Annotated in this window: 58 protein-coding genes and 1 other annotated feature (2 of these 59 cut by a window edge); of the genes, 14 read left to right on the top strand and 44 right to left on the bottom strand. The window is 44.6% G+C overall.

The features are described from left to right. The 18 genes from FQV28_RS00605 to FQV28_RS00515 form a co-directional block, all read right to left on the bottom strand. On the bottom strand, positions 1 to 1,122 hold the 5' portion of the coding sequence (locus tag FQV28_RS00605) for an ATP-dependent helicase (RefSeq protein ID WP_146493651.1). It extends 1,005 nt beyond the left edge of the window; 1,122 of the gene's 2,127 nt are visible here — the first part of the coding sequence; the start codon lies at positions 1,120 to 1,122; the stop codon falls past the left edge of the window. 341 nt (positions 1,123 to 1,463) lie between these two features. Then, the gene (locus FQV28_RS00600; RefSeq protein WP_146493650.1) at positions 1,464 to 1,664 is read right to left on the bottom strand and encodes a YwbE family protein; all 201 of its coding nucleotides are present in this window, start codon (positions 1,662 to 1,664) and stop codon (positions 1,464 to 1,466) included. 85 nt (positions 1,665 to 1,749) lie between these two features. Then, a complete protein-coding gene (locus tag FQV28_RS19395) occupies positions 1,750 to 3,276 on the bottom strand; it encodes a DUF2382 domain-containing protein (RefSeq protein ID WP_255472746.1) in 1,527 nt (508 codons plus the stop codon). 360 nt (positions 3,277 to 3,636) lie between these two features. Continuing rightward, the gene (locus tag FQV28_RS00585) at positions 3,637 to 4,239 is read right to left on the bottom strand and encodes an alpha/beta hydrolase (protein ID WP_146493649.1); all 603 of its coding nucleotides are present in this window, start codon (positions 4,237 to 4,239) and stop codon (positions 3,637 to 3,639) included. A gap of 163 nt (positions 4,240 to 4,402) precedes the next feature. Then, the gene (gene hslO, locus FQV28_RS00580; RefSeq protein ID WP_146493698.1) at positions 4,403 to 5,281 is read right to left on the bottom strand and encodes an Hsp33 family molecular chaperone HslO; all 879 of its coding nucleotides are present in this window, start codon (positions 5,279 to 5,281) and stop codon (positions 4,403 to 4,405) included. Positions 5,282 to 5,321: 40 nt separating this feature from the next. Next, the gene (locus FQV28_RS00575; RefSeq protein ID WP_146493648.1) at positions 5,322 to 5,543 is read right to left on the bottom strand and encodes a DUF896 domain-containing protein; all 222 of its coding nucleotides are present in this window, start codon (positions 5,541 to 5,543) and stop codon (positions 5,322 to 5,324) included. 17 nt (positions 5,544 to 5,560) lie between these two features. Then, positions 5,561 to 6,043, bottom strand: a complete 483-nt coding sequence (locus tag FQV28_RS00570) for an RrF2 family transcriptional regulator (protein ID WP_146493647.1) — start codon at positions 6,041 to 6,043, stop codon at positions 5,561 to 5,563. Positions 6,044 to 6,264: 221 nt separating this feature from the next. After that, the gene (locus FQV28_RS00565) at positions 6,265 to 6,798 is read right to left on the bottom strand and encodes a chromate transporter (protein ID WP_146493646.1); all 534 of its coding nucleotides are present in this window, start codon (positions 6,796 to 6,798) and stop codon (positions 6,265 to 6,267) included. Then, the gene (locus tag FQV28_RS00560) at positions 6,795 to 7,346 is read right to left on the bottom strand and encodes a chromate transporter (RefSeq protein ID WP_146493697.1); all 552 of its coding nucleotides are present in this window, start codon (positions 7,344 to 7,346) and stop codon (positions 6,795 to 6,797) included. The genes FQV28_RS00565 and FQV28_RS00560 overlap by 4 nt, the downstream gene beginning before the upstream one ends. A 41-nt stretch (positions 7,347 to 7,387) precedes the next feature. Beyond that, entirely contained in the window at positions 7,388 to 8,992 is a 1,605-nt protein-coding gene (locus FQV28_RS00555; protein ID WP_146493645.1) for a gamma-glutamyltransferase family protein, read from the bottom strand. Positions 8,993 to 9,052: 60 nt separating this feature from the next. Beyond that, positions 9,053 to 10,057, bottom strand: coding sequence for an ABC transporter ATP-binding protein (locus FQV28_RS00550; RefSeq protein ID WP_146493644.1), 1,005 nt, complete (start codon positions 10,055 to 10,057; stop codon positions 9,053 to 9,055). Continuing rightward, positions 10,023 to 11,036: an ABC transporter ATP-binding protein gene (locus tag FQV28_RS00545; RefSeq protein ID WP_146493643.1), complete on the bottom strand. Its 1,014-nt coding sequence runs from the start codon at positions 11,034 to 11,036 to the stop codon at positions 10,023 to 10,025. The genes FQV28_RS00550 and FQV28_RS00545 overlap by 35 nt, the downstream gene beginning before the upstream one ends. 8 nt (positions 11,037 to 11,044) lie before the next feature. Next, on the bottom strand, positions 11,045 to 12,607 hold the full coding sequence (locus FQV28_RS00540; RefSeq protein ID WP_186763743.1) for a glutathione ABC transporter substrate-binding protein: 1,563 nt from the start codon (positions 12,605 to 12,607) through the stop codon (positions 11,045 to 11,047). Between the two features lie 19 nt (positions 12,608 to 12,626). Continuing rightward, on the bottom strand, positions 12,627 to 13,514 hold the full coding sequence (locus tag FQV28_RS00535; RefSeq protein WP_146493641.1) for an ABC transporter permease: 888 nt from the start codon (positions 13,512 to 13,514) through the stop codon (positions 12,627 to 12,629). A 15-nt stretch (positions 13,515 to 13,529) separates the two neighbouring features. Further along, a complete protein-coding gene (locus FQV28_RS00530) occupies positions 13,530 to 14,471 on the bottom strand; it encodes an ABC transporter permease (protein WP_146493640.1) in 942 nt (313 codons plus the stop codon). A 308-nt stretch (positions 14,472 to 14,779) separates the two neighbouring features. Next, positions 14,780 to 16,345, bottom strand: a complete 1,566-nt coding sequence (locus tag FQV28_RS00525; RefSeq protein ID WP_146493639.1) for an ABC transporter substrate-binding protein — start codon at positions 16,343 to 16,345, stop codon at positions 14,780 to 14,782. A gap of 325 nt (positions 16,346 to 16,670) precedes the next feature. Then, positions 16,671 to 17,120: an Lrp/AsnC family transcriptional regulator gene (locus FQV28_RS00520; protein ID WP_146493638.1), complete on the bottom strand. Its 450-nt coding sequence runs from the start codon at positions 17,118 to 17,120 to the stop codon at positions 16,671 to 16,673. Positions 17,121 to 17,224: 104 nt separating this feature from the next. After that, positions 17,225 to 17,671, bottom strand: a complete 447-nt coding sequence (locus FQV28_RS00515; protein WP_255472745.1) for a GNAT family N-acetyltransferase — start codon at positions 17,669 to 17,671, stop codon at positions 17,225 to 17,227. Between the two features lie 177 nt (positions 17,672 to 17,848). Here FQV28_RS00515 and FQV28_RS00510 point away from each other — a divergent pair, with 177 nt between their 5' ends. Both FQV28_RS00510 and FQV28_RS00505 read left to right on the top strand, forming a co-directional pair. Next, positions 17,849 to 18,172, top strand: a complete 324-nt coding sequence (locus tag FQV28_RS00510) for a PadR family transcriptional regulator (protein WP_146493695.1) — start codon at positions 17,849 to 17,851, stop codon at positions 18,170 to 18,172. Further along, positions 18,165 to 19,139 (top strand): DUF4097 family beta strand repeat-containing protein, encoded by a 975-nt coding sequence (locus FQV28_RS00505; RefSeq protein WP_146493637.1) that lies wholly within the window; start codon positions 18,165 to 18,167, stop codon positions 19,137 to 19,139. The genes FQV28_RS00510 and FQV28_RS00505 overlap by 8 nt, the downstream gene beginning before the upstream one ends. A 53-nt stretch (positions 19,140 to 19,192) precedes the next feature. Here FQV28_RS00505 and FQV28_RS00500 read toward each other — a convergent pair whose 3' ends face one another. From FQV28_RS00500 to FQV28_RS00490, 3 genes are read right to left on the bottom strand one after another with little or no spacing between them, the layout of a single operon-like run. Next, complete coding sequence (locus FQV28_RS00500; RefSeq protein ID WP_146493636.1) at positions 19,193 to 20,053, bottom strand: patatin-like phospholipase family protein; 861 nt, start codon at positions 20,051 to 20,053, stop codon at positions 19,193 to 19,195. A 50-nt stretch (positions 20,054 to 20,103) separates the two neighbouring features. After that, on the bottom strand, positions 20,104 to 20,781 hold the full coding sequence (locus FQV28_RS00495) for an SOS response-associated peptidase (protein ID WP_146493635.1): 678 nt from the start codon (positions 20,779 to 20,781) through the stop codon (positions 20,104 to 20,106). Between the two features lie 5 nt (positions 20,782 to 20,786). Next, positions 20,787 to 21,518 carry an aspartate/glutamate racemase family protein gene (locus FQV28_RS00490; RefSeq protein WP_146493634.1) on the bottom strand — a complete coding sequence of 244 codons (732 nt, stop codon included), beginning with the start codon at positions 21,516 to 21,518 and terminating at the stop codon, positions 20,787 to 20,789. A gap of 167 nt (positions 21,519 to 21,685) precedes the next feature. Between FQV28_RS00490 and FQV28_RS00485 the strand changes: the two genes are divergently transcribed. Next, the gene (locus tag FQV28_RS00485; protein WP_146493633.1) at positions 21,686 to 22,117 is read left to right on the top strand and encodes a hypothetical protein; all 432 of its coding nucleotides are present in this window, start codon (positions 21,686 to 21,688) and stop codon (positions 22,115 to 22,117) included. A 106-nt stretch (positions 22,118 to 22,223) separates the two neighbouring features. Here FQV28_RS00485 and FQV28_RS00480 read toward each other — a convergent pair whose 3' ends face one another. Next, positions 22,224 to 22,697, bottom strand: a complete 474-nt coding sequence (locus FQV28_RS00480) for a metal-dependent hydrolase (protein WP_146493632.1) — start codon at positions 22,695 to 22,697, stop codon at positions 22,224 to 22,226. 250 nt (positions 22,698 to 22,947) lie between these two features. Here FQV28_RS00480 and FQV28_RS00475 point away from each other — a divergent pair, with 250 nt between their 5' ends. The 4 genes from FQV28_RS00475 (at position 22,948) to FQV28_RS00460 (ending at position 26,453) form a co-directional block, all read left to right on the top strand. Next, positions 22,948 to 23,577: an HD domain-containing protein gene (locus tag FQV28_RS00475; protein WP_146493631.1), complete on the top strand. Its 630-nt coding sequence runs from the start codon at positions 22,948 to 22,950 to the stop codon at positions 23,575 to 23,577. A gap of 136 nt (positions 23,578 to 23,713) precedes the next feature. Continuing rightward, positions 23,714 to 25,015, top strand: a complete 1,302-nt coding sequence (locus tag FQV28_RS00470) for a hemolysin family protein (protein ID WP_255472744.1) — start codon at positions 23,714 to 23,716, stop codon at positions 25,013 to 25,015. A 117-nt stretch (positions 25,016 to 25,132) separates the two neighbouring features. Beyond that, positions 25,133 to 25,492 carry a YolD-like family protein gene (locus tag FQV28_RS00465; protein ID WP_146493630.1) on the top strand — a complete coding sequence of 120 codons (360 nt, stop codon included), beginning with the start codon at positions 25,133 to 25,135 and terminating at the stop codon, positions 25,490 to 25,492. Positions 25,493 to 25,610: 118 nt separating this feature from the next. Further along, positions 25,611 to 26,453: a YihY/virulence factor BrkB family protein gene (locus FQV28_RS00460; protein WP_146493629.1), complete on the top strand. Its 843-nt coding sequence runs from the start codon at positions 25,611 to 25,613 to the stop codon at positions 26,451 to 26,453. A 53-nt stretch (positions 26,454 to 26,506) separates the two neighbouring features. On the opposite strand, the gene FQV28_RS00455 is transcribed toward FQV28_RS00460, so the two are convergent. From FQV28_RS00455 to FQV28_RS00415, 9 genes are all read right to left on the bottom strand, one after another. Next, positions 26,507 to 27,286, bottom strand: a complete 780-nt coding sequence (locus FQV28_RS00455) for a class I SAM-dependent methyltransferase (RefSeq protein ID WP_186763742.1) — start codon at positions 27,284 to 27,286, stop codon at positions 26,507 to 26,509. 26 nt (positions 27,287 to 27,312) lie between these two features. Beyond that, positions 27,313 to 28,278, bottom strand: coding sequence for a dipeptidase (locus FQV28_RS00450; protein WP_146493627.1), 966 nt, complete (start codon positions 28,276 to 28,278; stop codon positions 27,313 to 27,315). Continuing rightward, on the bottom strand, positions 28,223 to 28,999 hold the full coding sequence (locus tag FQV28_RS00445; RefSeq protein ID WP_146493626.1) for a gamma-glutamyl-gamma-aminobutyrate hydrolase family protein: 777 nt from the start codon (positions 28,997 to 28,999) through the stop codon (positions 28,223 to 28,225). The genes FQV28_RS00450 and FQV28_RS00445 overlap by 56 nt, the downstream gene beginning before the upstream one ends. A 141-nt stretch (positions 29,000 to 29,140) precedes the next feature. After that, positions 29,141 to 29,410 carry a hypothetical protein gene (locus tag FQV28_RS00440; RefSeq protein WP_146493625.1) on the bottom strand — a complete coding sequence of 90 codons (270 nt, stop codon included), beginning with the start codon at positions 29,408 to 29,410 and terminating at the stop codon, positions 29,141 to 29,143. Between the two features lie 99 nt (positions 29,411 to 29,509). Next, positions 29,510 to 30,388: a ribokinase gene (rbsK, locus tag FQV28_RS00435; protein ID WP_146493624.1), complete on the bottom strand. Its 879-nt coding sequence runs from the start codon at positions 30,386 to 30,388 to the stop codon at positions 29,510 to 29,512. 88 nt (positions 30,389 to 30,476) lie between these two features. Next, entirely contained in the window at positions 30,477 to 31,724 is a 1,248-nt protein-coding gene (locus FQV28_RS00430; protein WP_146493623.1) for a dicarboxylate/amino acid:cation symporter, read from the bottom strand. A gap of 240 nt (positions 31,725 to 31,964) precedes the next feature. Next, on the bottom strand, positions 31,965 to 32,951 hold the full coding sequence (locus tag FQV28_RS00425; RefSeq protein ID WP_146493693.1) for a quinone oxidoreductase family protein: 987 nt from the start codon (positions 32,949 to 32,951) through the stop codon (positions 31,965 to 31,967). 157 nt (positions 32,952 to 33,108) lie between these two features. After that, positions 33,109 to 33,828, bottom strand: a complete 720-nt coding sequence (locus tag FQV28_RS00420; RefSeq protein ID WP_106533984.1) for a YebC/PmpR family DNA-binding transcriptional regulator — start codon at positions 33,826 to 33,828, stop codon at positions 33,109 to 33,111. Between the two features lie 120 nt (positions 33,829 to 33,948). Then, positions 33,949 to 34,179, bottom strand: coding sequence for a hypothetical protein (locus tag FQV28_RS00415; RefSeq protein ID WP_255472743.1), 231 nt, complete (start codon positions 34,177 to 34,179; stop codon positions 33,949 to 33,951). Positions 34,180 to 34,340: 161 nt separating this feature from the next. On the opposite strand from FQV28_RS00415, the gene FQV28_RS00410 reads away from it, so the two are divergent. Then, positions 34,341 to 34,955 (top strand): cyclase family protein, encoded by a 615-nt coding sequence (locus tag FQV28_RS00410; RefSeq protein ID WP_146493621.1) that lies wholly within the window; start codon positions 34,341 to 34,343, stop codon positions 34,953 to 34,955. A gap of 31 nt (positions 34,956 to 34,986) precedes the next feature. Here FQV28_RS00410 and gndA read toward each other — a convergent pair whose 3' ends face one another. The 3 genes from gndA to FQV28_RS00395 all read right to left on the bottom strand — a co-directional run bounded on the left by gndA (position 34,987) and on the right by FQV28_RS00395 (position 39,365). Beyond that, the gene (gndA, locus tag FQV28_RS00405; protein ID WP_146493620.1) at positions 34,987 to 36,396 is read right to left on the bottom strand and encodes an NADP-dependent phosphogluconate dehydrogenase; all 1,410 of its coding nucleotides are present in this window, start codon (positions 36,394 to 36,396) and stop codon (positions 34,987 to 34,989) included. A gap of 104 nt (positions 36,397 to 36,500) precedes the next feature. Next, positions 36,501 to 37,943: a glucose-6-phosphate dehydrogenase gene (gene zwf, locus FQV28_RS00400; RefSeq protein ID WP_255472748.1), complete on the bottom strand. Its 1,443-nt coding sequence runs from the start codon at positions 37,941 to 37,943 to the stop codon at positions 36,501 to 36,503. Between the two features lie 321 nt (positions 37,944 to 38,264). Continuing rightward, a complete protein-coding gene (locus FQV28_RS00395; RefSeq protein ID WP_146493618.1) occupies positions 38,265 to 39,365 on the bottom strand; it encodes a nitric oxide synthase oxygenase in 1,101 nt (366 codons plus the stop codon). Positions 39,366 to 39,505: 140 nt separating this feature from the next. On the opposite strand from FQV28_RS00395, the gene FQV28_RS00390 reads away from it, so the two are divergent. Beyond that, on the top strand, positions 39,506 to 40,291 hold the full coding sequence (locus FQV28_RS00390) for an HAD family hydrolase (protein WP_146493617.1): 786 nt from the start codon (positions 39,506 to 39,508) through the stop codon (positions 40,289 to 40,291). A gap of 85 nt (positions 40,292 to 40,376) precedes the next feature. On the opposite strand, the gene serA is transcribed toward FQV28_RS00390, so the two are convergent. From serA to FQV28_RS00340, 10 genes are all read right to left on the bottom strand, one after another. Continuing rightward, positions 40,377 to 41,963: a phosphoglycerate dehydrogenase gene (gene serA, locus FQV28_RS00385; protein WP_146493616.1), complete on the bottom strand. Its 1,587-nt coding sequence runs from the start codon at positions 41,961 to 41,963 to the stop codon at positions 40,377 to 40,379. Beyond that, positions 41,960 to 43,123, bottom strand: coding sequence for a pyridoxal-phosphate-dependent aminotransferase family protein (locus FQV28_RS00380; protein WP_146493615.1), 1,164 nt, complete (start codon positions 43,121 to 43,123; stop codon positions 41,960 to 41,962). Before FQV28_RS00380 ends, serA begins: the two co-directional genes overlap by 4 nt. 59 nt (positions 43,124 to 43,182) lie before the next feature. Next, positions 43,183 to 43,404, bottom strand: a binding site (T-box leader). A 225-nt stretch (positions 43,405 to 43,629) separates the two neighbouring features. Next, the gene (locus FQV28_RS00375; RefSeq protein WP_146493614.1) at positions 43,630 to 44,712 is read right to left on the bottom strand and encodes a toxic anion resistance protein; all 1,083 of its coding nucleotides are present in this window, start codon (positions 44,710 to 44,712) and stop codon (positions 43,630 to 43,632) included. 121 nt (positions 44,713 to 44,833) lie between these two features. Next, complete coding sequence (locus FQV28_RS00370; protein WP_146493613.1) at positions 44,834 to 46,447, bottom strand: YceG family protein; 1,614 nt, start codon at positions 46,445 to 46,447, stop codon at positions 44,834 to 44,836. Between the two features lie 16 nt (positions 46,448 to 46,463). Continuing rightward, positions 46,464 to 47,279, bottom strand: coding sequence for an HAD family hydrolase (locus FQV28_RS00365; protein ID WP_146493612.1), 816 nt, complete (start codon positions 47,277 to 47,279; stop codon positions 46,464 to 46,466). Next, positions 47,276 to 48,385 (bottom strand): cysteine protease StiP family protein, encoded by a 1,110-nt coding sequence (locus tag FQV28_RS00360; protein ID WP_146493611.1) that lies wholly within the window; start codon positions 48,383 to 48,385, stop codon positions 47,276 to 47,278. Before FQV28_RS00360 ends, FQV28_RS00365 begins: the two co-directional genes overlap by 4 nt. A 17-nt stretch (positions 48,386 to 48,402) precedes the next feature. After that, positions 48,403 to 49,755 (bottom strand): phosphoribosyltransferase family protein, encoded by a 1,353-nt coding sequence (locus FQV28_RS00355; protein ID WP_146493610.1) that lies wholly within the window; start codon positions 49,753 to 49,755, stop codon positions 48,403 to 48,405. Next, entirely contained in the window at positions 49,685 to 50,833 is a 1,149-nt protein-coding gene (locus FQV28_RS00350) for an HpcH/HpaI aldolase/citrate lyase family protein (RefSeq protein ID WP_146493609.1), read from the bottom strand. Before FQV28_RS00350 ends, FQV28_RS00355 begins: the two co-directional genes overlap by 71 nt. A gap of 106 nt (positions 50,834 to 50,939) precedes the next feature. Continuing rightward, positions 50,940 to 51,518 (bottom strand): TerD family protein, encoded by a 579-nt coding sequence (locus FQV28_RS00345; RefSeq protein ID WP_146493608.1) that lies wholly within the window; start codon positions 51,516 to 51,518, stop codon positions 50,940 to 50,942. 14 nt (positions 51,519 to 51,532) lie between these two features. Further along, positions 51,533 to 52,147, bottom strand: coding sequence for a TerD family protein (locus FQV28_RS00340; protein ID WP_146493607.1), 615 nt, complete (start codon positions 52,145 to 52,147; stop codon positions 51,533 to 51,535). Positions 52,148 to 52,475: 328 nt separating this feature from the next. On the opposite strand from FQV28_RS00340, the gene FQV28_RS00335 reads away from it, so the two are divergent. The 5 genes from FQV28_RS00335 to FQV28_RS00315 all read left to right on the top strand — a co-directional run. Beyond that, positions 52,476 to 53,417 carry a glycosyltransferase family 2 protein gene (locus FQV28_RS00335; RefSeq protein WP_146493606.1) on the top strand — a complete coding sequence of 314 codons (942 nt, stop codon included), beginning with the start codon at positions 52,476 to 52,478 and terminating at the stop codon, positions 53,415 to 53,417. Next, on the top strand, positions 53,407 to 53,802 hold the full coding sequence (locus FQV28_RS00330) for a GtrA family protein (protein ID WP_146493605.1): 396 nt from the start codon (positions 53,407 to 53,409) through the stop codon (positions 53,800 to 53,802). The genes FQV28_RS00335 and FQV28_RS00330 overlap by 11 nt, the downstream gene beginning before the upstream one ends. 19 nt (positions 53,803 to 53,821) lie before the next feature. Then, positions 53,822 to 56,452, top strand: a complete 2,631-nt coding sequence (locus FQV28_RS00325; protein WP_146493604.1) for a YfhO family protein — start codon at positions 53,822 to 53,824, stop codon at positions 56,450 to 56,452. A 106-nt stretch (positions 56,453 to 56,558) separates the two neighbouring features. After that, positions 56,559 to 57,167: a superoxide dismutase family protein gene (locus tag FQV28_RS00320; RefSeq protein WP_255472742.1), complete on the top strand. Its 609-nt coding sequence runs from the start codon at positions 56,559 to 56,561 to the stop codon at positions 57,165 to 57,167. Between the two features lie 171 nt (positions 57,168 to 57,338). Further along, positions 57,339 to 57,671, top strand: the beginning of a protein-coding gene (locus FQV28_RS00315) for an SDR family oxidoreductase (RefSeq protein WP_146493603.1). It continues 543 nt past the right edge of the window; 333 of the gene's 876 nt are visible here — the first part of the coding sequence; its start codon is at positions 57,339 to 57,341; its stop codon lies off the right edge, out of view.

The raw sequence follows: 57,671 nt of genomic DNA, 5'->3' as shown, positions 1-57,671 counted from the left end.
AAGGCGGTCAAGTTCACTCATTAACAGCGTAGATGACGAGTTATTGCGGTAAAGAATTGCCACATCGCCAAAACTCGTCAATTTCTGCAATTCTTTCCGCAAGTATTTTAGTTGATCTTCTTCAGAAGCGAGCTTACGCAAGACGATTGGGCTGCCTTCTGCTTGTTTCGTATACATGTTTTTGTCATGCCGTTTTTTATTCGATTTGATAAAGATATTTGCCGCATCCACAATAGTCTTCGAAGAACGGTAATTCCGCTCCATCTTCATGATATACGCTGTTGGATAGACATCTTTAAATTTCAATAAGTAAGTCGGTTCCGCGGCACGCCAAGTGTAAATAGACTGATCGTCGTCAGCCACGACACATAAATTATTATGCCTAGCCACAAGCTTCTCAACGATGGCATGCTGAATCAATGATGTGTCTTGGCTTTCATCTGTCATCACATAATCCCATCGCGCTTGATACTTCGCCAGAAGCACTTTGTCTTTTTCCAAAGCCTCATTGGCTAGGGTCAGCATATCATCGAAATCTACTAACCTTACGTCATAGTTCTCTTTGAATGCTTCATAGGTTCTTAAAATTTCAACAGCCCCAGGAAACGGGCCTTCAAGCTTATTCCACTTTGCTCTTGGAAGCATTTTGTTTTTGACGAAGCTGATAAAAGACGTCAACTCATCCAGTTGATCTTCTGTAATCGGCTCATCGTTCTCGGTCTGGTACATTTCGCGCAACAGCCGCTTTTTGTGCAGTCCATTGGTTTCGCTGCCTTCAATCATTACGTAACGTGAGCCTGAAAAGTACTCCCGCGTAATTTCAAAAGCCAGGCTATGGATGGTCGAAAAATCAACGGGCGCCTGTTTTGGAAAAAAACGCTTATAGCGTTCAAGCATATCGACGGCGGATGCCTTGCTGAACGTTATCGCTTTGATCCGCTGCGGGGCGACTCCTTTTTCTTCAATTAAATAGCCGATGCGCATGATCATCGTGGTCGTTTTCCCTGATCCTGGGCATGCCAAAAGCAACAATGGGCCTTCCGTGCGCTCCACCGCTTTTCGCTGTATTTTATTTAATTGGACTCCAAGTTCCTGCTGTTTGCGTTCAAAAAATTGGCTCATACGATACTCCTCCGGTTTTAAGTCCTTTTATTTTAACACAAGAAAAGCGCATGCGCCCGGTAGATTCGACGGGCATAAGGCAGATCGGCGAAGCGGGGTTCTTTGCCGCACAGCCGAGACGACTTATGACCCTAGAATCTGGGCGCTGGAGTCTGGACACAAGAAAAGCGCATGCGCCCGGTTAGCCCCGACAAGCGCTGGAGGGCTTAAGCGTCATGGCGCTTTTTGCCATGAACTTAAGGCCAAAGCGACCTCGAGGGGCTGGGCGCTGGAGTCTGGACATGAAAAAGAGCCCATAACAATGAGCCCTTTTGCTTTGAATTTTGTTTTCTTGACCCTTGTTATTTTGAACTTAAAATTTCGCTTACCCGGCCAACTTGGCCGTCTTCAAGACGCACCTTAATGCCATGGGGATGGGTCGCAGAATTTGTTAGTAAATCCTTCACTACGCCACGCGTTTTCTTTCCTGTACGCTGGTCTTGCTTCAATACGATGTTCACTTCTAGGCCTGGTTTTACGTCACTTCTTTTTTTGCCGTCCATATCTTATTACCTCCTGCTTTTCTTCTATCATATCGCAATAAACACAAAAAAGCGGGGAATTCCCCGCTTTGTGTGTTCGCTTCAATTAAAAACGGTCTTTTTTGCCGCGATCTAAATTCGTATTTGTGTCATCGTCAATGTCCGCTTCTTCACGGCGAACTGTCTCATTGATAGTTTCCGTATCTTGGACTTTCCGTTTACCGACAACAATCTCTTCACTAACAACATTTGTTTTGTTGACTTCCACACGTTCTTCCGTTAATGGAATGTGGATGCTGTCGCCTTCTTGATAAGCATCAGCTGAGACACCTGAACCGCCGCGAGTTGTGTCAGTGGCATTCTCGTTGACAGGGCGGCGTTCGATTACAATTTCTTCCCGCTCAACCGGAACATCGATTGTTTGTCTTTCTTCTACTACATGTTTTCCAACGTTTACTTCGCCTGTTTGTACACGATCCTTGTCCACTTGCAAACGCTCTTCGTGAAGACGGAGTGTCTCTTCATCGGCATCCCGGTTTCTATCTAAACTGCCGTTAGTGCCTGAATTCAGATTAGAACCGCCTTGCCGATCATCCGTCCGGCTTCTGTCTGCGTCGCCGCTAAAGCCTGTTCCTACTATTCTATCATTTGTACCGCGTGTATCGCTGCGGTCGGAGCTAAATGTGCCGCTGTCTGATGTTTTTGAACCTTCATCAGTTCCATACGTGTCGGTATCGCGATGACCTCGATCATTGTCGGAATCGTTAGATCCGAAGAGGCCACCAAGGATACCGCCGCCACTCTTAGAGTTGTCGTCTCTATCCGATCTATCACTTACACGATTATCGTCCCTGTCGGATCCGCCGCCAAACAAGCCGCCTGAATCTCGGTTGGTTGTTGTTCTATCATCAGCGCCTTGTCCACCCGAGCCAAACATGCCAGTAGAGCTGTCTGTTGTTGCACTGCTATCGCGGTCTCTATTTGTTGCGGAAAAGTCATTTACATTCCGGTCTGGATTCGGCGTATCGTTTACAACACCGCCTGTTCCTAAGCCAAAACCTGTGCCAGTTTTGTCTCCGACTCCAGCAGTCTCATCATAACTGGTATTGTCGCTAGAGCTTGGGCTTTTCGATCCGTCAGAATACAAGTCTCGCCGATCTTCATTAAAATAAACATCATTTTGATCATTTGTATCCACCGTCAATCCGTCACGGGCTACTGTGCCTGTATCCACATAATTGGTACGGTCAGGCGATGGCGTTCCGTATGCTGCATTTTGAGTTCCTGTGCTTTGGTTGTTGTCCATATAATCGCGGTCAACGAATAATAAGATTCTTCCGTTCTGAACTTCATTGTAGTAACGGTCCGCTTCCTGCTCATCTACGCCCATTCCTGCAAACGCCTGGCGCACAGGCTCATTGCCGGACAGGAAGCCCATGAATTTGTCTTTCCAATTGCCTTCAGCCGATTTATAGTCCACGTCTGTCCGGCCGCGTACCATGGAAAGCTGATCTTCATCCTTTGCCATAACGTACATATGGTCTTCTGTAGCGCCTTGCGCTTTCAGTTCTTCAATCTTTCTCAATACTTCTTGTTCGCTGTCGAACGTTCCCATAAACTTATTGTCGGCCATTTTCTTTTCCTCCAATTCATTATGTGTATCGATGAAAATCTTGCTTGCCTTAAAAATACCCTCCTGTTGTTTTCTCAAACATCCCAAGAAATCGGCGGTTCAACTGGCGGCAGACCAAACACTCTGACTCTAATCTATCGAAAAAAATCGGATGCCCTGTCCTTCGCCTCCTTTCCTTTTCAACTATTCTTTTCAAAGTAGATATCACTCTTCTACTACCCTATGTATTACGACGAAAACGCATGCACACAACAATTCCGACAATTTATTTCGATTAAAATATAAGGGCCGCCCGGCAGTATAAAAGGCCTTTCTCGCATTGAAAAACCCTCCTTTGTTTAAACAAAGGAGGGTCAATTTTTATAATTTATTATACCAAGTTTTTGCAGCTTCCACTTCAGACATGGTCAATTGATGGCCATGGTTTTCCCAATGGAGCTCTACGTTTGCCCCAGCGTTTTGAAGCAGCTTTTCAAGGTCTGTCGACTCTTCAGGCGGGCAGATCGGATCGTTTGTCCCGGCGGCGATAAACACCGGAGTCCCAGTTAAATCCGGAAGTTCTGTTTCACGGTTCGGTACCATTGGGTGATGAAGAACAGCGCCTCTTAAAGCGTCAGCATAAGTGAACAACAAATTACCCGCGATATTCGCACCATTCGAATAGCCGACTGCAATAACGTTGCTGCGGTCAAAGCCGTATTTTTGGGCTGCTTGATCGATAAAATCGTAAAGCTCTTTTGTACGCAATTTCAAATCTTCCATATCAAAAACGCCTTCAGCCAAGCGTTTGAAGAAGCGAGGCATTCCATTTTCCAAAACATTTCCGCGGACGCTCAGGATGGACGCACCCGGATCGATGTGTGCCGCTAAAGGCAAAAGGTCGCGTTCATTGCCTCCTGTGCCATGAAGCATTAAAAAAGTGGGACTTTCCGGTTTTGAACCTTGCTGAAAAATATGTTCCATTGTTATAAAACCTCCAGTTTTTATCTAGTTATTGTATATTCATCCTTCATAAAAATATCTCGAATTAAAGATAATGTTATCACATTATGTAGTCATGGGCCAAATGAAATGATTGAAAAACAGAAAAAAACCGCTTAGATTCCTAAGCGGTTTCAACAAATCATTAAATAACAGCTTTTAATAACTCTTCCAAATTTTCTTTTGAGAAATGGTAATTTTCATTGCAGAAATGGCATTGGGCTTCTGCTTGGCCATCAGTTTCAATCATGTCTTGTATTTCTTCAGTGCCCAAGCTTTGAATAGCGTTTGAAATCCGTTCTCTCGAACATTGGCATTGGAATTGGACCGGCATGGTATCAAGGAATTTGACATTCCCTTGACCAAGCACTGCTACCAAAATTTCTTCAGGGGTCATTCCATCACGCACCATCTTCGAAATCGTCGGAATTTCTTTCAAACGTTCTTCAATATTGATAATCACTTCTTCTTCCGTACCTGGCATTAACTGGATAATGAAACCACCTGATGCCTGAATTGAATTATCAGGATTGACAATAACTCCTACGCCGACAGAAGAAGGTGTTTGTTCTGAATTGACGATGTAATTTGTAAAATCTTCACCCAGTTCGCCTGAAACAATCGGTACTTGCCCAATATAAGGCTGCAATAATCCGATGTCCTTTGACACTGATAAAGTTCCTTCAGTACCGACAGCTCTTCTGACATCCAGTTTTCCTTGATCATTCAAATCAAAGTGGGTTTGCGGGTTTGAAACATAGCCGCGTACTTCTCCGTTGGCATTAGCGTCCACTAAGATGGTGCCAAGCGGGCCACCGCCATTAATTTTAATAGTTAACTTTTCGTTGCCTTTCATCATCGCGCCAAGCATGACGCTCGCTGTCATTGAACGGCCAAGTGCCGCCGAAGCGGTTGGCCAAGTGTAATGGCGGCGCTGTGCTTCTCCCACTGTTTCCGTTGTGCGGGCAGCGTAAGCACGTACTTGTCCATCATATGCCAAAGCTTTCACTAAATAATCATTCATCATATTTTCACATTCTTTCTATATAAGTAGTAAGATAAGATCAATTCAACAAAGATTTTTCATGGCGCACTTTTTCAGGAGTGACGTCATTTCCAAGTGGATCCAATACAGTAAGGCCAGTTACAGTGTTCTCGACCTGCCCGCGGATTTCTCTTAAATAATCTTCACGCAAAACTTGCTGCTCGACTTTTTCAGCATTGGTCAATCCAGTTTCCCGTGCTTTCTTGGCTAATTCATTTATACGTGTCAGGCTGACAATCATCTGTCTCCCCGCCTTTCTTATGCAACCATTTTTTCTTGGACCCATCGCTGCAATTCTTCTGTCTTCAAACGGAAAGGCTGCTCTTTCATTTTTTCAGCTAATGCTGCGATGGTTTCCCTTTTCATCACTAATTTCCAGGCATATTCCGCCTCATCCATCAAACCCGTCAACAAGCAACAGCTTTCTTCTTGTTTCAATTCAAGCATGTCGCCCAAAATACCGCTTGAAGAATACAGCGATTTCTGTCCTTCTATTGCCTGATAGATGTCGTAGACACAAATATTTTCCGGTCTTTTCGTAAGTTTAAATCCGCCTTTTACTCCCGGTACGGAAGTGATTAGATCAGCGTTAACCAATTTTCTTAAAAGTTTCTGAAAATAAGTTGGAGAAGTGCTTAACAGTTGGCTTATCGCTTCACAAGGCAATACCGCTTTGTTTGGCAGCATATTCAGCAACAATATAGCGTAAACCGATTGTTCGACTCCTGTTTTCATATGCATCATTATTACCCCCGGCATTTACTAAAGCGGATAATAAATGTCCGCATTAGTAAATAATAATAGATTGCGGTATAAAAGTAAAAGAATCGGCTTGCACTATACCCCTGAACAAGTTTCGCTCATAGCAGCCGAGAACTCACTTATAAAGTCCATAAATCTGCTCGTAAATGCCAGATTATTGACCGCAGAAAAAAACCATCCTCATCGGATGGTTTTTGATTTCATATGAACGTGGTAAACGCGCCATAGCACAATGCTAAAATAATAACGAAGGCCGGATGGAGTTTGCGGATTTCAAGCAGCCAATAGCTGACGGCAATCAGCACAATTGTTTGAATGCTGCCGGAGGTTTCTGTCGACGTCAAGAAAAATTGCAGGGTCATTGCACCAAGCAAAACCGCGATAACCGGCCGGATTAATTTTGTGATATTTTTAACCTGCATGGAATTCTTGTATTTCATAAGAGTTGCCATCAAAATTAACATCAGTAAAAGCGAAGGGGCGATAGAAGCAAACAATGCCACAATGGAACCGAGCACGCCGCCTTCCATGTATCCGATATAGCCTGCCATTTTCGTCGCAATTGGACCTGGCAGAGCATTTCCCAGCGCCAACACTTCCCCGAATTCCTGTGTGCTCATCCACCCGTAGCGGTCGACCACTTCTTTTTCAACAAGCGGGATTGAAGCCGGACCACCGCCATATCCCAAAATTCCTGGAATGAAAAACGCGAGAAAAATGGACCAATAAATCACGTTGTTCCCCCCCTCTTCTTGAACGGCAACAAGACAATAACCAAAATTCCGATTATCAATACCGCTGGGTGGATGTGAAGCACTTCAAGTAAGATAGCGAATACAATGGTTAACACCACTGCCCGCTTCCAACCTAACGACTCGCCGGATTTTTTCAGGAAGTCCCATGTCATCACCGCTAGCATGACTCCTACAACTGGCACAACAGCTGCCGACATATTATTGACCCATTCCAGATCTTTGAACTGCTGAAGCATGCCAAGCAACAAAATCATCAAGAGGACTGTCGGAACGACTGATGCCAGCAAAGCGACAAGGCTTCCGGTGATTCCATTGACCCGATAGCCGATATAGCCGGCCATCTTTGTCGCAATCGGGCCTGGCATAGTGTTTCCCAGGGCCAACGTATCACCGAATTCGTCATCCGTCATCCATTTGTATTTTTTTACGGCTTCGCGATGAAAAAGCGGAATAGAGGAAGGACCTCCTCCAAACCCCAAAATACCGATACGGAAAAAGGCGGCAAAAATGTCGGCATTCGTTTTCAGGCCTGAAACTCCGCTTCCCTTTCCTCGCGTTTTGCCTTCACTTACCAAACAGCTACTGCTCCGTCCGTACGTGATTCAGTGCCGCCTGATAATACGCCCGTTTCCGGGTTTCTCCAAATGATTTGGCCGCGGCCGAACGCTCCGCCGTCTGTTGCCACTTGGATTTGGTGGCCTTTCCGGGCCAACGACTGGGCCAAATAATTCGGGAAATGGGGTTCGAGCAATATTGTTTTTCCTTCCATCCACTGCCATCTTGGTGCATCGAGCGCGGCTTGCGGATTCAGCAAGTAATCGATGGTATTGGTCACTACTTGGAAATGTCCTTGAGGCTGCATATAGCCGCCCATGACGCCAAACGGCCCAACAGCTTTTCCGTCTTTCGTCAAAAATCCTGGAATGATTGTATGGTATGTGCGCTTTCCGCCTCTGAGAACGTTTGGATGCCCTTCTTCGAGCGAGAAATCTGCACCGCGGTTTTGCAAGCCGATTCCTGTTCCAGGAATGACGATTCCAGAACCAAAGCCCATATAATTGCTTTGGATATAAGAAATCATATTTCCTTCTTCATCAGCAGCGGCTAAATACACCGTTCCGCCTTTCGGCAAATCATAGGGTTCTGGAAGGGAAGCTGTAGTTCCAATCGTTTCCGCACGTTTTTTCGCATAGTCATCAGAAAGCAAATGTTCTGTGCTTACCGGCATTTCCGCCGGCTCTGTGATAAATTCCTTGCCGTCTGTAAACGCCAGTTTCATCGCTTCGATTTGTTCGTGATATGTTTCGGCAGATTGCCATTTAGGTTCGTTCAAGTTTTTGAAAATGTTAAGCGCCATTAATGCGATCATGCCTTGCCCGTTTGGCGGAATTTCCCATACATCATAGCCTCGGTAATTGGCTGAGACTGGCTCTACCCATTCTGGCTGATAAGCTGCAAGGTCTTCTTTTGATAAAAATCCGTTGTGTTTTTGCACATGATCCGCAATTTTTTCTGCAAGCGCTCCTTCATAAAATGAACGGGCATCAGTTTCTCCAATTTCCCTTAAGGTAGAGGCGTGCCCGGGAGAAGACCACATTTCTCCAATTTCAGGCGCTTTGCCATTTGGAGCGAATGTATCAAACCACGCTTGATACTCTTCTGCAGTAAACGAAGATTTAAACTTTTCGTATGCCAGTTTCCAGTATTTCCCTAGAATCGGCGTTAATGGATACCCTTCTTCCGCGTATCGGATGGCCGGTTTCAATGCTTCTGCAAGCGGCAGCTTTCCGAATTTGCGTGACAGTTCAGCCCATGCAGCAGGTGCTCCAGGAACTGTGATTGGAACTACACCATGCACGGGCATTTTTTCATGGCCAAGCGCTTTTACCGCTTCTGGAGAAATACTTTGCGGGGCAGGACCTGAACTGTTCAAGCCATGAAGCTTGTCTTTTACCCATACAAGCGCAAATGCGTCTCCTCCAATGCCGTTCGATGTTGGTTCCACTACTGTTAACGCTGCTGCAGTGGCAATCGCTGCGTCAATGGCGTTTCCGCCATTTCGCATCACTTCGATTCCCGCTTGCGCCGCTAAAGGCTGGGATGTTGCCACCATTCCTTTTTTTGAAAATACCGTGTGCCGTTTTGATTTAAACGGATGTTGTAAGTAATCCATTAAAATTCCTCCAGTATCATGATAAGAGCCAGCTGCAGGAGAGTTCCCCCTGCACCCGGCTCAGAGTTTAACGCCAGCAAAATGGCATGCCGCGAAGTGGCCTTCTTCATGTTCAATGAATTCAGGTCTGTCGACTTTGCAAACTTCCTGTGCCATTGGGCAGCGTGTGTGAAATACGCAGCCGCTTGGGGGATTTGACGGGTTCGGCATATCGCCGACCAAACGGATCCGTTCTCTTTTCGCATTCATATTCGGTCTTGGTATAGCGGATAACAAGGCTCTCGTATATGGATGAAGCGGGTTGTTGAAAATTCTCGAGACATCGCTCATTTCCACCGTATGCCCTAAATACATCACCAATACTCTATCACAAAAATAACGAATTACGCCCAAATCATGGGAAATGAATAGATAAGACAAATTGTATTTTTTCTGTAAAGCTTTCAGCAATTTTAAGACTTGTGCTTGGACCGATACGTCCAGTGCCGATACGGCTTCATCGCAAATGATAAATTGAGGGTTTAGGGCAATTGCTCTTGCAATGCCAATCCGCTGCCGCTGACCGCCGCTGAATTCATGCGGGTAGCGGTCATAATGCTCTGCTTTCAACCCTACTTCTTTCAATAAATCTACAACTGCATTTTTCCGCTCTTGCGCAGATAAGTCCGTATGCATTTTGAACACTTCATCTAGTGCATGGCCTACACGCTGTCTTGGGTTGAGCGAAGCGTATGGATCTTGGAAAATCATTTGCATCTCTTTTACAAATTTCTTTTTCTCTTTGCGCTTCAAATCCTGAATTTCTTCGTTGTTGAATTTAATCTTTCCGTCCGTCAGCTCTTCAAGCCCAAGAATCGTTCGCCCAAGAGTAGACTTTCCACAGCCGGACTCGCCGACAACACCCAGGCTTTCACCTTTATACAGTTTCAAGGACACCGATTCGACAGCTTTCACATTGCCTTGGACCCGTTTTAAAACGCCGCCTTTGATTGGGAAATATTTTTTTACTCCATTCAATTCTAATAAAACTTCAGGCTTGGATGGCGATTTTACCGTTGTTTCCATTTTTCTCGGCCTCCCCTTCAGCAAGCCAGCAACTCGCAGAATGTCCTTTTGATACAGTAAATTGTGGCGGCTCTTGAACTTTGCACTTCTCCATTGCAAATTTACAACGCGGATGGAATCGGCATCCAGGAATTTGTTCGTTTAATCCGGGCATATTTCCTGGAATCGGTTCAAGTTCAAAATCCGGATCATCTACATTAGGCACTGAATTCAGCAAACCAATTGTGTACGGGTGCTGCGGATTATTGAAAATCTCTTCTACAGGACCTTCTTCAATTTTCTTTCCCGCGTACATGACCATTACCCGGTTGGCGACTTCGGCAACTACTCCCATATCATGTGTGATCATAAGTACGCCCATATTCAGCTTTTCTTTTAAGTCATTGATCAAATCCAGAATTTGCGCTTGAATGGTCACGTCAAGTGCCGTGGTAGGCTCATCCGCTATTAATAAGCTTGGATGGCAAGCCAGGGCCATAGCGATCATGACCCGCTGGCGCATCCCCCCGCTCAGTTCATGCGGATATTGGTTCAATCTTTTTTCCGGATTTGGAATTCCTACTTGCCGGAGAAGTTCGATGCTTTGTTTTGATGCTTCCGCTTTTGATACCTGATGATGCAAGAGCAATGGCTCTCTAAGTTGATAGCCGATTGTTAATACCGGATTCAATGCAGTCATCGGCTCTTGGAAAATCATCGACATTTTGTTGCCGCGGAGTTTGCGCATTTGTTCATTTGAAAGCTTTTGGAGAGGTTCGTTATTCAACAGAATCTCTCCGCTTTCAATTACGCCATTCGACGCCAGCAAACGCATGATGGATAAAGAGGTAATGCTTTTCCCGCAACCCGATTCTCCAACGATGCAAAGCGTTTCTCCTTTATCAACATGAAAAGAGACATCTTTAACCGCTTGCAATGAACCCTCCGCTGTACGAAACGACGTCACCAAATTTTTCACTTCAAGTAATGTCTCTGCCATATTCTTCCCTACTCTCTAGTTACGTTATATAGGCTCCATTGGCCATTCGGATCCATTTGCAAGCCTTTGATTGATTCGTCAGTGGCAGAAGTTACTACACCGTGATACATAACAACTCCAACATCTTCGTTAAGCAATAATTCGTTTGCTTCGTTCAGGAATTTTTCACGTTCTGCTTGATCTACAGTTGTACGTGATTGTTCAACCAATTTATCGAATTCAGGGTTGTTGTACTGGGACATATTCGAAACTCCGACGTTATCTGAATGGAAGTTCGGGTAAAGCATCTCAGAACCATCACCCGTTACGTTCGACCAGCTCAAGAAAGTGAGGTCATAATCTCCAGCGCGTGCTGTATCCAGGAAAGTCGCCCACTCCATTGTTTCAATTTGCACATCAAATCCAGCTTCCGTTAATTGTGATTGAACAATTTCAGCCATCTGGACAAACGTACCGCGGTTAGCTGCAAGCAATTTGATCGGCTCGTCGCCAAATCCATTTTCTTCAACCATTTGTTTCGCAGCTTCCGGATCGTAAGCAGTTGCACCATTAGCGGCAGCTTCGCTGTATCCAAATACTTTAGGTCCAATGATGCTGTCGTTTCTTACACCTAAACCGTTCAATTGTTCAACGATTGCGTCGCGGTCTACAGCCGCCGCGATGGCTTTGCGGAATTCAGGATTTTGGCCGCGTTCAGTATTATGGTTAGGCGATAACCAGTAAACCGGCGTTCCTTCCTGTTTTGTCACTTCGACATTTTCAATTGCTTCAATTCGTGACAATTGCTCTCCCGGAAGTGCATCTAAGAAGTTGACTTCTCCAGTTTGCAGCATTGAGATGGCAGTTGAAGTTTCAGGAACAACTTTGAATGTTACTTTGCTTAAAGCAGGCGCGCCGCCCCAGTAATCTTCGTTCTTTTCAAGGACGATTTGATCGCCCGTTGACCAGCTGACGAACTTGAATGGCCCTGTTCCTACCGGTTCTTTCATCAAATCTTGCTTCTCATCAGCAGTCGGAGAAACGATCGAAGCATTTGAGTGAGACAAAGCAGCAATCATTGAACCGTATGGATATTTTGTTTTGATTTCCACAGTCGTATCATCTACAGCCGTGATTTCTTCCACTGGCTCCAGCAAAGAAGCGCGAGGTGCTGCAGTTGCGGGGTCACGCAATTTATCAAATGTATATTTGACCGCTTCTGCATTGAAAGGAGTTCCATCTTGGAAAGTAACGCCTTCTCTTAATTTGATTGTCCAAGTTAACTCATCCGGATTTTCATAAGACTCAGCAAGCTTCGGTACAAGTTCCAAGGTTTCAGGATCGCGTTCGAATAATGTTTCATATACTTGGCCGATGACGCTGGAAGAAACTGAGTCGTTTGTTAGAATCGGAGAAAGTCCGACAGCATCTGTGGTTGATGCATAGATGACTTCTTGCCCTTCTGCTGGTGCTGAAGAGCTTGAAGAACCTGTATCAGAAGTTTCGGCTCCTTCAGGAATCGTACTTTGTGAACATGCGCTTAAAAGAATCATGCCGAGTACCGCTAAGAAAACCAACCAATATTTCTTCATCAATATTCCCCCATATGTTTTAGTCTTGTAAATCCATGTTTGGATCAAGTGCGTCCCGCAACCCATCGCCCAGGACGTTGAATGCAAATACTGTCAGCATGATGGCGATGCCGGGAACAATCGTCAAATGCGGCGATGACCACATGAACGCTTGCCCTTGTGAAATCATTGCGCCCCATTCCGGTGTCGGCGGCTGGGCTCCGAGGCCCAAGTAACTAAGTGAAGCAGTTGAAAGAATGGCTGTTGCCATCCGCATTGTTGCAAATACGATAATTGGAGCGGAGGCATTCGGCAAGATATGCCGGACCATGATCCGTAAGTCAGAAGCACCCATCGAACGCATTGCCATGATGTATTCCTTCTCTTTAATAGAAAGAACCGAACCGCGGACAATACGCGCACATGTCGGAATCGACCAGATGCTGATAGCGATTGCCACGTTCACCAGGCTTGTACCAAGAATCGCGATGATCAGCATCGCAAGCAAGATTCCCGGGAAAGAGAAGAGCAAATCGACAAATCGCATGATGACTGCATCCAACTTGCGGTAGTAACCGGCCAGCATCCCAAGGATAATTCCTCCAACCAGGCCAAGTGTGACGGCTATACTCCCTACTACCAGAGAAATCCGGGCCCCGTATACAATCCGGCTCCAGACATCCCGGCCATAATTGTCGGTACCAAGCCAATGCCCTGGACTGAACATTGGCAATTCACTGTCCGCTAAGGTTTGCTTGATGGGGTCATGCGTTGTGATCATCGGTGCAAAAATTGCCATCAAGATTTGCAGCAAGACGATGATCAGTCCGACGATGGCCAACTTATTTTTAAACAAGCGCTTCAATGTAGTGACAATGTATTTTTCCCGCTTTTTTTCTTTTAACTTTACTGTTTCGACCGTTGTCATAGCATTCCCCCCTTTTTAATCATATTTAATTCGAGGATCGATATAGGTATAGATAATATCAACGATCAAATTGACAAGAACGAATAACGAAGCGACGAGCAAGACGGACCCTTGAACCATTGGAAAGTCACGTGCTGCGATTGCATCGATCATTAGTCGGCCAACTCCATTGATTGCAAAAACTTTTTCTGTAATGATGGTGCCGCCAAGCAGGAAACCGAAATTCAGTCCAATAACTGTAATTATCGGAATCATGGCGTTTTTCAATGTATGAATCCAAATGACACTGCTTTCTTTGACCCCTTTAGCTCGCGCTGTCCGCACATAATCAGCGCGGATTACTTCAAGCATTGAACTTCTTGCCATTCGGGCAATCATCGCTGCAGAACCTGTTCCAAGTGTAATTGCCGGTAAAATCAATTCTTTAATGCCGTCAATTGTGTAAAACGGATGTGACATTCCACCGACTGGCAGCCACTGAAGATTGACTGCAAAGACCAGGATGAGCAATGCACCTAACCAGAAATTCGGAATAGAAATTCCAGCAAGAGCAAACGTAGTCGCTGAGACGTCCAACAAAGAATTTTGCTTCAACGCCGAGACGAGTCCTGTAAGGATTCCAATGATTACCGCCACAATCATACTGGCGATTGCAAGCTTTAATGTATTCGGAAACCGGACCGAGATTGCGTCCGCTACCGGTTGGGTTGTTTGGTAGGAATAACCAAAGTCTCCCTGAATAGCGTTGCCGATATACCTTGCATACTGTGCGAGAAACGGATCATCCAAGCCTAAGTTTGCTCGGATGGCAGCAATATCCGACTCTGTTGCCGTTGGTCCTCCGATTATAGCCGCCGGATCCCCTGGCGCAATATACATGGAAGAAAAGACCAAGAAAGATATGCCAAAAAGTAAAAAGACTAATTGAAGCGCGCGGCGAATAATTAATGAAACCAAAATCCCACCTCCGTATCATTTGTTAATCAATTATTTAAATTCGCTTAACAAAAGTAAATAGTTTGATAAATCCGATTATAAAGTAAGAGAATATAAAAATCTATATGAATTTTCAAAAAAGTTATATTTTCTTATTTTTAATTTACAAGCCGATTGCGAATCAGTCTAATTCCTTACTTTTCGTCGGCGATATTTGTCACTAAATCATCTTTTGTCATTTTTCCTTGCCAAAAGCTTCATATCATTTTGCAAGGAAAATAGAAGAACCCTGCAGCATAAGGAATGTGCTGCAGGGTTCTTCTCTAAGGCTATTGTTTGTTGGTTACTTTGTTCAAATACCAAATACCGTTTGGATCAAGTTTAAGCCCTTCTACCGAATTCGGTGTAGCAGATGTTGTCATTCCGTGGTACATGACGATTGCTGCATTATCATCAAGCATCATTTTATTCGCTTCATTCAATAACTTTTCCCGTTCTTCAGGCTCAATGGTTGTGCGGGATTCTTCCACTACCTTATCAAATTCTGCGTTGTTGTACTGCGCACGGTTTGAAGTGCCGATGTTATCGGAATGGAAGTTCGGATAGAACATCTCCGAACCATCGCTTGTAACATTCGCCCAGCTAAGGAATGTCATATCGAATTCGCCAGCGCGTGCCGTTTCAAGGAATGTTGCCCACTCCAGCATTTCAATTTCCACATTGAATCCTGCTTCAGTTAATTGGGATTGGACGATTTCCGCCATCAATATGAAGTTTTCACGGTTGGCGGTTAATAATTTGATCGGCTCGTCGCCAAATCCATTTTCTTCAACAAGTTTTTTTGCTGCTTCAGGATCATATGCCGTTCCCGCTTTGTCGAGAGCAGGATCATAACCGAATACTTGCGGCCCAAGAATGCTGTCGCTCCGAACGCCTAATCCTTCCAGTTTTTCCACAAAAGCATCGCGGTCTATTGCACTGGCAATCGCTTTTCGGAAGTCCGGATTTTGGTTGCGTTCTTTCGAGAAGTTGAACGTCAAGTAATTCATGGATGTCGCTTCTTTTTTCGTCACTTCAATGTTTTCAATTGATTCGATTCGTGAAATCTGTTCAGTCGGCAAAGCATCCAAGAAATTCACTTCCCCGGTTTGAAGCATCGAAATGGCTGTTGAAATTTCCGGCACCACTTTGAACGTCACTTTATCCAGTTCAGGCGCGCCTCCCCAGTAATCTTCATTTTTCTCAAGCACGACTTGGTCTCCTGTAGTCCAACTAACAAATTTAAATGGTCCTGTTCCTACAGGATCTTTCATCAAATCCTGGTTTTCATCCGCAGTTGGCGAAATAATGGACGCGTTTACGTGAGACAAAGCAGCAAGCATCGGGCCATATGGATATTTCGTTTTGATTTCTACCGTTAAGTCGTCCACTGCTGTTATCGTGTCAACCGGCTCCAGTAAAGAAGCGCGCGGGGCAGCAGTAGCTGGGTCGATCAGTTTTTCAAACGAGTATTTCACCGCTTCAGCATTCAACGGGGTGCCGTCATGGAATTTTATACCGTCTTTCAATTTGAAAACCCATGTCAATTCATCAGTCGCCTCAACCGATTCCGCTAACTTCGGCTCAAGTTCCATCGTTTCCGGATTTCTCTCCACTAGCGTTTCATATACTTGGGTAATGACATTCGACGATACAGAGTCATTCGTCAGAGTCGGCGAAAGGCCTACAGCATCGGAAGTAGAGGCATAAATAATTTCTTGTTCAGCACCTTCCGATCCGGATGAACCTGAATTGGCATCGGCGCTTTCTGCACCTTCCGGTATCGTACTTTTCGAACAAGCAGCTAAAAAAAGTAAACCAACTATCACGAATAAAACCACCCAGTGTTTTTTCATTTACAATCCCCCGTTTGTTTGTTTTCCTTGTGCAGCTCCTGCTGCCATTGTTATACAACTGCAAGCTTTCGAATTTGCCTTTTGGCCTTTCTTTGCTGTTAACCCCTCTCTTCTTCCTTGCTGTTTTTTTCACAAATTGAACAAAAGATGGAATTTGATATATTTTCCGTTCATTTGTTAATCATATCCTTATTTTTAATTAACAAAAAATTAAAAACAATATAGCAATTATAGGTGACGATTTTCTTAAAATCAATACGAATATTCAAAATAATATAATTTTTAATATAAAAAAGCTTGAAGCAAACTGATTTGCTCCAAGCTTTTAAAGTTTAAGACCGTTTCTGCTTTTAAACCGGCGAAGAAGAATATGGCTTTCCACTCGCGTGATTCCCTCTAGCGCATAGAGTTCTTCATTAATAAATTTTTCCAAGTCAATAAAATCGTCGACCAAAACATGCATGTGCAAGGTAGATGGCCCCGTCATCTGATAGCAGCTGGCCACACTTGGATTGTCAGCTAACGCTTGTGCTACTTCTACAAGCGAAGAGGGTTCACAATCCACTTCAAAAAATCCGGAAACTTTTTTCCCTACTTTTTCGCTATTGATCACCACTGTGAACTTCTCAATAACTCCCTCTTCCGACAAGTTATGAACCCGTTCCCGAACCGCTACCCGGGACAGATTCAATTCCTTTCCGATGTCCACATAAGAGCAGCGCCCATTCTTAGTCAACAGTTCCAGTATTTTTTTATCGATATCATCTAGTTTCATAAAAGCACCTCAACGCTATAGTCTTGAATTGATTATAAGACTTTATCTTCCGTTTTGAAAGGAAAATATTATTTTTTTTTCCGTTTTGAATTTCTTCGGCATTTTCAATTGTTCAATCGCAGTTCTGTGCACCAAATACCAGGCGCTACTTCAAAATCTTTTTGTTCAACAAAACCTAAAGAAACATACAATTTTTTTGCAGGGATGTTGGCTTGGCCGGTCGTTACGATAAATTTGTATCCCGGAAATTCCGATAATAGGAAAGTGATTAGCTTGCTGGCAATTCCTTGGCGAAAAGAATCCGGATGTATAACGAGCCGATGGATATCAATAAGCTTTTTCTCTTGTTTATACGAGATAAACCCTTTCAACTCATCCTCAAAAAAGCCAATGAATGTTTCATCGCTTTTTTGAATATCCTCGACCGTTTCTTTTAAAGGAGGAATTCCATCAAAACCGATCAATTCTGCTTCTATCCGATACGCGGGAATTTGGATAGCCCACATCTTTTCCGCAGTTTCTTCTTGTTCATTGGCTAACTGTCGGATCACTTCAATTCCTCCTTGCTTTCATTGCGCATACCCTTCCGGTATTTAATTTCAACGTATTACTTTTTACATAAAAAGTCAAATCCTATAAATAATAACTTGCACTGAATTAAGCCCGATAATATATTATACAAAATACAGTACTGTTTATAAAATAATAGTAAAAAAGGAGGAGTGTTTATTAATACTCAGTTCAAAAAAGGCGTGTTAAATTTATGCGTCCTCGTTTTATTAGAAAAACAAGATCGTTATGGCTATGAGTTGGTTCAAAAGATTTCTGACCAAATTGCCATATCGGAAGGCTCAGTTTACCCCCTATTACGGCGCTTGACGAAAGAAGGCTATTTCACGACCTATTTGCAGGAATCTTCCGAAGGCCCGCCGCGCAAATATTATCAATTAACTGAAGCGGGAAGAACTTATCTGTATGAACAACTGGCGGAATGGAAAAGCTTTACTGCCGGAGTCAATCAACTAATTGAAGAGGGGGTGCAAAATGACTGAAAATCAATTTTTAACAGAACTGAACCATGCTTTATCACAGCTTCCTGAAGAAGAGCGCAACGACATTATGCAAGATATCCAAGAGTATTTTTCTAATGGGCGGCAAGATGGCAAATCAGATTTTGCGATTGCCTCAGAGCTTGGCCCTCCCCAGACCATCGCCAAAGAATTAGCAGAATCATATGATTTTGCACAAACAAAAAACACCGATGTATTGAGGGACACTTTTGATAAAGTGGATATACAACTCGATACGGGCTCTCTCCTTATCGGCCCTTCCGCGGACAGTGAAATGCGTGTTGATATTAAAGACAAAGACTACAAACAGCAATTTTCCACCGACATTGTCGGACATACACTTGTAGTCACATTGAAAAACGAAAAAAAATGGGGACTTTTTAGCTTTAATGTCAATACGAAGTCTCCAGTAGTCACTGTCGAATTGCCCCCAAAAACATATGAACATATCAAACTTCAAACAGGCAGCGGGCGTATTGAAGCAAATAGGCTCCAAAGCGTGGAATTTTTGGCAGAGTCTGATAATGGACGTATTCAGTTACGTGAAATTGCGGGGAATCAGCTGATTGCTGAGTCTGATAATGGCGCTTTGGAACTGCGCAAAATCCAGTCAGATGCAATTACCGCCAAAACCGATAATGGCAAAATTGAAATGCAAGACGTCCTGGCAAAAAAAGCAAAAATTGAAACCGATAATGGAAGTATTCTCATGGCAAACGTTGAGGGAGATATTCAAGCTGAAACCGATAATGGGCGCATCACTCTGCAGGCGCGTGATATCGAAAGGAATATCGATCTTAAAACCGATAACGGCGGCATTGTTGTTGAAACAATGAATGCGCCAATAAATGTCACTATACAAGCAGATCGCGACAATGGAAAAGCGGCAATCTTTAACGAAAAGGCAGCCACTTCATCTTTGGCGATGGCCGCAACAGTGTCCGGCTGAAAACTGATAATGGCAGTTTGACTTTGAAACACGTATAACTGAGAAACCGCCTTTCAGCGGTTTTTTTTATTATCAATAAAGTTTTTTACCTTCTCCATTGCGGCTTCCGCATCTTTATAGCCTTGATTGTACAAATGGGTCAATTTTTCAGCGTCTCGTTCAAAACCATTTATCTTGTATAAGTTAGCTGGCCGTATAATCAAAATTTCCCCTTCGGCTTCCAGCTTTTCAACAAACGCTAACGTTTCGTTATAGCGCAAGTACCGGTCTTCCATGCTCTTAACGATGCCCGGAAATTGCCGGTAAAGGGTCGGCATGACACGCGCAAACGAAGATTTCTTTTTTCGGTACCCACTTTCCCGTGTTAGGATAACAATTGGTTTTGTTACGCCATCCGATAATGCTTTCCGAATAGGAATCGGATCTGCGACACCGCCGTCCATCAATAGCCGGCCCCCAAATTCAACCGGCTTGGCCATAAAAGGAAGTGAGCTTGAAGCGCGTACAATGGCCAACACGTCTTTGGCATGCTCGCTTTTTTCAAAATAAACCGCTTCTCCTGTCAAACAATCGGTCGTACCTATCACAAATTCTTCTGTCGCTTCATTGTATTGGCGGTAATCAAAGGGGACCAGCTTGTTCGGAATTTCATCAAAAATCAAGTTCATACCAAACAATTCCCTGCGAAGCAACAAGTTTTTCATTGAAATATAATCCGGATGGTGGACATAGCCGATTGTCACTTCCTTGTTTCGTCCAGTTTGGCGGGATATGTAAGAAGCTGCATTACAGGCACCAGCAGATACCCCAATCACATAATCCACAAAAATTCGTTCTTCCAAAAACTTTTCAAGCACACCGCCTGTATAGACGCCGCGCATACCTCCACCTTCCAAAACAAGGCCGCTTTTCATCATCTTCCCCCTATCAAAAAAAGCCGGCTTTTAATGGCGCCAGCTCTCCGTCATCCTACTTTTTCGATTAACTCCGGCCCGTTGTTTTTCGGTGAATTGACTGCTGGAGACACTTCGTACGCTTCCATTTGTTTTGCATCAAAGGGCTTTAATAACCCACTCAGCACTTCTGGGTCTTGTACACTTGGATCCAGCCAAACTTTTTCCGCTTCTTTTGACAGTACTACAGGCATTCGATCATGGATTGCAGCCATTAAATCATTCGGCTTCGTCGTCAAAATAGAACAGGTATTGACCGTTTTTCCATCCGGTGATTTCCACGATTCCCACAACCCGGCAAATGCAAATGGTTCTTCAGATTTCATCTTAATGCGCATAGGGGTCTTTTGCTCATCCACGCGCCGCCATTCATAAAAAGAATCCGCCACGATCAAACAGCGTTTCTTCTTGAATGCGTTGCGGAAACTCGGTTTTTCCGCTGCGGTCTCGGCACGTGCATTAATCATTTTATAGCCGATTTTTGGGTCTTTTGCCCACGGAGGGATAAGGCCCCATTTTAATAATCCTAGCCTGTTTTTTGTGCCATCGTTTACCACCGCAATAACTTGCTGGGATGGCGCAATATTATAATTAGGGGAATAGGCACTTTCATCCAGGCTGACTTCTTCAATATCAAAGCGTTCCAATATCGCTGCATAATCCGTAAACAAGGAATATCTTCCACACATAGCGTTCACTCCTTCGCTTGTTCTTTCTTTAATATACCCGCACTTTTTTCGCCTAAAGCAATTTCTACGGCTGTTTTTGCATGGATTTCTGCTGTATCAAAGACGGGAACCGGCGAATCTTCTGGCTTGATCAATAAACCGATTTCTGTACAGCCTAAAATAATTCCTTCAGCGCCATCTTTTATCAGTTTATCGATAACCTTCTGGTAAAACTTTTTTGAAGGCTGGCGGATTTCCCCTACACACAATTCATCAAAAATGATTTGGTTGAGCCGATTCCTGTCTGTTTCATCCGGAACCAAAACAATTAAACCATTGTCTATTAACCGGGATTTATAGAAGTCCATTTCCATCGTATAGTTGGTTCCAAGCAGACCAATTGTTGTAAGATTTGCTTCATGGATTTTCTGCACAGTTGCATCCGCAATGTGGACAATCGGTACTTCCACTGCAGTCTCAAGTGCCTCTATCACGATGTGCATGGTGTTAGTACATAGGACAACCAGTTCCGCGCCAGCTTTTTCAAGAGTTTGGGCCGCTTCGGCCAATAGGCGCCCCGCTTCCATCCACTTATCTTGTCGCTGCATGCGCTCGATTTCTTCAAAATCCACACTGAAAAGAATACATTTGGCTGAATGCAACCCTCCCAATTTCCGCTGCACTTCTTCGTTTACAACCCGGTAGTACTCTGCCGAAGATTCCCAACTCATTCCGCCGATTAGGCCAATGGTTTTCATATTGCGGAACACTCCCTTTCTTTTTCTGCTATTAAAACAATTCTTCTTTTTTCCCGCCGTTCCTGCCTACTCCAACCGCCCAAATGGCATGAAGTGCCTTTATCACCCCGTTAACCGGCAAAGAGTGGTATAATGAAAATACAACGATTTCTATTAGGAGGAATGACATGGCTACTGCACGAGAAATGAGTCTGGTAAATAAGGATTTTCTGGTAGAAGAACTTGGGCTGAAACAACAAGGAAACTCGACCGTCTTTACGAATGAAGATTGTTTTGTGTTATCCCCTTCGGTTCAGCGATACGAAAAAGGCTTTGATATCAGCGAATTTAATTTGGCGAAGTTTGATCCCGAGCGCCAGCAAGGATTCTTGATCGTACGGTATATGGACACCTTTTTAATGGCGAAACTTGATAGTTTCAAAGAAAAAATGATGCCTCCCGAACTTTTGATTTCAAAGAAAAATACAAAACCACATTGGAAATTCACAGTTGCTGAAAATCCGGCATATCACCTTGTAAATACCCAAAACAAAGAACTTCGCTATCGCTTGCAAGAACCGACGAAAAAACAAATCATCTCGTTCTTCAAAAAAATATAATAGCCGGAGGAAGAAGGAAGCTATTTGCAGCTAAGCAAATGGCTTTTTATTTTTTTACCATATAAAAAACGGCCCAAATAATCTTCAGGCCGCTCTCATCTACTATCTAAGAAATAAAAACTCCATATCCAAAATACACTGTAAACAAAGACAATGCGGCAAATACAGCATTTTCCGCTGCTCCCCCAGTTTTCGCTGTAATGGGAAAACGGACAGTGACCTTAATAGGAAACAGCAGCTTAATACCGTTTTTAGTAGCCATATCCAGCAGCAAGTGGCTGGCCATACCCACCAGCACCCCTGCTGTAAAAGCTTCGTTCGGTATAGATTTGTTCATAAGAACAGCCATAAGCACCAAGAATAACAGGCTGTGAGTGAATGTCCGGTGTCCAAAAAGTGTATTGATTACTTTCGACAGCAATGGAAGTGTGCGGCCAATCTTACTGCCTCCGTGGCAAATGTCCGGCAAAATGGCGCCGATCACACCTGCACCTACTAAAATGAATGGATCGTAATTGGTGGTTTGTGCAAAGGCAAGACTTGCTGTAATACCGCCTATAATATGTGTTTTTCCTGTCATGCTTTGCTCCTTCTAGTTTCTTGCGGAGGCGTCATGCTGCCTGCGCTTTTCTTTTGTCCAGCTCCAGCGCCTAGCCTCTCGAGGTCGCTTCGGTCTTGACGGCCATGGCCAAAATCGCCATGACCATCAAGTCCTCCAGCGCTTGTCGAGGCTAAACAGGCGCTTACGCTTTTCTTTTTCAATTTCTATTTAATTATACTAATTTCGGGTATGGTGAAGATAGAGAAATTTAGTAAAAGGAGTCGTTTTTATGGGAATTCATACATTTTTTACATCGTTGAACGATTTGGAACGGATTATCCGCGCACCTGGAAGGTTTAAATTTGAAGAACACAACGTTGCGGCTCATTCTTGGAAAGTAAGCCAGTATGCAATGTTATTTGCTACGATTGAAGAGCGCGCAGGGCAAACCATCAACTGGAAATCACTATACGAAAAAACCATCAACCATGATTTCGCTGAAGTTTTTATTGGCGATATTAAAACTCCGGTCAAGCATTCCTCTCCTGAATTGAAGGAAATGATTGCAAAAGTAGAGGAGGGGATGATGGAAAAGTTCATTTTGACGGAAATTCCCGAAGAATTTCAAGACGTTTTTTTTGAGCGCATGAAAGAAGGCAAAGATGACACTGTTGAAGGCAGGCTCTTGGAGCTCGCCGACAAACTCGATCAGTTTTATGAGTCCTTTGCTGAGTTGAAACGCGGAAATTCAGACCCAGAATTTGCGAAGATGTATCGCATCGCGTTGACAAAATTACTTAATATTCCGCTTCCTGCAAGCGTAGCTTATTTCAGGAATGTCATGCTCCAAGATGTGATGAGCGAAGAAACAGCCATCGATGTGCAAGAAATCACCCGCCAAGTAATAGAAGAAAAATAATACTTAATTCCACTCTTTCTAACTACTATTAACGGGATTACCGCCGCTCACGGCGGTTTCACTTTGTCTCAAATCTATGGTAATCTTAGTGTTAATAAAATCTTTCGGAGGTGAATCCCTTAATCAAGGGAATTTATTGGACCCCATACTTTTAGTGAATTTAGCTTTACTTGTTTTATTAATCGCGTTAACCGCATTTTTTGTCGGCGCAGAGTTTGCTGTCGTCAAAGTCCGCATGTCGCGCATCGAACAACTGATTGAAGAAGGCAACAAAAAAGCGGTACTCGTAAAAAAAGTCGTCAGTGACTTGGACTATTACCTGTCTGCGTGCCAGCTTGGGATTACTGTTACTGCCCTCGGACTTGGGTGGCTCGGTGAACCGACTGTCGAACGATTGTTGCATCCGTTGTTTGATGTACTCGGTGTTCCTGATTCCGTCTCAATTGTTATTTCGTTCGTTCTTGCCTTTTCTCTTGTGACATTCTTGCACGTGGTCCTTGGAGAAATGGCGCCGAAATCATTGGCTCTGCAATTTGCCGAGCGAATGACGCTGTTATTGTCGCCGCCCCTTTACTGGTTCGGCAAGGTGATGGCGCCGTTCATTTTCTTACTGAACGGTTCAGCCCGTGTGTTCCTGCGCCTTTTCGGTGTCCAGAATACAAAAGAAGAGCAAGCCCATTCGGAAGACGAATTGAAGATCATTATGGCGCAAAGTTTCCAAAGCGGTGAAATCAATCAAACTGAATTGTCTTACATGCAAAACATTTTCGCTTTTGATGAGCGGAGCGCGAAAGATGTTATGGTTCCCCGTACACAAATGATTGCGATTTCAGACAGTTTAAATTCAGAAGAGTTGCTTGCTGAAATCCGTGAACATCAATTCACGCGATATCCTATTGCAAAAGAAGGCAATAAAGACGATTTGATAGGTTTTATCAACGCCAAAGAAATTTTGACCTATTATGCGCTGAACGGACATATCAATTTGTCTGAATTCATCCATGATCTGCCGTATTTTCATGAAACGACGCCGCTGCATTCAGCGCTCGTGAAAATGCAAAAAGACCGGACGCATATCGCATTGGTCATTGATGAATATGGCGGAACTTCAGGCATCATCACAATGGAAGACATCTTGGAAGAAATTGTGGGCGAAATACGCGATGAATTTGACGAGGAAGAAGAAGCTGAAATTTTAAAAGAAAGTGATACTCGCTATCTTTTGAATGGTCGTGTTCTCCTGAAAGATTTAGAAGAACGGTTTAATATGGAATTCGAAGACAGCGATGACATCGATACAATTGCCGGCTGGATCCAGCATCAGCTGATTGAAGCTGAATTTGGCAGTACATTTGAAAAAGGAAAATACCGGTGGTCCATCGTTGAAATGGAAAACCACCATATTTTAAAAATCGCTGTAGACTTCTTATCAGATTAGCTTGACCAGCAAAAGGAGCGGACCTAAATTAGGTCCGCCCCTTTTTTTGTTGACCTCCATCTATTCTCTCTTTAGAATAAGAACAAATGTTCCTATTATATAAAGGAGGTGCACGTGATGAAAAAAAACAAGCATATGACTGTAAAAGGTGAAATCAAAGACCGTGGCCAGATCAAGTGGACCGCTATGATGCTTACTGAGCACGTCCAGTTATTGAAGGATTTGAAAAAAGAGGACCGCTACCATACTAAGCCGACTTTAGACGACTTTGACCTCGAAAATCTTTATGAAGAAATCCGCATAGCCTATATGCGGCCGTGCGAGATTGAACTACGCCTTTGGCAAAATGGAGACCTTACATTAACTGGACTGATCACCGCTATCGATTTGAACAAAAAAACAATTTGTCTGGAACATTCGGAACGAACGGAAACAATTCTTTTTACCGATATTATTGGCGCAAAAACAATGGAATAATGGCACTCAACAGGTGCAAGCAAAAAGGCTTCTTGATTGCTTTTTCTTTTTAATGATTAATTGCCCTCCAATTTGGGGATACAAAGAATAACTACACCTAATCATTGGAGGTTACAATATGGCAAAACAATCATCTATGGCAAAAGATCTCATGGGCGAGATCAAAAACGACCATGCCACAACGCTTGCCGCAGCACAGGCCTATTACTATTTATTAGCTATCGTTCCATTATTGATTTTGCTGCTTTCCATTCTGCCTTATCTGCAAATCGATCCACAACGGGCAGTCGATTTCATCGGCACCATCCTTCCCGGAGAAGTAGCCAGTACTTTCCAGGAGACGATTGTCAGTGTGGTCACCACACCTCGCGGCGGCTTATTGACGTTCGGGATCTTGGGTACGCTCTGGTCCGCTTCAAATGCAATGACTGCCTTTATCGAGGCCATCAACCAAGCGTATGATGTGGAAGAAACACGTTCGTTCATCAAATTGAAGCTCACAGCTATTATCTTGACGCTTTTCATGTTAGTGGCGGTTATCATAGCGCTTATCTTGCCGATTTTCGGTGGAACAATCATTGATATGGTTACTCGCATCTTGAGTTTGCCTCCACAAACAGAAATCTTGTTCCAAGTACTTCGCTGGGTCATTTCCATTGCAGTAATGAGTATTGTACTTGCTTTCTTGTACAAATTTGCGCCAAACAAGCAATTCCCTTTCAAGGAAGTCATCATTGGCGCCGTCATTGCGACTATTTTATGGCAAGTCGTTTCACTTGGGTTTTCGTTCTATGTATCAAATTTCGGCAGCTATTCGGCGACGTATGGCAGTCTTGGAGGACTCATTGTCTTAATGCTTTGGTTCTTCCTTACCGGCCTGATTCTTGTAGTCGGCGGAGAAATAAACGCATTACGCCACAAACGGAAAAACGTGAAAAACGCCCCTGCAAAAACTCAATAATAATAAACAGAAGCACCCCTTCAGTGAGCTTGGCTCACTGAAGGGGTGCTTCTTTACGCCTCTTCTTTTGTGCACATGACCATCCATTCATCAATAACAAAACTTTGAATAGTGTCTCCTTGAACAGCCAAAAAGAAGTATGTTGCCGTTTCCTGGTCGGCTGAAAGCAAATGCTGTTTTACACGATCCTTTTGCTCTTCGCTTTCAGCAGTACGGTCCACCCAGGCAGGATAATGGAAAGTTTTTTTCCGATCAAGCGATTTTATTTGCACCAGTCCGTGCCGGTCCAGGAGTTTGCTCCACTCTATTTTGCTTAAACAGCGGGCATGGCTGCCATCCCGCAATTTTTCTGTTCGATTCATAAATTCGGCGAGCTTTGGATTCTCGGGTGCGACATTGTCGATCAAAACGAATTTTCCTTTTGGTTTTAACACTCTCGCCGCTTCTTCGATGAACTTCTCCGGTTGCGGGAAATGATGTGGGGCAATCCGGCAGACGACCGCGTCAAAGCGGTTGCTTAAGAAAGGCAGGTCCTCTGCATCTGCAATCACATAAGACACATTCTCGAAAAAAGAATCCAAATAGTTTGCTGTGTTCTCCAGCATTTGTTCAGTCAAGTCGGTTGAAAAGACGGTTTTCACATGAGGGGCAAGCGCTTTTGACACATGTCCCCCTCCGGTTGCGACATCCAGTACGCTCCAGCTGTTTTGAGGCTTTAACCATTCCACCAGCAATGGCAGATCATCGCCTTTTGCATGAAGTTCGCTCGTTCTATACTTATCGGCGTTTTTGCCGAAGACGTCTTTCACTTTTTCTTTCACTGACTCATCCATCAATTTACTCCCTCCTTGCTTGTTGCTCAAGTAACAGCCAGCATTCCGGGCCGGTGTTCCAAAAAGTTCCGGAAGGCAAAGCCTTCTACTTCGCTTTCCGTGTAATGCTTTTGCAATTCATTGATCAGGTTCTGGAATTTTGATGCGTTTTCCAAGTCTTTCATATAATCGGATATGCCATCGAAATCCGACCCGATGCCGACATGCCCCGCTCCTCCAAGAGAGCAAAGATGGTCGATGTGCTTGATCAAATCCGGCATCATTACATTCGATTTGTCTTCTTTAATAAAATCCAAACAAAAGACTACATGGATTAAGCCGTTCTTCTTAATCATTGCCTGAATCTGCTCATCGTACAAATTGCGTGGATGGTCGCAAAGCGCCCTGGCATTGGAGTGGCTGGCAATGGGGAATTGGGCAAGCTCAATCACATCCCAGAAGCTCTTCTCTGATAAATGCGAAACATCGGTAAAAACCCGGTGTTCGTTATTCAATTGGACTACATCTTTGCCGAGCAGCGTCAAACCGCCTCCCCGCGGCTCTCCTGCCCCGTCAGCGCAAAGATTGGCATTGTTCCAGGTCAGTCCGATCGACAGAACCCCTAAACGGTATAGGTGGCGGAGTTTCGCTAAGTCATTTCCGAACGCATCCGCTCCTTCAAGCGTCAGCACCGCTCCGATTTCCCCTTCTTTCAAGGCATCAATGTCTTCCCATTTTCGGATGTGTTTCATTGCTGGATTGGTGCCGATCACTTGTGTGTAAAACAGATCTACTTGTTCTAGCGCGTGTTGCCACTTTTCATCACTTGGAATATCCGGATAAACAAAGATGGCAAAAAATTGGACCTTTACCTCGCCTTGTTGCAGGCGTTGAAAGTTTGTATCGAGTTTATCGGAATCTATGTAGTTTAAAGGGCCTTCATTGAACATGAATTTTCTATTTGTTAGCTGCAGTTTCAGCAGCGCGTCGCAATGCGTGTCGATGATTTTCATCAAACCGCCCCTTTTCTTGGCATGCTGCAATAAACCCTTCAAAAATACGAAGAGATGGCGCATCTTCAGCTCTTGCCATATTTTCCGGATGCCACTGAAGGCCGAGGACAAACCGGTGTTCCTTGCTTTCAATCGCCTCAACGACCCCATCGCTTGCTGTTCCACTAATTATAAAAGGCTCTGGCACCAAGCGGTTGGCCTGGTGGTGGCGGCTGTTCACTCTCAACCGCTCTTCTCCTGTCAACTGGTGCAGCAAGGAATCTTTTGCTACTTGGACAAAATGCGAACCGTGGAATTTTGGCGCCTTTTGCTGATGCTGCAGTAACTTGCCATCAAATTGCGCCGGTAGATCCTGGTACATATCGCCGCCAACTGCAATATTCAAAATTTGGGCACCGCGGCAAATAGCTAAAATGGGCTTTCCAGCCTCCAGCATTTTTTTGATCAGCAAAAGCTCAAAATGATCGCGCGAAGGAATGATGACACCAAGATTTGGATGGGGCTCTTCTCCAAACAATGTTGGATCAATATCATAGCCGCCTGCTGCAAAGAGGCCATCGAGTTTCTTAGCAAGCGCATCGATGTCTTCTGCTTGCGTTAGATGCGGCAGCATAAGCGGCAAACCGCCTGCCCCGAGAATTGCTTCCGTATCCGCTATTTCAACGGCGTATTCATCCCGCCCAAGTTCTACAGATGATGTAATGCCAATTAATGGTTTCATAATTGTCCCTCCCGAATACTCCCTTTTCAAAAACTGAATATATTAAACATACAGAATTCACCCGGCAATTGCCAGGGCATTATTGTTTAACCTGTCATAAAAAAATACCGGACGCGACCAGCACCCGGCATTTTTCTTCAGTTACATATCCCATTCCAAAGCGGTCGAGTAGGCTAGCCGTTCTCCAACAAAAACCCGGCAATCCATTTTTAATAGGTTGCAGCCGATTGACACTTTAATATCTTCAACCTCGCCTTCCTCATTGTCCACTTTCCCGAATAAACGTGAACTCAGGTGGATGCCCACTTGTTCATCCTGCAGCACCCCGTCCACATATAGCCGGCTTCCCGTCAAATGATTCTCAATCTGTATACTATGCGACCCGTACTTCAGCTTCCAGATATCTTTCATATCGTCGCCTCCCGGACTCTTCTTTATTGCCAGTATAGCAGAAGCCGAACCTTTTAACCGAAGCAAACAATTAAAATTCCAAGTGTTTTGGAAGGGGTTTCAGCTATATTCTTTCAGCCGTTCAAGCACTTTTTTCCGGTCCGGCATGCCTCCTTGGGCGCCAAACTTTTCAACCGCAAGAGATGCCGCCGCATTTGCAAAATAGACCGCTTCTTCAAAAAGCATACCCTCTGATAAGGCAACGCATAAGGCGCCATTGAAAGCGTCGCCTGCTCCTGTCGTATCAACAGCTTTTGCAGGAAGCCCTTTGACATGAATATGGTTTTTCCCGTCATAAAAGCGTGCCCCGTCTTTTCCAAGCGTCACAACAAGGCGGTTCGGGTAATCTACCAATGCTTTTTCCCATTCCTTTCCGAACAATGCTTCCGCTTCGGTTTCATTGGGCGTCATAACATCTGCAAGAGACAAAAACTCTGTTCGAAATCCTTCAGACGGTGCCGGATTTAAAATGGTCGGCACGCCAAGAGCCTGACAAATCTCTAGCGTCCGTTGAACTACTGGCGCAGGCATTTCCAATTGCATCATGACGATACGGCTAGTAGACAATATCAGCTTAAAGCTGTTCATCTCCTCAGGTGTCATCCGGAAGTTGGCTCCTGGAACGACAATGATGCGATTATCGCCTTCAGACAATAAAATATTTGCGACGCCGCTCGCTCCTTCTTTCTGCAGTACTGCCTCCACGTTCACCGATTCTGCTTCCAACCCCTTTAGCAATTGATTTCCGAAGGCATCAGTTCCAACAGCGCCGACCATTCGTACCTCGCTTCCGAGCCTGGCTGCTGCAACAGCCTGATTTGCTCCTTTGCCGCCCGGAACAGTTGCGAACAATTCACCGATTGTGGTTTCGCCTTGTTTTGGGAAGTGCTTCGCTTGTACTACTAAATCCATATTGATGCTGCCCACTACTGTAATCATTCCATAACCTCCTTATCACCTTATTTAAACTATATACAAAAAGCGGACGAGTTGCTTTAGCCCGTCCGCTGCTCAACTTTTTATATTTTTATCCTACCGTAACTTCTTCCGTCTCCAAGCCACGCTTTTTCTCCGTTTCCGATACATACAACGCACAAGCCGCGTCGCCCGATATGTTAATCGCTGTTCTTGTCATATCCAGCAAACGGTCGATTCCAAGCACGAGCCCAATACCTGCAACCGGCAAGTTGACGCTTGATAGCACCATCGCCAGCATGATCAAGCCGACCCCTGGCACTCCAGCCGTCCCAATGCTGGCGAGTACAGCGGTCAACACAACCGTCAAAAGCTGCGTCATCGACAAATCCGAGCCATAAGCCTGCGCAATAAACATCGTCGCAACACCTTGCATGATTGCGGTTCCATCCATATTAATCGTAGCTCCCAGCGGCTGGACAAACGAACTGATCGATTTTGGCACGCCAAGCTCTTTTTGCGCCGCTTCCATCGATACCGGCAATGTCGCAGTGCTGCTTGAAGTACTGAACGCCACACTCATCGCCGGAGCGAATTTTTTGAAGAACCAAACCGGATTTTTTTTCGCTAAAAGCCCGACGGTTCCGCCATATGTAAAGGCCGCATGAATCGCAAGAGCCGCCAGCACGACAAACATATACGATGCCATGGCTTTGATTGCTGAAAAGCCTTGAGAGCCGATAGCTGTAGCGATCAAGCCGAATGTGCCGAACGGAGCGAATTTCATCACAATGCCTACTAGATACATCATGACTTCGTTGCCTTGTTCAATCAGGTTGACAATCCCTTTTGTTCTTTCGCCGAGAGCCGTCAACGCCAAACCGATAAAAACAGCGAAGACGATGATTTGAAGCATGTTTCCTTCTGTCAAAGCAGACAATGGATTTTTCGGAATGATGTTCAGCAACGTATCAGCTACCGAAGGTGCTTCTTCTGCTTCGAATGTGGCGCTTTCCAAATCGAAATCTCCGGCAAGCCCTGGCTGGATCACAGCCGCTAATCCTAAACCGATCACAATGGCAATGGTGGTCGTCACCAAGAAATAGGTGATTGTTTTAAAACCGATTCTGCCAAGTTTAGCCGGATCGCCAAGCCCGGCAGTTCCCAAAATAATAGAAAAAAGGACCAACGGCACAACCAGCATACTGATCAAACTAAGAAAAATTTGGCCGAGCGGCACAAATAAATATGTATTGAGCGTTTCAAAAGAGCCTGGCGCAAACAAGTTAATAAGCAGCCCGACAATTGCCCCTAAAATAAGACCTGTGAGTACTTTTACTGTCATATTGTTTTTCTTCATTCATCCTGTCTCCTTCTTTTTTTAAGACATACCCTTTAGTGTAAAGGAATAAAACAGGAATTTACAGCAAAAAGCAAGAAAGAAACAATTCTGATATAACTTATTGTTGCTAAAAATTAAAAACCTGCAAAAGAATTTCCCTCTTCTGCAGGTTTTTCTGTTTGTAAATGCCGATACTTCAAAAAGCAGTCCACACTATTTTAGCTAAGTAGCCAAAATCAGGCCTTTAAAGAATGGGTTTTAAGGGATCAGTAAGATTTTACCGATGCTTTTTCTGCTTTCGATATGCGAATGGGCTTGTGCCGCTTCAGCCAGCGGATAGCGCTTTGAAATAAGGATTTTCAATTTGGCTTGAAGCAGCAAATCAGTCACTTTATCGGCGCTTTCCTGCAAAAAATCCGGACGCAGTTTCCGGTAAGTGCCGGTACTGTAGCCGAGAACGGACCGGCAGCTTGAATGGAGGTCCGCCGTTGTCACTTTTCCTGGAAGAGATCTGTCATTTCCATGGCCGAAAGCGACAATTCTTCCAAAGTGCGCTAAGCATCTCAAGCTCTTTTCAAAATTTTCTCCGGCCACCGTATCCAAAATCACATCAGCGCCTTGTCCATCGGTAAGGCTGTTCACTTTTTCCGCAAAATCTCCCGTTGCGTAATTGATGACATGATCAGCACCCATGTTTTTGGCCGTTTCCATTTTTGCTTCGCTGCTTACAGTTCCGATAACCTGGGAAGCGCCGGCCAACCGGGCAAGCTGTATAGCAGTAGTGCCAATGCCTCCTGCGGCAGCATGGATTAATACGGTTTCTCCTGGAGAGAGCCGTGCGACTCGGTTCAGGACGTTATAAGCTGTAATCCCCACTGTCAAAGAGGCAGCAGCTGTTTCACTGTCCAGTCCATCCGGCACTGCAAAGGCCAATTTCTCATCCGCCGCTACATATTCGGCGTACGAACCTTCCTTTGGAAATGCCATGACACGCTGGCCGATTTTGAACCGGGTGACTTGCGCGCCGACTTTGATGATTTCCCCAGCACAATCCAATCCCGGGATGAAAGGAGAAGCGCTCACCTTTCCATGATATTCCCCCCGGCGAGCTTTGATGTCCGCAAAGTTAACGCTGATTGCTTCGGTGCGGATCAACACTTGATGCGGCAAAATAGCCGGAATCGCCACTTCACTCAGTTGAAGGACATCCGGTCCTCCCAGTTCATTAACAACGATGGCTTTTATTTTCATCACCCTCCAAACCCATATTTTGCAGCGTGTTTTGTTTCTTAATGCCAGTATAGAAGTTCGAGTCGGGAATGACAAACTGAAACCCCAGCCTCCAGCTTTCGCGCAGAAAAAAACAGCCTTTCGCACCAACGCGAAAGGCTGTTTTGCTGTCTTATTCTCCCAAGTCGACGTTGTGGTACACTTGCTGAACATCTTCCAAGTCTTCGATCGCATCAATCATTTTTTCGAACTGCGCTTGCGCATCTTCCGGAAGCTCCAATTCGTTTTGTGCCAGCATCGTCAATTCCGCGACCGTAAAGTCGGTGATGCCAGCTGTTTTAAACGCCTCTTGCACCGCATGGAATTGATCCGGCTCCGCATAAACGATGACGGAATCTTCTTCTTCAAGAATGTCGCGCACATCGACGTCCGCTTCCATCAGCAATTCCAGCACATCGTCCGCCGTTTTGTCCTCGACGCCGATAACAGCCGTCGGATCGAACATGTAAGCGACTGATCCACTGACCCCCATGTTTCCGCCATTTTTGCCGAAAGCAGCGCGGACATCTGAAGCTGTCCGGTTCACATTATTTGTCAACGTGTCAACGATGACCATCGAGCCATTCGGCCCAAAGCCTTCATAGCGAAGTTCGTCGTAGCTTTCTTCTGAACCGCCCTTGGCTTTTTCAATCGCCCGGTCGATGATTGCTCTTGGCACACTATATGTTTTCGCACGTTCAAGCACGACTTTCAACGCCTGATTCGATTCCGGATCCGGCTCGCCTTGTTTGGCAGCCACATAGATTTCCCGTCCGAATTTTGCATAAATGCGGCTTGTGTTTGCGTCTTTTGATGCTTTCTTCTCTTTGATATTATTCCACTTGCGGCCCATTAGATTTCCCTCTTTCTTTCTGCTTTGAATATGAACTATATTCACTTGTTCTATTATATAATAAACCCCTGCTTTTTTCCGAATTAGGCAATCAAAACAGGAAAAGCATGATTCATGCTTTTATTTCTTCGTTTTATCGACCCGATGATATTCAGAAATTTGCGTAACCCGTACTTTTCCCGTATGCAATTCATGATAAATGCCGCGGCTGTCGGTAAATGAGATGAACCCGTCCCGTTCGCTTTGAATCAGCTCTTCCGCTTTTTTCTGCGATTCCACATGGATAAACCGGCGAATGTAATGCTCTTCGTCAAAGAAATAAGTGACTTTGAATTCTTTCACCTTCGCCATCTCCTTTACGGTTGGTATGGAGCTTTCACAAGTAATATATTATCTCTTTCTCCCAGCCTCTTCAACTTTACTTTAATGATAAAGCTTAAAGTTGATGGGCTCCCGATTAAATGAGAAAATAGGAAAGGCAAATAAATGAACTCAGACAAAGGAGCGATTGCATGAAAATTTTTGATATTTCATCCCCAATTTATGAAGGAATGCCGGTTTATAAAAACAAGCCTGAAAAACAGCCGAAATTCCATACCCACACAAACGGCCATGTAACAGAATCCCGCATCGAAATCGACGCGCATACCGGCACCCATATCGACGCGCCGCTGCATATGATCAATGACGGGGATACGTTCGAATCCATTTCTCTGGAAAAGTTGGTCGGACAAGCAAAAGTTGTTGATTTGACGCATGTTAAGGACGGCATTGCCAAGTCAGACCTAGAAACGCTTTCCATCGAAAAGGACGATTTTATCTTGTTCAAAACAAGCAATTCGTTTGATGAAGCATTCAATCCGGAATTCATTTTCCTGAAAGAAGACGGCGCCAATTATTTGGCTGAAATCGGCATCAGAGGCGTAGGCATCGACGCGCTTGGCGTTGAACGGAGCCAGCCGAACCACCCGACTCACAAAGCGCTTTTCAAAGCCGATATCATCGTCATTGAAGGCTTGCAGTTGAAAGACGTTGAGGCAAAGAGCTATTTGATGGTCGCAGCGCCACTCAAACTGATTGGCATAGACGCTTCTCCGGCACGCGTCGTTTTAATCGAAAACGAATAAAAAGAATGGCTTCCGCGGAAGCCATTCTTTTTTATTGCCATTTTGTATGGAAAGTTCCTTCTTTGTCCGTGCGCTGGTATGTATGCGCGCCAAAATAATCCCGTTGGGCCTGGATTAAGTTTGCCGGCAAAGTTTCTGAACGGTAGCTGTCGTAGTATGCAAGCGCGCTCGAGAATGCTGGAACCGGAATGCCTTGCTCGATAGCAATCGATAATACTTTGCGAAGGGATGATTGGTATTCGCCCACCACGGATTGGAAATAAGGATCTAGAAGCAGGTTCGGCAAATCTGCTTGGCGGTCGAACGCTTCTTTGATTTCCTGAAGGAAGCGGGCACGGATGATGCAGCCGCCGCGGAAGATCATCGCGATGTCGCCGTATGGAATTTCCCAGTTGTATTCCGCTGAAGCGGCGCGAAGCTGAGCGAATCCTTGAGCATACGAACAAATCTTGCTCATGTATAGCGCTTTACGGATGGCTTCAACCAATTCTGCTCGGTCACCGCTATACTGCTCTGCTTCAGGACCTGTAAGCAATTTGCTCGCTGCTACTCGCTCTTCTTTGATCGCTGAAATAAAGCGTGCAAAAACCGATTCTGTGACAATTGGCAAGGAAACGCCCAAGTCCAAGGCATTTTGGCTTGTCCATTTTCCGGTGCCTTTTTGTCCGGCTTTATCCAAAATTTGATCGACTAGCGGATTGCCGGTTTCCTCATCAATTTTCGTGAAAATATCAGCAGTGATTTCGATCAGGTAGCTATCCAGTTCACCTTTGTTCCACTCGGTAAAGATTTCATGCAGCTCTTGTGCATTCAGTCCAAGCGCATGTTTTAAGATAAAATAGGATTCTGAGATGAGCTGCATGTCTCCGTACTCAATGCCGTTATGCACCATCTTCACATAATGGCCCGCTCCTTCAGCTCCCATATAGGCGCTGCATGGAACGCCATCTACTTTTGCTGAAATGGCAGCAAAAATCGGCGCCACTTTTTCATAGGCTTCTTTCAAGCCGCCAGACATGATGGAAGGGCCGAAGCGAGCGCCTTCTTCGCCGCCGGAAATACCGGCACCGATGAAATGGATTCCCAATTCTTGAAGTTCCGCCGTACGACGGTTGGTGTCTCTGAAAAACGTATTTCCTCCATCGATAATCACGTCCCCTTCTTGAAGATGCGGGATAAGTGACTGAATAACGGCATCTGTCGTTTCCCCGGCTTTGACCATCATCAAAATTTTGCGGGGAATTTCAAGAGACTCTACAAAATTCTCAAGACTATCAGTTCCGACAATATTCTTATCTTGAACTTCGTTGTTCGCAAACTCTTCTGTCCGGTCTGTCCAGTAATCGTATACTGATACGGAATAGCCTCTGCTTTCAATATTCAGCGCCAAATTTTTCCCCATGACGCCTAAACCGATAACTCCCATTTGCTGCTTTGCCATACTATTACCTCATTCCATGCGAATTTAATGACTTCTAATCATTTTATATCTTCAAAAGTATACCATTTATATCCGATCTGTTCAGTATGCCTTCTCTTGCCCGATTACCACCAGCAGAAGCCATCTTCTTCCAATAAGCGATCAGCGGCTTCCGGACCTTTAGAACCTGCAGAATATGGATGCAATGGCAAAGCATTGTCCTCGAAAGCCTCCAAGACCGGCTGAATCCAGGCCCAAGAAAGTTCGACTTCTTTCCAGTGTGCAAAAAATGTTTTGTCGCCTTCTAAAGCATCCGATAACAGAAGTTCATAAGATTCGGGCTGAATGTTCGAATTAACCGAAAAGGTAATGTTTGTCGGTTCGTAGCGTTCGGTGGAAGGATTTTTTAAATTTACCAATAACGATACACTTTCATTCGGGTTGATTTCAAAAATGAGCAAATTCGGATTGATGCCTTCATCTTTGAAAGCCGGATTGTCTTTCCACTTGTTCTTGAATTCAATGACAATACGAGTGGATTTCTGTTCCAGTCGTTTCCCGGTACGAATATAAAACGGGATGTCTTTCCATGACGGGGTTTCAATGTACAAACGAGCGGCAAAATACGTATCGTTTTTTGATTCCGCGACGACACCCGGTTCTTCTTGATAACCGATTACTGGTTCATCCAATACTTCACCTGCCGTATATTGGCCACGGATGATGTGTTTTGATGCTTCTTCTTTAGGGATGGGGCGAAGTGATTCAACCACTTCTCTTTTCTCCTGCTCCACTTCTTTCGCTGTCATGTTCACCGGGATATCAAGAGCGGTCATCATAACTAATTGGAGAAGATGATTTTGGGCCATGTCCCGGATTGCACCTGCCTGGTCGTAATATCCGGCTCTCTTTTCAATGCCCACTGTTTCACTCGCAGTAATTTGCACATTTGCAATTTGGTCATGGTTCCATAGCAACTCTAAAATTGGGTTGGCAAACTTCAAAGTCTCGAGGTTTTGGACCATCGGTTTTCCTAAGTAATGGTCAATGCGGTAAATTTCATCTTCACTAAATGCTTTGCTAAGTTTGTCGTTCAACTCACGCGCAGTTTTCAAATCGGTTCCGAAGGGCTTTTCGACAATCAGGCGCTTCCAGCCTTTTGTTTCGCTGACTTTGCTTGCCTGTAGATTCGCTGTGATGATTTCAACCAAATTAGGGGCAACAGACAAGTAGAACATGCGGTTTTCCGCAATTCCCAATTCCTGTTCCCGCGATTGAATAAGCTCCAGTAAAGATCTATAGGAAACTTCATTGAAAACATCCAACACACAATACCGAAACTTGCTTTTGAACTCTTCCAAGTTTTCGGCTTGCACAGGTCTTCTTGAAAATTCCCGCAGGGAGGCCTCGACGTTCATCTGGAAAACACGGTCTGAGTAATTGGTTCTGCCCAGCCCTATAATTGAAATAGCATTCGGCAATTTCCCGTCCAAATATAAATTATACAAAGCTGGAAATAACTTTCGCTGTGCCAAATCACCAGTGGCACCGAATAACACCAAGGTCATTCCTTCTAAACTATTGTTCTGTTGCGATGCACTTATGTAGTTTTTACTATCGATTGCAGCCAGATCTTTCATAGTTAAACATCTCCATTTTCGACGTGCACAGAAACACGTTTTTTACAATCACACTGTTTTTAAGTATACGTTGTATCAAGAAGAATGGAAGGGTAGATTTTTACATTTTCCGTCCGCTATAGCCTTTAAACGGCATATTCGAAAACCCATACCCTTAATTAATACCCGAAAAACGGTAATCACATAATAAAAATACAAAAAGGAGCCTCGATAAAATAGGCCCTTTTTCTTTATTAGCGGCATTTCAGCCTATTTTATAACCGAACTTTGATAGAAAAAATTCGGTTTCACTATATCGTTTTTATACGGTTTGTGAAAAATATGCGTGGTCGCCGGAGACATCGGCGGAATAAGCCAAGCCCAATTGCCGGTCAAATCTCTTCCGGCTGTTTCTTCTTTTCTTTCGAAGCTTTTAAATTGCTTTGCTGCTGTGTGGTGATCAACAATTGTTACACCGGCCCGGTGGAATGAATCAAGTACAGCAATATTCAATTCGACTAACGCTTTGTCTTTCCATAAAGACCGGCTGGAATCCGTATTCAGCCCCATAACCGCTGCCACTGCCGGCAGCAAATTATAGCGGTCTTCATCCGCCAAGTTCCTGGCACCGATTTCAGTTCCCATATACCAGCCGTTGAAAGGCGCCATGGTATAGGAAATGCCGCCGATCTCCAATTTCATCTCTGAAATAATTGGAACGGCATACCATTTTGCTTTCAAGTCAGCGAAGCGAGGAATTTCCGGATGTTCAATTTCAACTTCAATAACCGCTTCCTTTGGCAATTCGAAGAACTTCGGCGCTTCTCCTGCCACTTCGATCACAATCGGCAAAATGTCGTAATGTGTGCCTGCTCCTTGCCATCCAAGCTTTTCGCAAGCTTTGGTAAGTTCAATTGAAGTAGAATCTCCGATCACTTCTCCATCTTTTTCATATCCGGCATAGCGGATCAATTGGTGGTTCCAGATCCGCATGGCGTCCTGGCTGTTTTGATTTGGCGGAAAGACCGTAATTGCCGGACGAATTTTTCCTCCATTCGTTGCAAAATCGATATGGCGGAGTAAGGCTTCAAAAGCACCTTCCGCTGTCCGCTGCTGGCGCGCGTCGAAGACCGTCAACGTATTCCAAAATAGGCGGCCGATGCAGCGATTGTTATTGCGCCACGCCATCCGTGCGCCATGCTCCAATTCTTCAAACGTTTGCGTGTACGTCCCTGTTTCTAAAATTTCAGCTTGTATACGCAAAATCCGCTGCGCTGCTTCCTCTTCCGTCTTCCCCAATTCACTGTAACATGTATATATAAATTCCATTGCTTCTTCGAGGGATGCAGCATTAGTTTTTATGATGTTCATTAACGTCACTCCTTGTGAACATCTTAGCACCTATCCTCACGATTATTAACTTAGAAACTCCGAAACCACCGCAATATCTTCCTTTGTTTTTCCCAAATGTTACAGTAAACTGAACAAAAGAATAAAAAGGGGTCTGCTGTATGTTGAAAGCGATATTTTTTGATTTGGACGATACGTTATTATGGGATAAAAAAAGCATCAAAACAGCGTTCGAGAAAACGTGCCGATATGCCGAACAAGTAAGTGGAGTTGATTGCGGGGGATTAGAAGAAGCGGTGCGGTCAGAAGCGAGCGCTCTTTACAGCAATTACGATACATATCTGTTTACTCAAATGATCGGCATCAATCCGTTTGAAGGCTTATGGGGAACGTTTGATGATGAAGGCGAAGATTTCCAGAAGATGAAAGCTTTCGCTCCCGAGTATCAGCGGAAAGCTTGGACTAACGGATTGCAGCAAATTGGCATAAACGATCCGGCACTTGGCGACCAACTGGCAGCTTATTTTACAGAAGCCCGAAAAAGCAGCCCTTTTGTTTACGAAGAAACGTATCGTGTGCTTGATCGTTTGAAACCCGATTACCAACTATTGCTGTTGACGAACGGCTCACCGCAATTGCAAAAAACAAAACTTGAAATTACGCCCGAAATTGCTCCTTATTTTGACCATATTGTCATTTCAGGAGCATTTGGAAAAGGCAAGCCTTCCCCGGAAATCTTCCATTACGCCTTGTCTAAATTTGATTTAGCGGCTGAAGAAGTTCTGATGGTCGGTGATAATCTATTGACCGATATCACAGGAGCCGAACAAGCGGGCATCCGTTCCGTTTGGATTAACCGCGAACAAAAAGCGCCGCACAAAACCATCATTCCAACCTACGAAATCCGGCACTTGGAAGAACTGTTCCCGATTCTTGAAAAGCTATAAAGTTCTTTTGATAGATTTCCGGCTTAACAGAAACATAATAAAAAGAAGGAAGCTCCTGGTGAGCTCCCTTCTTTTTCCTTCTATATTATAAATCGATCGTCCGCACGTATTGGATTTCCGCCAGTTCTTTTAATTGCTCCAAACTTTTCGGGTCAGCGTATTTGTCGATCGACAGCATCATGATAGCGTCTCCACCAGCATTCGAACGCCCCACCTGCATTGTCGCGATATTGACATCTTCCTGCCCCAGCAATGTGCCGACGCGACCGATCACACCAGGACGATCGGTATGGCGGATGAATAGCAAATGGCCTTTCGGCACAACATCCACTAAATACTCATCCACTTTGACGATGCGTGCGCCTTGGCCATTTAATAAGGTACCTGCCGCTTTTCTTGTATCCGTTGTAGTTTTGATTTCAACCGATATTAAGTTTGTGAACCCCCTCGTAACCGAGGACTTATGTTCATTGACCACGACGCCTTTTTGATTGGCCCAGTACCAGGCATTGACCACATTGACCCGTTCACCAAGGTGTCTCTTCAGCAAGCCTTTGAGCATATTGCGTGTCAGCGGTCCGACTTCCATTCCAGCCAGTTCACCGGAATAATAGACATTCACTTCTTCCACAGCACTTTCCGCCAGATCAGCCAGGAAAGCGCCAAGACGTTCTGCCAGATCGAAATACGGCTCAATTTTCACCATCAGATCTTTCGGTACAGAAGGCAGATTCACGGAATTGCGGACAGTGCCGGTGGTAAAATAGCTGACAACATCCATGCTGACATCCACCGCAACACTTTCCTGCGCTTCTATCGTGCTCGCCCCCAAATGCGGAGTGGCTACGACTTCCGGCAAGCCGATAAGTCGGTAGTCGACAATCGGCTCCTGTTCAAACACATCAAGCGCTGCACCCGCCACTTTTTTTGATTGGATGGCGTCGTATAGAGCATTTTCGTCAATGATGCCTCCGCGTGCACAGTTGACGATTTGGACGCCGTCTTTCATGATGGCAAATGCGTCGGCATTGATAAGGTGGCGTGTTTCTTTCAATAGTGGTGTATGGACGGTTACAAAATCCGCGACTTTCAGCACTTCTTCAACGGTGCCAAAACCGATTCCAAGCTTCTCCGCTTTTTCCGCCGTCAAAAACGGATCGTATGCCATGACATTCATACGCTGCCCTTTTGCCCGGGCTGCCACTTCAGCCCCAATACGCCCTAGGCCGATTACTCCTAATGTTTTGTTTTTCAATTCCACCCCGACAAACGACTTGCGGTCCCAGTTTTTATTGCGCAAAGCGTGAAAAGCTTGGGGGATTTTCCGGGCCATCGACATCAGCATCGCCATTGTGTGTTCCGCCGCCGAATTGGTGTTGCCATCCGGTGCATTGACTACGATGATGCCATGTTCGGTTGCCGCTTCGAGATCAATATTATCAACGCCTACTCCTGCACGCCCGATGATTTTCAAATTATGGCCTTTTTCAATAATGGCACGGGTCACTTGTGTCTGGCTCCGAACAAGCAGCGCATCAAAATCACCGATGCGTTCGGCCAATTGGTCCGGCGATAAATCGGTCTCCATAACAATGTTCATCCCCTCTGCCTGCCGCAGCGGGTAAATGCCCTCTTCGCTTAGCGGATCGCTGATTAAAATATGAAAAGTCATTGCTGCTCCACCCCTTCGTTCAAGTATATTCGCTGTGCGGCCCCGGTTCCTTTGCCAAGTTCTATTTTTTTACCGATTTTCATCAAGCCGATTTCAATCGCTGAAATGATTTGCAGCACATCTGCCGCCGAGCAATATCCCATATGCCCGATGCGGAAAATTTCACCCGCCAGCTGCTGCTGGCCGCCTGCCATGGAAATGCCGAATTCCGCTTTCATCACTTTCCGGAACGCTTCAGCGTCGAAATCAGTCGGCCTTACAGCGGTAACAGTCGGCGAAGCATCTGTTTCTGTCGTCAATAACGGAATATCGAGCGCTTCAAACGCCGCTCTTGTCATTTTCATCATTAAAGTGTGGCGTGCATATACTTCTTCCAAACCTTCCTCTTCTATCAGGTCAAGGGCCTGTTCCAAGCCAAATAAAATCGATAGGGCAGGAGTAAAAGGTGTGGCATTTTTCTCCAAATTCTTCCTATGGCTTTTTAGGTCCAAGTAAAAACGCGGCTGAGGATTGGCTTCGATTTTTCTCCACGCCCGTTCGCTTGCTGCGGCGAAAGCAAGCCCAGCAGGAAGCATGAATGCTTTTTGTGAACCGGTCACGAGAATATCAATTCCCCATTCATCCATTTTTGTCTCTACTCCGCCAACACAAGAAACGCCGTCCACAATAACCAGTGCTTCTGATACTTCCCTGATAGCCGCTGCCAATTCTTTCACTGGATTCAAGACGCCTGTCGACGTTTCACAATAGGTTGATAATACAGCTTTTATGCCAGGATGTTCTTGCAGAAATTCTCTTACAAGATCCGGGTCAACCGCTTTTCCCCATTCCACTTGAAGAACGTGGGTTGGAATATGATAAGCTTTGCATATTTTCACAAAGCGTTCGCCAAAAGCGCCTGTAACAATCACTAATACTTCCTCACCCGGAGCGATTGCATTGACCACGGCTGTTTCCAATCCTGCCGTACCGCTGCCAGTCAAGATCACCACTTCTTGCCCGGTTCCAAAAACGCGCTTCAATTTTGGACGGATGCGGGAAATCAAATCAGAAGTGCTTTGGCCGCGGTGCCCGATCATCGGCTGCGCCATAGCCCGCTGTACGCTTGGCGGTATGGGCGTCGGCCCAGGAATTCGTAAAATTTGTTGGTCTGCTAACATCATCAATCTTCCCCTTTCAAGTGAAACGGCAAAAAGACCCTCCGCCCCCTACATAAAATGCAAGGGGCGAAGAGTCTTTTTCGCGGTACCACCCTAGTTCACTGCTGGAAAACACGCAGCCTCATTGGTTCTTATGCGTAACGGGCACGAAGCGGATGGGCTTACTTGATTTCAGTCCACCTATTCCGGAGTGCTGCCTTCTGCCGAAACCACTGATTCCCACCAACCATCAGCTCTCTTAAGATTTCTCTGCATAAGCCTGTCTCCATCAAAATAGTTGTTAATATATTGGATTGAACTTATCATATCAGACCAAAGCTAGTTGTCAATCTATAAAAAATATTCAGTTTAATTGAAACCGATTACAATCTAGCAGGAATGCGGCTAAAATTTTTTCATATTTTTTTCTATGCTTTAGCCATTATCCATTACTCCATAATCATTTTCTCCGCCTGCATATAAATAAAAACCGTCCACTAAATCATGGACGGTTTTCCTGTTAAGAGCTATTGAGCTTTTCGTTGCGTTTCTTCATAACGTTTTTGCAGTTCTTCGATACGGATACGCCCTTCTTCGCGCATTCTGCGGTTTTCCTGCTCAATTTCGCGCGTGTCGTTCATGCCCTGCATGATGGTTTCCCAGGTTTGTTCAATCGTTTCGATTTTTATGCTCGGCTGGCCAGACATTCGCGCAATGTCCACACTTTGGCGAGAAATATCATTGGCATTTTTAATCAGCATTTCGTTCGTGCGGCGGTCCAATTCGTTCATGGATTGGGCAACCAAATTCTGGCGTTTCGCTGCAATAGCGTTGATCAGCCCCGTTTTAAAAATTGGAATCGTCGTCACGAAAGCGGAATTGATTTTCCCGATCAGTTTTGTATTGCCGCGCTGCAGCATCCGGATTTGTGGCGCTGCTTGGTATGACACTTGTTTTGCCATTTCCAAGTCATAAACACGTTGTTCCAGAAGTTCAATCGCATTTTGCAGCGATGTCAATTGCATCATTGCCATCTGGTCGCCGGTTTCCGCTTTCAAACGCATTACTGGCTCTTCCGCTTTCAATTCCTGGATTCTCACATCACCAGCTGCGATATATTTTTCCAGTTCCATGAAATAGCGGAAGTTTTGGTCATACAATTCTTCCAGTGTAGTCGTCGATTTTTTCATTTCAGACTCGTATTTTGTAATCTCGACATAAACTTTATCGATTTCCGAACCCATGGTCTGGTATTTGTTGAATAGCTTCTCAATGATTTTATTGCCTCTATTAAAGACTTTATTGATCAAGCCTTTCTTTTCAACAAAGTCTTTGCTGTCAAACTTGTCCATGATTTTCCCGAGCTGGTTCAACAGTTGGCTGGACTCTTCCATGCTGTTCGCTTGAACCGAATTTAATACTTTACCTGTAAATGCCGAAATTTCATTTGCCGGTTCACGGCCGAATTCCAGCAACTCCACTTGATTTTTGATGTCAATGCTGGCGGCAAGTTTAAGCACTTCCGGATCTTGCTTGAGTTTTGTTAACAGTTCATTATCTTCTTTCATAACCAGTTCCTGCTGTTCCATCCCTTTTGGCAAAGTATTCATCGTTACGCCCCCTTAGTATGTTCTTTCCTTAGTGAAATTTCTTTTTGCAAGTTTGTCAAACCGCTTCGCTTGCCCTAGGAAGCCCTACTGCTTCGCTTTTTATATTATTCAAGGATAATTTTCAAAGCCATTTTCTGAACAGCTTTTTGACTACTGAAGGTTCACGGAAGGGTTCGTTGAAGCTTCTTTCATCCAGCCAGTGGGTATCAATAGCTTCCGGGTCAATCCAACGTTCAATATCTTGATGTCCTTGCGGATTGATGACAATGACATCCAAGCCGAACGTATGGATCAAAGCAATCGCGTTAGCATCTGCCCGGCTTAATTCTCCGTCTTTTTCTTCGTTATAGAAAAGCACGGTCGGCACAAATTGAGGATAATCAAACAGCTGAATAAGTTGCACGACGGAATCCGGAAGCGACATCGATTGCGAAAAAGCGTAAAGCTGCAATTCTTCGAATGATTCGCCTTGTTGCGTAAGCAGCAGCGGTTTTTCCACATGCCGGGCAATGGCTTCGCCAATAGCGGTCTGCAGACCATTCGGCAATTTGCTGTACTTCCACCAATGGGCTGTTTTCATCTTTTCCGGATCAAGCCTTCCGTCTTTCCCAAGCGCCGCCCGGTAATGAAATTGCTGGTTCCCTTTCCGTTCCTCAATAAAAGGGAAACTGCGGACCAGTTTGGTATCTTCACGTTCTGTCAGGTTATGAATATTATCCCAGAAGCGCTTCCGGTCTTTTTCAATGCCCATGACTTTGGCAAAGACCACAGGAATCACTACACTGCCGTTCTCCACCGCAAAAGAAGGGCGAACCATTGCCCTTTCTTTTGCCAGCATAAAAGCTTCATCAAGCGTTGTCTTTAGCCGAATTGAGCGGGTTAAATAAGATTTGAATTGAAAAGGTTTATAGAGCCCTGAATCATCATGATGCAAAAGCCGGTCCACTTCTTGAGTGGCCCGGTAAGCGACTGTTCCAACACGCTGCGGCTTTTCTTCCGGAAAAGGCAAAACGGACTCGGCATTCACCTGGAAACTATAGGTTAAAGGTTCAGGAAGATCCATCGTCTTGTCGAACCATCGTTCACCTGTCGGGTCGAAAATAATAATATGAAAGCCGAACATGCTTGAAAACTTCAAAAACCATTTTTGGCTTTCGGTCACACTGCCATACCATAAAAAGCCAGGCAGCCCTTTTTCCAGCGTCAGTTTTTCAAGTTCGGGTTCGATATGATTAAATGTCCATTTCACAAGATCGGTGACAATACGACGGAAAGAAGAATGCGTGGTGCTGCCGGCAGATTGTTCTTTAAACGCTTTCAATATATCGATCAGCGTTAATCGAAGCCTCCGGTTCACCCCCGTATCTTGCAGTCGCGGCAGCAAACCCTTGCCATCTAGAAAGGCAACAATCCGGTTCGGCGACAAGCCGCGTTCCTTATTGTTCATCTCAAACAGATCCTGCAAAGCCCTTAGCCGCTCAGCTGTAATTTGCTTGTTTAGCTTGTCGGAAAGCCGGATCAACCGGCCTTCCGATTCTTCAAGCAATTCATGGATCGATGCGAAATAGTCATCTGCATCAAGCGGCATACCGACAAATTGGCCAAGCAATTGCGGATAAGTGATTGTTTCTTCTTCTATTTTCGTCTCGGGATGATTTATAATCGGCTGATTGAGCCATTTCCCAATATTTTCCGGATCCCACGTTCTGACGCGAACCGGATGCAATTGAACCATGGGAATTCCTCCTTGCTTACCCTTGCTGCTGCGCTATGTTTGCTACATGCGCCAAAATTTCTTCCCCTGCTTTTATGCCGCTCTGTTCTGTAATTTGGATATGCGAAGAAATCGCCGCATTGTTCCGGAAAGCTTCACCGTGTACAGCCAGAAAACCTTTATCCGCGCTTTCCAGCAGATTCAAATCCAGCAGCGAATCTCCTGCCGCAACCACATACTCGGCGGATAAACGCGCTTTGACCCACTCCATTGCTCCTGCTTTGGTGATGCTTTCTGGCATGAAATACAGTTTTCTTCCCTGAAGCGACATAGACCAGCCAATTTTGCGGAATACCTGAACATACGATGCTAGCTTATCATCCGGGAAACCTGCCCGGTCTATGATCAAATAGACAAACCAGTCGTCTGCCTGCTTAATATTCAATACCCATTCTTCGGAAAAATAACGTTTTATCAATGGAAGCAGCGTTTCCACCACTGTTTTTTTGCTGATGCATTGCTGCCGGATTTCCTCTGACCATTCTTTTACCGGTTTTCCATTCTCCAAAATGACCGCTCCATTTGAAATGACCGCATATTGTGGAGATGCAGCACCATCAAAAATGCCCGTAACCCGCTCATATTGAGCTTGAGTCCGGGTAGTAACCGGCAGAAAGAAGGCTGAAGAACCAATATTCAACAAAGCCTGATGGCTCGTTTGGGTCATGAAGGAGTAAGGCTTGCCATTTATCTTCTCGACTTCAACCAATTCTTCTTCTGCCACATTGACGCCCATTGAATTTCTTGAATAAATTAACGTCCCATCCAAATCGCTTGCAAATAATATCTTCATATTTCAGGACCCGACCTTATCAGGCCGATAGCCCGATAAAACAAATCCGGTACTACTTCAACGGGTGTTTGTTTTTCTTGGGCCAATACCAAAAGATGCTGGACGCTTGGATGCTCCAAACTTCTTACAAAAATCTTCCATGGATCTCGCCGAAGCAAAACGCGCGTGGTCTCGCCGACCCCAGGTTTGATTAGCTGGTAATTAGTCCCATTATACATCTTTTCTCCTATTTCTTCTACTTCCATTTTGCCTTGCCACGTGCGCTCAGCGGTAACAGGCGTACTATAAGCCTCTTTTTCTGCCGCTTCTGCCGTTTTGCTAAAACAAGCCGAAATTTGATCTATGAAATCATTTGATACATCTTCTTCTTTCAGCTCTCCATAAAACTTGGCGCCATGAAAATCACCTTTTCCGATAAACTGTTCGTTTAAAATGGTCCGGCTGACCAAACCCGATACCGTAGCATTCAAACAAGCGCTCGGAATCAACAAATCCTCTCTTGTCCCAAACAGCGTTGAACAGGCGCCAGGATCGGCTAAAACTGCCATATCGTCGTGCAGCTCCAATCCCTCTTTTTCATTCAGAGAATAAACCGACTTTGTCAATTCAGTTTGGATAGCACCTTTGCCGGTCCAGCCATCTACAAACTGAATCCGGCTATTCGGATGCCATTTGCGGATTGCCCGCAGCGCATTTTCATCTATGCCTTTTCCACGCAGAATCGATACGCTGTAATGCGGCCATTCCAGCCCCATTTTTTGCTTCGCAAAACGACGGATTAAAATGCCGACCGGGCTTCCGGCACGTGCAAGAGAAACCAGTACAACATCGTCACTTTTCGCATTCAAGCGGATGCGTGTTGCTAAAAGACCGATAAAATAACTCCATTGTTCTTTTGTTTTTTCCACTGATTCTTTGTACAGTCTTGTGTATTCTTCGGAAGGACGATATTCCACCGGAAGCCTCTCTGCATAATGTGCTCCGGTTTGCACCGCTTTTTCCCGTTCTTCAAGTGTACTTTCGGTAAAAGATTCCGTTAGATCTTTCAATAGAAAAGTAATATCCTCTTCTGAGTAGCTCGATTTCACTAATCCCGTTGCAATCATTAGCTCTCTCCTTCTGCTTATGCCAGTGAAACCCATTCAACCGGCGCTTTTTCCTTTAAATAGGCAAGCAACGGCTGCCAAAGAGCAGGAATAACAACCGACTCCGAAATCAAATAAATTTTATCAATATCCAACCCATTTAAATTATAAAGAAATTGATCAATGCCATTGGCATCCGGCAGCTTAAATTTCACTTTTTCTTTTATCGGATAACCATCTGTATTGGATGCAAAAATCGGGCTTCGCGTGGTTGTCTGAACAAGAGGATCTCCGCTTAAGGCAAGGGCGAAACGCAAGGGCAAGTACATATTTTCGCCGACTCCGATAACTAGCGGGCGCTTGCCTGTATCTTCTGTCCGAAGCGAAGACACCGCTTTTTTTGCCCAATCACCAATATTCTGATGCTCCGCACTTGTCAATCCAAATCTGCCAGTAAACGGCACATATCGCTGGCCGGTTTCAGAGTGATGCCTCAAAACACCAGGTTCTTCTAGTTGAACCGGCGCGATTGAACCAGTGCCAGCCAAAGGAGCAAGTTCCAGCTCATCAGGCGAAGAACCGTGAATCAAGCTAAACTCGCCTGACATGAGAGACAACACATCAAGCCGGATATTTCGCTCTTCGGCCATCTCCGATAATTTTAGTTGCTGATTTTCGTTTCTCCAGTCCAGGATTGACAATGATTTATAAGTTTTACCCGGAAATTGTTCGTCTAATGCACTGACCAAATTCAACAGTGTGTTGCCTGTTGAAATCTCATCGTCAATGAGAACAATTGCTTCTGCAGCCTCAAGCACACCTTCAGCTGCATAGACTTTATGAGAAGTCGCATGCGAATGTTCTTCTTCAAATACGAAGGAAGGCGTGAGCCCGGTTATTTCTTCCCGCGTAGTATGCAGGTACACAGCTTCATCAAAATGATGGAAAACGGCATGGCCAAGCCCGGTTGCCGTTTCCGCCATTCCAATGAACACAGTCCTTTCAGGCAATATGGATCTGTAATCGAGCGCCTTTTCAATCATTTTCTGATCCGGAGCGCCGGTTTCAATCATACGTACGATTTCTTGTGTGTGAGGATTGGCAGGCAAGCCTGCATCTTCCATCAGCAAAGAAGCGAGCAAGGTTCCGGTTCCCAGCGCAAGAGCTGGGTGTACCGCTAAGTGTTTGGCAAGCAAAGGGCTGACGAAAAGAAACTGCCTTTTTTTATTGACCCGTAAAGCCATGGAGAAAAGGGAATTAGAGGACAATCCTTCATACGTTCGGTGGATTGTAACAGCTAACTCCAATTCATCCCATAATTTATAATAATTGGTTTGAAAATCGGTTGGCTCGTATATGGTTGAGCACATCGATCGGTTGGTAGTTTTCATTTAGCACCCCATAGACTTCCGCTTGAGCTGCAATTCTTTTTGCCCAGCTCAAATGTGGTTTTACTTCATTCATCTTGTTTCGTTTTGGGCTTTGCAAAACGCCATTTCTCTTTTGGCTCTCTGACAGAATCAACAAGGCATCTTCGTAGTTTTCTTGAGATACAATATGCCCTGCGTTAACAATGGAAATTTGGGATGGATGGATACACGTTTTTCCTATAAAACCATTCAATACATCCATTTGGACCTCTTCCCACAAAACCTTCTCTGGCTTTGATGACATCCATCCGCCATTTGCCGATGAAAAATACTCGTATACTGGACCAGATACGACAAATCCATCATCGGCTCTGTTAAAGCGATTGAGTATAGAGATCAAGCAATCCCGGATGACATGCACTTCGTATATGGTGCGATCAACCGGCCGCCGCAAGCCATAGAGACTGGAAAAATCAGTAGCGCCGACACGTACGGTTAATACCCGATTAATTTCCGAACGCAAAATATCATAAATATCATTTAATGTCTGCTCCCGTGTTTCGGAGTAAAGGATCTCTTTCGTTTCCAAAATCGGCAATGCATACAAGGTGCGTCCTGCCGCTTCACTGGCGCGATCAAGTGCCGGGAAAAATTCCACAAGGTTTCCAGGAAGGCATTTCGGAAAAACGATTCCGGTCAATACGCCTAGTGCCGATCCTGCAATATGGATCAATCGATCAAGTTGTTCAGCATTTCGAATACGCAGAAACAAAGCAAGATCGTTGTTTTTCTGATAAAAATCAACTTTTTTTATTTTTTTCAACTGTGCAGCAACGTTTTTTTCGGCCCAGGGCAATTCACTATCGGCTACCGCATCTTCCAGACAAACAATCAAGGTGGCGAGTCCCGCAAATGCACCTTCCGTGTACTCTCCTGCCAGGATTTTAGCGGCAAAATCAGGCCGGGAACCCGGTGTGTAAAGTGCCGCTCCAAGAGCAAGCCCTAAGGTTTCCCGCTCGGAATCGCGGGAAAATTCCACCGGAGAATACTTGAAAAATGTTTTTAAATCGTAATCGGTTAACATGTTAAAATGTCTCATTTTCTTCCCCCAACCTGCACGCCAAGTATTTGCCGTTTGCTCCAATTTAACAATATAAATGGAGAAAAAAGCAAGGAGGCTAGCCCCTTGCTTTTTTAGTCGCGAATTAGCTGTCTAATCCAAAGTCCCGAACAAGAGATCCAAGCCCGCCTTGGTAGCCGCTGCCGATAGCATTAAATTTCCATTCGTTGTTGTGGCGGTATAATTCGCCTACCACAATTGCTGTTTCGATCGAGAAATCTTCTCCCAAATCGTAGCGGATCAACTCTTCGTTTGAATCGCCGTTGACAATCCGTACGTAAGAATTGCTTACTTGGCCAAAGTTCTGGCCGCGTGCTTCTGCATCATGAATCGTGATTGCGAAAGTTACGCGTTCAATCGAAGACGGGATAGACGATAGATTTACATTTACTTGCTCATCGTCTCCTTCGCCTTCTCCTGTTTTGTTGTCACCCGTATGTTCCACTGCACCCTCTGCACCAATCGTGTTGTTGTAGAAGATGAAATCTTTTTCAGAAGTGCATTTGCCATTCGCGCCTAATAAAAAGATAGAAGAATCCAAATCGAAATCTTGGCCGCCATCATATTTATTGGTATCCCAACCTAGACCTACGATCACCTTGGATAAACCAGGATTTGATTTTGTTAAGTCCACTTTTTGCCCTTTAGATAAATTGATTGCCATTCTTCCTTCACTCCTTATGCGTATTTGTTTGCAATTGAACCGATATCCGGATCAATAGTACCTTCACCGACTGCTGAGAATTTCCATTCGCTTCCTTGGCGGTAAATTTCACCAAGAAGAAGCGACATTTTCCCTGAATAGTTGTCAGTCAAGTTGTAATGCACCAATTCTTCTTTTGACTGATTGTCCACCAAACGGATAAAAGCATTTTGAATCATGCCGAAATCCTGTTTCTTTTGCTTGGCATTGTAGATGTTAACGACAAACACTAAACGATGAATTGACGGAGAAATCCGTTTCAAATCGATTTGAATGGTTTCGTCATCGCCTTCTCCTGCGCCAGTCAAGTTATCGCCGGAGTGGACAACGCTGCCATCCTTACTCTTTTTGTTGCCGAAGTAAATCAAGTTTTCCTTGCTGTTTAGTTTGCCGTTTGCATCCAGCATGATGACAGAAGCGTCACAGTCGACGTCCGCACCGCCTCCCCCGCCCCCAAGCAAGCCACTCAAAAAGCCACCGCTTTTTTTAGCGGCAACCGGATCCCAGCCTAAGCCAACCATGATGCTTGAAAGAGATGAACGTCCTTTTGTTAAATCAATCTTCTGACCTTTTACAAGATTTATAGCCATTCTTAACACTCCCATTCATCAATATGTATATACTTCTAATAGTATGGGCAAAACCGGAAAAATTCAATTATAAAGGGGCTCCGCGAAAAGTGCTTTACCTGCGGTTTACATAGAGTAAGCATTTTCCGGCCAGCTCATGCGATTTCAAGCCGAATTTTCAGAAAGATGCTAACTGAAATCAGCTTATGTATACTATACGTATCTAGACAGAAAGAAGTTTCACTTTAGTATAGAAAGAAACTGCATGCTCTCCTTTGCCTGTCAAAAGAAACAGGCCGAGGAAATGGCAGAGCAAAGCTTTAGATAAGTTGTGAAAGGGGAATTACAAATGAAGTTGATTTCCATTGTTGTTCCAGCTTATAACGAAGAAGAAAACATTTCTTCCATGTATATTAAGCTGGCACAAGAACTCGAGCCGCTTCCATACCGCTACGAGATACTATTCATCAATGATGGCAGCCGCGACGGAACACTTCAGGAAATCCTGGCGCTTTCAGAAGCGCACGATTGTGTAAAATATATTTCATTGACACGGAACTTTGGAAAAGAGGCAGCCATGCTTGCTGGGCTAAAGCGTTGCAAAGGAGATGCAGCTATCTTAATGGATAGTGACCTGCAGCATCCGCCCCATCTGATTGGTGAATTAGTCCAAGGATTTGAAGAAGGCTTTCACCAAGTCGTAGCTAAACGTTCAAGAACCGGTGATTCAAAATTCCGAAGCCTCTTCTCTTCACTTTACTATCGGGTGATCAATGCAATCACGGATGTAGATTTCGTAGACGGCGAAGGCGACTTCCGGTTACTGAGCAGAAAAGCGATCAATTCACTTTTGGCGCTCAGTGAAACCAATCGCTTCTCTAAGGGATTGTATTCCTGGATCGGCTTGAGCAAAAAAATCATCTCCTATGAAAATGTTCTGAGGGCGGACGGCCAAGAGTCCAAGTGGTCATTCGGCGGCCTCATTAATTATGGAATCGATGGCATCATTTCATTCAACACAAAACCGCTGCGAATTTGTTTTTATACAGGCTTTCTCGTCCTGTTTTTGTCACTCCTTTATATCGGTGTGACGTTTTATCAAATTATGAAAGAAGGCATCGGTGCACCTGGATACTTTACCACCATCACCGCTATCCTTGTTTTAGGGGGCATTCAATTGATCAGTCTCGGCGTCATTGGGGAATATATTGGACGCATTTACAACGAAACAAAACGGCGCCCAAGCTATTTAGTGGATATCAGCAATGTGGATGAGTACGATGAACGTTAAACGGCTGAACACTGAATTCACCCGCTTTGTTGTTGTCGGTGTCATCAATACACTTACTTACTATTCGATTTACCTCGTGCTGCATAATATATTTTCCCTCCCTTATATGTGGTCGCATCTTGTTGGTTTTGTCATTAGTTTGAACGTTTCCTTTTTCTTGAATTGTTATGTTACGTATAGAATAAAACCAACGTTAAAAAAATATTTGTACTTCCCGCTGACTCAGGTCGTCAATATGTCGGTATCCACGATTTTGATTTTCATCTTTGTGGAATTCTTGCACCTTAATAGCAACATTGCGCCTTTTGCGGCGGTCCTATTTACTGTGCCAATCACCTTTATCGTTTCCAGCAAAATCTTAAAAGGCACAGCTCGGCCAAATTAAGCAAAAAGATGGTGAATCCATGCAAAAGAACTACCCGAATCTTTTACTTTTTATCTGCTGTTTCGCATTGGCGATTTTAAGCCATGCAGTGTTTCTTTATCAGTGGACACAAAACCATTTCATGATCGGCATCAATGATGGGCTTGCCCAGATGACGCCATTTAAACATTTATTATATGAACAATACACGAATGGAGACTTTTTCTATTCGTATTCTTTTGGTTTAGGTGCAGGAATCTATAGCGGTTTGTCATATTATTTTTCCACATCTACGGTCTTCTGGCTGACAACCGCATTTGTCTTTCTATTAGAAAAAGCCGGCCTGACCGGTACGCCAGATGTTCTTTTCTGGGCGAACGCAGCCGTCTTTATAAGCATCATCCGTTTAAGTTTTGTGTTGTATATCACTGCCCGTGTTTTTATGTACATGGATATTGCCCGCCGTTACGCATTCATCGGCGCTGCTTTTTACGGCGTATCGGGCATGTTTTTCCGCCATACGGCTTACTGGGAATTTTTTGCGGATGCTTTTCTTTGGCTGCCGCTGCTCATCCTCGGCGTTGAAAAGATATTCAGGGAAGCAAAGCCCGGCTGGTTTTTGTTTGCTGTGGCAATTTCTCTTATCAATAATTTTTATTTTTCCTATATCAATTTCTTGCTGGTTGGCATATACATTCTTGTCCGGCTGTTCATTCCATTGTCCCCTCAAGAAACGGAGAAAAAGAAAGCGATCGAACTGTTTCTTCTTGCCGGAATCTTCGGGTTTGGCATCAGCGCTGTTGCGTTCATACCTTCAGTATATGCCTACTTAAACAATCACCGTCCCTCATTCTCACAAGACATTGCCTGGTTTGAGACTCCGGAAAACCTTTTATATACCAGCCGGTATGTGGTATTGCCGGCGATTTTCGTTTTGCTGTTATTTTCTACATTCCTGTACCGCAATAAACTCTTTCGTTTATTCGCGGTATTGGGATTGATAGCTATTGCTCTTCATCACAGTCCAATGGCGGGAAGCCTTTTCAACGGCCTATCGGCACCGCAACATCGTTGGGAATACTTCTTATCGTTGATGATCGGCGGGGCCGTCGCTGTCGGACTTGCAAACTTCCAGAAATTTACTCTTCGCCGATTTGCTATTGCTGCATTTTTTACTGTCCTTGCTTATTTAGCCTGGGCTCTCGCTGATGAAAAATTTGATTTTAACAGGCAATATACGTTTTTTATGGCAATCAGCTTGCCGATTACTTTGCTTTTTATGTTTCTTTTTATAAAATTCAAGAAATCCGCCTTCAAACTGGCATTAATTGGTTATTTATTTGTTTGGATGGTTGTTTCAGCTAATATTTACCAGTCGGAAAAACTTATCGGTGCTGGGGAACTTTCCAAAGTGAACGAAGAGCTGATAACAGGGCCGGAATACGACGATCCTGAAATTCGTGGATTGCTGAAAAAAATTGAGCAGCGGGACGCAGGAATCACTTACCGGATCGACTGGATGGAAGGTGTACGCAATAATACACCCCTTGTCCAGAATTTTAGAGGGCTCAGCGCTTATTCGAGTATATTGAACAAAAATCTGTTGTTCTTTTATTTATACGACTTGGAAATTGATATGGCTCGAGAAAGCGTAAGCCGCTATGCTACACTCGGCAACCGTGCCAATCTCTTTAGCCTGCTGCAAGGCAAATACGTCATTGCCCCTAAAGACGCGCCGACGGCTGATGTCTTGCCAAATGCGGAAGGTATGGATAATGTGCCATTCGGATTCACAGAAATATTAGAGTCGGAAAACTTTATTGTTTATGAAAACGATTATCTCTTGCCATTTGCCCGTTCGACTTCCACCGTTTACCAAGAAAGGCAGTTGGAAAAAGTCCATCCATTAGCGCGGGAACATGCCATGCTAGAAGGCGTTGTGTTAGATGATGCAGAAAACACAGAGCAGCTGCCGGATATTGAAGAACAAGCAACAGAATTCACAGTCGAAAATGCCGGCTCGACTTATCAAAATGGCGTCTTGGAAATAGAAGAAAAAATCGGTGGAATCGACTTGATCCCCGACTCCCCTGCAGCAGAAGGGGATTTCTATGTTTCTTTCCATTTGGAGAACCGAGCGCCTAACGAAGGCTTTAATTTAGCTGTAAATGACTACTTGACTTCAAGAAAATCAAATCAATCTGTCTATAAAACGTATGTGGATGATATCACGGTACGGGTACCGGCTGCTGAACGCGTCCAGATCCGTATGCCTAAAGGAACTTACGAGCTAACGGAAATTAAGATCTTCACAGAACCTTATGATGTGCTGAAATCTCAGAAGGGGCAATACACCGGTTTAACCGATGTGGATATTGACGGCAATAAAGTAACAGTGGATTATGATAACAAGGAAGACGATACTTACTTAACAGTCAACATCCCATATGAAAGAGGTTGGAGCGCTTCCGTAAATGAACAGAAAACAGAAGCATTAAAAGCGAACTATGCATTTATCGCAGTTCCGCTTGAAGCCGGCAAAAACACAGTATTGCTGACTTATCGGCCGCCGTTCTTCTTGCCGGCGCTCATTGTCAGCATCTTCTCCGTCCTTATCGGAATCTGGTTTGTCTTCTTCAAAAAGCGCCGAACCAAGAAAACCGAACGATAAGGTACAAGTGGATTACCTCCTACAAAAGGTCTGCTTTAGCAAAAACGTGTTTATTTTCTGACAAATATGTGTAATGAAGAATAGCACGTTATTCGAAGAGGAGATGATGACACCAATGAAGCGTTTGCCTATGCTTTTTATCACCCTAGCTTTTCTTTTGATCCTCTCCGCCTGTGGCGGCGGAAGCACTAATACCGGCAGTTCCGAGCCTCCAACGGAAACGGATGGAGCAACTGAAGTTGAAGACGAAAAAATGGATGAAGGACAAGAAAATCCTCCAAATGGTGAAGAAGCAGAAGATAATCAGGACGAAGGTTCCAGTGAAGACCTTTTAATGGCTACAGTAGAAATGCTGAATACAGATGGTGATGCCGTCGGAACCGCTGAATTGACTACTGAAAGCGATGGAGTTGGTGTTGCGCTCAACTTAGAGAATCTGGAAACCGGGGTACATGGCATTCAGTTCCATGATGCCGGAAAGTGTGAAACTCCTGGTTTTGATTCTGCTGGTGAACCGTTTGCAGGCGGCATGCAGACAATCGAAGTTGGCGATGATGGAACTGCCAAAGATGAGTTTGTTGTCCAAGATGTTTCGATGAAAACTGATGCAGAAAATTCTTTGTTGAAAGAAGGCGGCACTTCTTTGGTAGTTTACGCTGAAGAAGATGCAGCAGAACGTGTCGCGTGTGGTATAGTAACCGGAGAAACTCAATAATGATATTGAAGAGCGGACAATGTCCGCTCTTTTTTTATGTTTCCATTCAGGCAGTTTTGCTTTTTAGGAAAACGCTGCATCACTATCTCACACTCGAATCCCTGCTCACGTTTATGCCAAGCGCATTCGGGAATAACTATCATAAATCTAATTTCCAAGGAGGAACTGCTCATGACAAACGATAAGTACGAAAAAATCGATGAAGAAGTAGAACCGCAAGTCCAGTCAAAACAACCAGGATTGGAAAGTGAAATGGATCCTGAGCCGATATACGACGATAAAGACTATAAAGGTTCTGGAAAACTTGAAGGCAAAGTGGCGTTAATCACTGGAGGAGACAGCGGAATTGGACGGGCAGTAGCTGTCGCGTTCGCAAAAGAAGGCGCCAATGTCGCAATTGCCTATTTGGACGAACACGAAGATGCTGATAAAACGGCTGAAGTCGTTGAATCATACGGTGTACGCTGCTTTAAAAAGGCTACTGATATCAGTGATGTCGAGAAT

Source organism: Planomicrobium sp. CPCC 101079 (assembly GCF_007859275.1).
Lineage (GTDB): Bacteria > Bacillota > Bacilli > Bacillales_A > Planococcaceae > Planococcus.
This window is presented reverse-complemented; position numbering and strand designations above follow the sequence as displayed.

Coding starts and splice junctions, on each gene's coding strand:
- FQV28_RS00600 (WP_146493650.1), bottom strand. CDS start 1,664: ATGGACGGCAAAAAAAGAAGTGACGTAAAACCAGGCCTAGAAGTGAAC.
- FQV28_RS19395 (WP_255472746.1), bottom strand. CDS start 3,276: ATGGCCGACAATAAGTTTATGGGAACGTTCGACAGCGAACAAGAAGTA.
- FQV28_RS00585 (WP_146493649.1), bottom strand. CDS start 4,239: ATGGAACATATTTTTCAGCAAGGTTCAAAACCGGAAAGTCCCACTTTT.
- hslO (WP_146493698.1), bottom strand. CDS start 5,281: ATGAATGATTATTTAGTGAAAGCTTTGGCATATGATGGACAAGTACGT.
- FQV28_RS00575 (WP_146493648.1), bottom strand. CDS start 5,543: ATGATTGTCAGCCTGACACGTATAAATGAATTAGCCAAGAAAGCACGG.
- FQV28_RS00570 (WP_146493647.1), bottom strand. CDS start 6,043: ATGCATATGAAAACAGGAGTCGAACAATCGGTTTACGCTATATTGTTG.
- FQV28_RS00555 (WP_146493645.1), bottom strand. CDS start 8,992: ATGGATTACTTACAACATCCGTTTAAATCAAAACGGCACACGGTATTT.
- FQV28_RS00550 (WP_146493644.1), bottom strand. CDS start 10,057: ATGGAAACAACGGTAAAATCGCCATCCAAGCCTGAAGTTTTATTAGAA.
- FQV28_RS00545 (WP_146493643.1), bottom strand. CDS start 11,036: ATGGCAGAGACATTACTTGAAGTGAAAAATTTGGTGACGTCGTTTCGT.
- FQV28_RS00540 (WP_186763743.1), bottom strand. CDS start 12,607: ATGAAGAAATATTGGTTGGTTTTCTTAGCGGTACTCGGCATGATTCTT.
- FQV28_RS00535 (WP_146493641.1), bottom strand. CDS start 13,514: ATGACAACGGTCGAAACAGTAAAGTTAAAAGAAAAAAAGCGGGAAAAA.
- FQV28_RS00525 (WP_146493639.1), bottom strand. CDS start 16,345: ATGAAAAAACACTGGGTGGTTTTATTCGTGATAGTTGGTTTACTTTTT.
- FQV28_RS00520 (WP_146493638.1), bottom strand. CDS start 17,120: ATGAAACTAGATGATATCGATAAAAAAATACTGGAACTGTTGACTAAG.
- FQV28_RS00505 (WP_146493637.1), top strand. CDS start 18,165: ATGACTGAAAATCAATTTTTAACAGAACTGAACCATGCTTTATCACAG.
- FQV28_RS00500 (WP_146493636.1), bottom strand. CDS start 20,053: ATGAAAAGCGGCCTTGTTTTGGAAGGTGGAGGTATGCGCGGCGTCTAT.
- FQV28_RS00495 (WP_146493635.1), bottom strand. CDS start 20,781: ATGTGTGGAAGATATTCCTTGTTTACGGATTATGCAGCGATATTGGAA.
- FQV28_RS00490 (WP_146493634.1), bottom strand. CDS start 21,518: ATGAAAACCATTGGCCTAATCGGCGGAATGAGTTGGGAATCTTCGGCA.
- FQV28_RS00485 (WP_146493633.1), top strand. CDS start 21,686: ATGGCTACTGCACGAGAAATGAGTCTGGTAAATAAGGATTTTCTGGTA.
- FQV28_RS00480 (WP_146493632.1), bottom strand. CDS start 22,697: ATGACAGGAAAAACACATATTATAGGCGGTATTACAGCAAGTCTTGCC.
- FQV28_RS00475 (WP_146493631.1), top strand. CDS start 22,948: ATGGGAATTCATACATTTTTTACATCGTTGAACGATTTGGAACGGATT.
- FQV28_RS00465 (WP_146493630.1), top strand. CDS start 25,133: ATGAAAAAAAACAAGCATATGACTGTAAAAGGTGAAATCAAAGACCGT.
- FQV28_RS00460 (WP_146493629.1), top strand. CDS start 25,611: ATGGCAAAACAATCATCTATGGCAAAAGATCTCATGGGCGAGATCAAA.
- FQV28_RS00455 (WP_186763742.1), bottom strand. CDS start 27,286: ATGGATGAGTCAGTGAAAGAAAAAGTGAAAGACGTCTTCGGCAAAAAC.
- FQV28_RS00450 (WP_146493627.1), bottom strand. CDS start 28,278: ATGAAAATCATCGACACGCATTGCGACGCGCTGCTGAAACTGCAGCTA.
- FQV28_RS00445 (WP_146493626.1), bottom strand. CDS start 28,999: ATGAAACCATTAATTGGCATTACATCATCTGTAGAACTTGGGCGGGAT.
- FQV28_RS00440 (WP_146493625.1), bottom strand. CDS start 29,410: ATGAAAGATATCTGGAAGCTGAAGTACGGGTCGCATAGTATACAGATT.
- rbsK (WP_146493624.1), bottom strand. CDS start 30,388: ATGATTACAGTAGTGGGCAGCATCAATATGGATTTAGTAGTACAAGCG.
- FQV28_RS00430 (WP_146493623.1), bottom strand. CDS start 31,724: ATGAAGAAAAACAATATGACAGTAAAAGTACTCACAGGTCTTATTTTA.
- FQV28_RS00420 (WP_106533984.1), bottom strand. CDS start 33,828: ATGGGCCGCAAGTGGAATAATATCAAAGAGAAGAAAGCATCAAAAGAC.
- FQV28_RS00415 (WP_255472743.1), bottom strand. CDS start 34,179: ATGGCGAAGGTGAAAGAATTCAAAGTCACTTATTTCTTTGACGAAGAG.
- FQV28_RS00410 (WP_146493621.1), top strand. CDS start 34,341: ATGAAAATTTTTGATATTTCATCCCCAATTTATGAAGGAATGCCGGTT.
- gndA (WP_146493620.1), bottom strand. CDS start 36,396: ATGGCAAAGCAGCAAATGGGAGTTATCGGTTTAGGCGTCATGGGGAAA.
- zwf (WP_255472748.1), bottom strand. CDS start 37,943: ATGACCTTGGTGTTATTCGGTGCCACTGGTGATTTGGCACAGCGAAAG.
- FQV28_RS00395 (WP_146493618.1), bottom strand. CDS start 39,365: ATGAACATCATAAAAACTAATGCTGCATCCCTCGAAGAAGCAATGGAA.
- FQV28_RS00390 (WP_146493617.1), top strand. CDS start 39,506: ATGTTGAAAGCGATATTTTTTGATTTGGACGATACGTTATTATGGGAT.
- serA (WP_146493616.1), bottom strand. CDS start 41,963: ATGACTTTTCATATTTTAATCAGCGATCCGCTAAGCGAAGAGGGCATT.
- FQV28_RS00380 (WP_146493615.1), bottom strand. CDS start 43,123: ATGTTAGCAGACCAACAAATTTTACGAATTCCTGGGCCGACGCCCATA.
- FQV28_RS00375 (WP_146493614.1), bottom strand. CDS start 44,712: ATGAATACTTTGCCAAAAGGGATGGAACAGCAGGAACTGGTTATGAAA.
- FQV28_RS00370 (WP_146493613.1), bottom strand. CDS start 46,447: ATGGTTCAATTGCATCCGGTTCGCGTCAGAACGTGGGATCCGGAAAAT.
- FQV28_RS00365 (WP_146493612.1), bottom strand. CDS start 47,279: ATGAAGATATTATTTGCAAGCGATTTGGATGGGACGTTAATTTATTCA.
- FQV28_RS00360 (WP_146493611.1), bottom strand. CDS start 48,385: ATGATTGCAACGGGATTAGTGAAATCGAGCTACTCAGAAGAGGATATT.
- FQV28_RS00355 (WP_146493610.1), bottom strand. CDS start 49,755: ATGAAAACTACCAACCGATCGATGTGCTCAACCATATACGAGCCAACC.
- FQV28_RS00350 (WP_146493609.1), bottom strand. CDS start 50,833: ATGAGACATTTTAACATGTTAACCGATTACGATTTAAAAACATTTTTC.
- FQV28_RS00345 (WP_146493608.1), bottom strand. CDS start 51,518: ATGGCAATCAATTTATCTAAAGGGCAAAAAGTGGACTTAACAAAATCA.
- FQV28_RS00340 (WP_146493607.1), bottom strand. CDS start 52,147: ATGGCTATAAATCTTGTAAAAGGTCAGAAGATTGATTTAACAAAAGGA.
- FQV28_RS00335 (WP_146493606.1), top strand. CDS start 52,476: ATGAAGTTGATTTCCATTGTTGTTCCAGCTTATAACGAAGAAGAAAAC.
- FQV28_RS00330 (WP_146493605.1), top strand. CDS start 53,407: ATGAACGTTAAACGGCTGAACACTGAATTCACCCGCTTTGTTGTTGTC.
- FQV28_RS00325 (WP_146493604.1), top strand. CDS start 53,822: ATGCAAAAGAACTACCCGAATCTTTTACTTTTTATCTGCTGTTTCGCA.
- FQV28_RS00320 (WP_255472742.1), top strand. CDS start 56,559: ATGACACCAATGAAGCGTTTGCCTATGCTTTTTATCACCCTAGCTTTT.